The following is a 48,503-nucleotide window of genomic DNA, read 5'->3' on the forward strand; positions in this document are numbered from 1 at the left end:
GGTGCGCGAGGCCGTCGGGCGGTATGCCGAGCGGACCTTCGAGCGTAAGGTGCGGGAGGCGGCGCCGGTCGGTTTCGAGGACGCCTTGCGGCAGGCGCGGACGCACCACCCGGACGGCAAGGTCGTCCAGGGCGAGGTCATCAGGGACGAGCCGGCGGCCCGCGGCCCCCGTCCGGACGATCCCCAGCTGCCGCGCTGACGCGCCCCGGGGCCGCTGAACGCACGGGGGCCGTAGCACGCACGAGGGCCGGGGCCACTGCTGAGCAGTGGCCCCGGCCCTCGTGTTTCGTGCTGTGCGGTGGTGCGCCGCGTCCGTCGTCAGGCGGACTTGCGGCTGTCCCGCGGATGCACCGCGATGTTCATGGCGCCGGACCGAAGGACCGCCAGGCGCTCCTCCAGGACCTCTTCGAGTTCCTCTCGAGTACGGCGCTCCATGAGCATGTCCCAGTGCGTACGCGCCGGCTTGCCCTTCTTCTCCTCAGGTCCGTCGCCGTCTACCAGGAGTGCCTGGGCCCCGCAGACCTTGCACTCCCACTCCGGCGGGATCTCCGCCTCGACCGAGAACGGCATCTCGAAACGATGTCCGTTCTGGCATGCGTACTCCACGGCCTGGCGCGGAGCCAGGTCGATGCCGCGGTCGGTCTCGTAGCTTGTCACCACGAGACGCGTGCCGCGAAGAGCTCGCTCACTCATGAATCGTGCCTCCCGGGCTTGTCGCCCACAGGACAGGTGTCGCTGTCGTCGTCATCCGGTCAACGTCCGGTCGGCGGTAAAGATTCCCGTTCAGGGTCATGCGTCGCCGTCGTATGCCGCCCCTTGTTGTACCCACCAGCGCCCGGTTTGTCACATCTGGCAGCAGATGTCACCCAGCGTTTCTGAGGCTCCAGATCGCAGTAACGGTCCGCCTGGCAGGCCAAACGCGTACACTACCGCCCTTTGCCCTCAGTTGCTAAATCTTCTCGGTACGAGGTTCCCCCGCGTCGCGCGCGAAGCGGCGGTCGACCGCCCGGATCCCGGCGGGGGCAAGGGCGCGGGCGGGGCCGAAGTGGCGCAGGAAGAACTGGGCGAGCGGGCCGATGGCGAGCGCGTACAGGACGGTGCCCGGGCCGACCGTGCCGCCGAACGCGAAGCCGGTGGCCACGACCGTCACCTCGATGAGCGTGCGCATCAGGCGGACCGAGCGGCCCGTGCGCCGGTGCAGGCCCGTCATCAGGCCGTCACGCGGTCCGGGGCCGAACGCGGCGGTGATGTACAGGCCGGTCGCCACACCGTTGAGGACGACACCGGTCAGCAGCAGCGGGATACGGACGGCCAGGGTCTGCGCCTGCGGCAGCAGCGACAGCGTGGCGTCCATCGACAGACCGCAGACGAAGACGTTCGAGATCGTGCCGAGACCCGGCCGCTGGCGCAGCGGGATCCACAGCAGCAGCACCGCCGCGCCCACGGCGATGGAGACCACGCCGATCGACCGGCCCGTCAGCTCGGACAGGCCCTCGTTGAGCACGTTCCACGGCTCGGGACCGAGCCCCGCGGCCACCATCAGCGCGGAGCTGGCGCCATACAGCGTCAGACCGACGTACAACCGCGCCAACCGACGCACGAGCTGTGGCTTCATCCCGGACAAGTGGTGCTCCCCGCTGGTGACAGTGGCATGACGCATGACACCCTGTGGCTTGGAAGCAGACCGCGACCATGGCCAATTCGGGGAAGGTGGACTGGGAATCATGGCTCAGTGGACTTCGGCGATGGGCTCGACCCAGCTGGCCCGGCTCCTCGCCTCCCAGCAGGCACGCCCGAGCGGGACGGGCACCCGCCGCCCGCCCGCTTACCGCGCCCTGGCCGACGGCATCCGGCTGCTCGTGCTCGAAGGCCGCGTCCCGGTCGCCGCGCGCCTGCCCGCCGAACGCGAACTCGCGGTGGCGCTCGCCGTCAGCCGCACCACCGTGGCCGCCGCCTACGAGGCGCTGCGCACCGAGGGCTTCCTGGAGTCCCGCAGGGGCGCCGGCAGCTGGACCGCCGTCCCCGCCGGGAACCCGCTGCCTGCGCGCGGGCTCGAACCGCTGCCGCCCGAGGCGCTCGGCTCCATGATCGACCTGGGCTGCGCCGCGCTGCCCGCGCCCGAACCCTGGCTCACCCGCTCCGTGCAGGGCGCCCTCGAAGCGCTGCCGCCGTACGCCCACACCCACGGCGACTACCCCGCGGGGCTGCCCGCCCTGCGCGAGATGCTCGCCGAGCGCTACACCGCGCGCGGCATCCCGACCATGCCCGAGCAGATCATGGTCACCACCGGCGCGATGGGCGCCATCGACGCGATCTGCCACCTCTTCGCGGGGCGCGGCGAGCGCATCGCCGTCGAGTCCCCCTCCTACGCCAACATCCTCCAGCTGATGCGCGAGGCGGGCGCCCGCCTCGTCCCCGTCGCCATGGCCGAGGGCCTCCAGGGCTGGGACATGGACCGCTGGCGGCAGGTGCTGCGGGACGCCGCTCCCCGGCTGGCGTACGTCGTCGCGGACTTCCACAACCCCACGGGCGCGCTCGCGAGCGAGGACCAGCGCCGGCAACTGGTCGAGGCCGCCCGCTCCGCGGGCACGGTCCTCGTCGTCGACGAGACGATGAGCGAGCTGGGACTCGACCCGGACCTCGACATGCCGCGGCCCGTCTGCGGCTTCGACCCCGCGGGCTCCACCGTCATCACCGTCGGCTCGGCGAGCAAGGCGTTCTGGGCGGGCATGCGCATCGGCTGGGTGCGCGCCGCTCCCGACGTGATCCGCAGCCTCGTCGCGGCACGCGCGTACGCCGATCTGGGCACCCCCGTCCTGGAGCAGCTCGCCGTGAACTGGCTCCTGAACACCGAGGGCTGGCAGGCCGCCGTGGACCTGCGCAGGCAGCAGGCCAGGGAGAACCGCGACGCGCTGGTCACCGCCGTGCGCCGCGAGCTGCCCGGTTGGGAGTTCGAGGTGCCGCGCGGCGGCCTCACGCTGTGGGTGCGCACCGGCGGCCTGTCGGGCTCGCGGCTCGCCGAGGTGGGCGAGCGCGTGGGGGTCAGGGTTCCGTCCGGGCCGCGGTTCGGTGTCGACGGGGCCTTCGAGGGGTATGTGCGGCTGCCGTTCACCGTGGGCGGCGCGGTGGCCGACGAGGCGGCGGCGCGCCTGGCCGCCGCGGCCCGCCTCGTGGAGACGGGCGCCGGCACGGGCGCGGAGGTCGCGCATCCCTTCGTGGCCTGAGGACGCCCCCCGCCGGGTTCGGCTCTGCCCTGGGCTGGGCGCCCGCCGGTGTCAGCCCCCGCCGGGCTCGGCTCCCGCTGGCGCCAGCTACTGCCGGTCTCAGCTTCCGCCGGTCTCGGCTTCCGCCGGTCTCGGCTTCCGCCGGTCTCGGCTTCCGCCGGTCTCGGCTTCCGCCGGTCTCGGCTTCCGCCGGTCTCGGCTTCCGCCGGGCTGGGCTTCCGCCGGTGTCGGCTTCCGCCGGGCTGGGCTTCCGCCGGTGTCGGCTTCCGCCGGGCTGGGTTCCCGCCGGTGTCGGCTTACGCCGGGCTGGGTTCCCGCCGGCGCCAGCTTCCGCCGGGCTTGGCTTCCGCCGGGCTCGGCTCCCGCCGGTGTCAGCCCCCGCCGGGCTCGGCTCCCGCCCGCTTCAGCTCTCCGCGGCGACCGGGGCCGGCTCGGTGACCTCCTGGAGTTCTTCGGCCCGCTGTTCGGCGATCTGCTCGGTGATCTGTTCCGTGGGGCCCGTCTGCGGGGCGGTGCTCCGTTCCGGCAGCAGGTCCAGGACCGCGCGTCGGTGCGCCTCGCTCGTCGCGTCGTCGTACGGGTCGGGCGTCGCGGGCACCTGGAGGCGGTGCACCGGACCGGTGCCGAGCCGGGCGTAGCCCCGCCCGGGCGGGACCTCGGACGTGGGCGTCGTGTGGGGCGGCGCCCCGAGGACCTCCTCCAGCCGGCGGGCACCGGCGGGCCCGAGCACCACGCGCGCGCGGGTGTGCTGGCGCACGGCGTCGCTGAGGGCGTCCAGGCAGTCCAGCTGGTCCGCCACGGCCACCGTCACGTTCGCCGCCCTGCCGTGCCGCAGCGGGACCTGGAGCAGTGACTGGGGATCGTCGCGCCCGTCGGCGGCCGCGAGGTGGCCGAGGGCGCTCGGCCGGTCCAGGAGGATCCACAGGGGGCGCTTGATGTCCTCGGGCGCCGAGTGGCCCGCCTGCCGGGCGCGGTTGGCGGCGATGAGCCTGCGCTCGGTCTCATGGGCCGCCCATTCGAGGCTCGCGAGCGCTCCGGCGACCCCGCATTCGATGGCGAGGACACCCTCGCGGCCCGTCAGGCAGGCGTAGTCACCGGTGCCGGTGCCCTCGACGACGAGGACATCGCCGTACTGCAGCGCCTGGAGGGCGATCGAGCGCAGCAGTGTGGTGGTGCCGCTGCCGGGCTGGCCGGCGATCAGCAGATGGGGCTCGGTGGAGCGGACGCCGGTGCGCCAGACGACGGGGGGCACGTCGCGGCACTGCTCGCCGTCCGTGACCGGCAGGGTGCGCCGCACGTCCGTCTCGTCGGTGAAGCCGAGGACGGTCTCCCCGGGGGCGGTGACGAAGCGCTGGGCCGCGATGTCGGTGGGGAGCGGGGGGAGCACGCTGACCGTCAGTTCGTTGCCCTCCTCGTCCCACGCGAAGTGGTATTCGCGTCCGCGGCCCGACTTGGCGTGCAGCAGTTGTTCGATCCGCGCGCGGGACTCGGCCTCGCCGTCCGTGAAGTACGCGGGGTAGTGCACGACGAGCCGGGAGATCCGTCCCGTGTCGTCGAACGTGTGGGAGGGGAAGGCCTTGTCCCACGCGCCGCCGTGCGCGAAGAGCGGGTCGGGGTCCTCCGGGACGGAGAAGTAGGGGACGAGCGCTTCGTAGAGCGACTGCAGCCGCTGTGCCTGTGCCTCGTCCGGGCCGTCCGGCGCGGGCGGGTTGCGCTCCCGGCCGGTCCACGCGCAGGCCCCCATCAGACAGATCCCCGCGAGCAGGGGCCCGTAGGGGACGAGGGCCACCACCAGGATCACGGAGGCCACCAGGAACAGCAGTGGTCCGCGCTTGTCCTTCGGGGTCTCGGCCCACCTGCGCCGCCCGGCGGCAGCCAGCCGGCGCAGTCCACGAGCGATCGTGATCAGCGGGTGGAGAACGTCGGTGGCGCTGTCGGCGGCCGACCGTGCCAGCTCCCGGCTGCGCGCCAGGGACGCGGTGCCGTTGCTCAGGATGCGGGGGAGTGGGGGCCTGGCCACGTCAGTCTCCTGGAGGTGCGTGCGAAGGAAAGGAGCCTCAGAACTTGATGCCGCCGAGGAGGCTCGCGAGGCTCGCGCTGCCGGCCTTGATGCTCGGGGCGATGGCGGTGCCCGCCAGGAAGAAGCCGAAGAGGGCGCAGACCAGGGCGTGGGAGGCCTTGAGGCCGTCCTTGCGGAAGAAGAGGAAGACGATGATTCCGAGCAGTACGACGCCCGAGATGGAAAGGACCATGACGGTTCTCCTGATGTGGTGGGGACAGTCACCATGAGTTCTTCCAGGTTCACAGCATGTATCCATACGACAAAAGGTGCAAAAGAGTGAAATTCCTGGAATTTCCCTCGAATGGCAGAGCCCTTTCGGAGCTGTCGAAGAGCGGGCCGGCGGGTCTCGCGTGCGTGCCGTGATCTCTGCCTCGGCCGGGCCGCGTCATGTGCCCGCCCGGGCAGTACCCTGTCGATTCACTCGTACGGCTGCACCCGCAGCGCATCCCGGAAAGGCGGACACCCCATGAGCGAAGCCCCCGACCCCGAGGTCGTGGAGCTGGCGACCAAGATCTTCGATCTGGCCCGGCAGGGGGACACCGCGGCGCTCACGGCCTACGTGGACGCGGGTGTCCCGGCCAACCTCACCAACGACAGCGGAGACTCCCTGGTGATGCTGGCGGCCTACCACGGGCACGCCGACGCGGTCCGGGCCCTCCTGGAGCGCGGCGGCGACGCCAACCGCGCCAACGACCGGGGGCAGACGCCGCTCGCCGGAGCCGTCTTCAAGGGCGAGCACGCGGTGATCCGCGCCCTCCTGGACGGCGGGGCCGACCCGGCCGCGGGGACGCCGTCGGCGCTGGACACCGCACGGATGTTCCAGAAGACGGAGCTGCTGGAACTGTTCGGGGCGCTCTGAACGGGTAACCGGGCAGCAGTGACGGGGCGCTGGAAATGTGGTCGCGGCGGACATGACCGCCGGGTCATCATGACGACGTGATTCACGGACGCGACGGTGGGGCAACAGGCGCCGAACCGCGTGGTCCGTGAGCGGCCCGCCCCCGGACCTCGGTCCGGGAACCCTTAAGGGCCACCGACGAGAGGCAGAGGAAGATGGTCTTCGACAAGCAAGAGACGGCGGGCGGCCCGACGTGTTGGCGTGCGGCCAGGTAATGCGTGATTCCCGGTTGCGTCGACGCTTGATGTGAGGCTGTTTCCCATGTTCGATCCGGTCATAGCGCCCAGCGGTACGCTGCTCGGCCTGCTGCAGCGGGGCCGCGGCGACGGCACGCTGCACGCGCTCACGGCACCCCGCTCCGAGGCGCTCGCCGCCCTCGACCACTGCGTGCTCAACGATCCACGCCACGACTGGCAGGTGGAGAACCGCTCGCTGTACTACGCCCGGCTCTACCTCGACCTGCACGGCGGGCTCGGCGAGATCGAGCGGCACCTCTTCGACGCCGAGGACGCCCTGGACCCGGACGACTCGCGCACCGGGCTCGCCCTCGCCGTCCTCGGGCACCTCGCCTCGTACGGCCGACCCGACGCCCTCGCGCTCCTGAGGCGGTACGCCGCCCACGGCGCGAACTGGGCCTGGGCCCTGGACGAGCTGGCCCTGCGCGACGACGACGCGGGCCTGCGCGCCCTCGCCGCCCCCGTGCTCGCCAGGTTCCCCGCCGACGCGCAGGGCGAGGCCGACCTGGCCGCCGCCGTCCGCGACGCCTACGAACCACGGCCCTGGCGGCTGTGGGAGGAGGACCCCCGCCCCGAGATCGGCGCCCGCGTGCGGGCCGCGCGGGAACAGGGCTCCTTCGACCGCTGGCAGCGCCAGATGCGGCCCGCCGGACCGCGCCCCGGATGGAGCGTCCAGGCTGTCTTCGACTGGGCCCAGGAGGGCCTGGAGCGCGGTGCCGTGCTGCATGTGCCCGCCGCCCGCTGCCTGAGCGCCGTCGCGGGACCCGAGGACCGCCCGGCGATCCTGAAGGCCGCCCGCGCCGGCTCCGACGGCGCACGCGGCGCCGCCCTGCGCTATCTCGCCGACGCCCACGACCCCGAGGTCTTCGACCTCATCGAGCGGGCCGTGGAGAGTCACTCCCCGGCCGTCGTGGAGGCCGCGACCGAGGCCTTCGAGCGGATGCGCGGCGCCGCCGCCGTCGAACGGGCCCGGCGCTGGGCCTACCGCCCCGACGCCCTGGGCGCCGCCGCCGGCCGCGTCCTCGCCTGTCGCGGCGGCGCGCAGGACAGCGAGCTCGTCCTCGCCGCGCTGCGCGAGGCGGTCCGCGGCGAGGGGCCCGACGCGCCCACGCTGTGGACGCTCGTCGACGGCGCGGGACGCCTCGGCATCGCCTGCGCGGCCCCCGTGCTGCGCCACGTCTACCGCGAGACCGCCTCGTCCCAGCTGCGCGGCCGCGCCGCCCGCGCGCTCGCCGCCACCGACCCCACCTTCGCCTCCGGCTTCGCCGTCGAGTGCCTGTGGGACTGCGAGGAGACCACCCGCGGGGTCGCCGCACGGCACGCCGAGACCGGTGACGCCCGGGTCGTCAACCGGCTCCGCAGGCTCGCCGCGGACCCCGCCGAGGAGGACGAGGTACAGACCGCGGTACGCAGCAGGATCGGCCCCGACGCCGACGCGCCCGCCGTGTAGCGCCTGCCGCGCCGTGCGGCCGGGCCGGTCACCGCCGGCCCGTGCCCAGGAAGCGCACCGGCGTGCCGGGCGCCGCCTGGGCGGCCGCCGCCAGGTCGGCCTCCCGGACGACCGCCACCACCGGATAGCCCCCGGTGGTCGGATGGTCGGCGAGGAAGACGACGGGCCCGCCGTCCGGCGGCACTTGTACGGAGCCGAGCACCATGCCCTCACTGGGCAGTTCGCCGTGGACCGCGCGCGCCAGCGGCGGGCCCTCGGTGCGCAGTCCGATGCGGTTGCTCGCCGAGGACACCCGGTACGCGCGCGTGGTGAGCGTCTCCAGCGCCGCCCGCGTGAACCAGTCGGCGCGCGGGCCGAGCGTCACCCGCAGCACCAGCTCCCGGGGTGGGGCGGGCTGCGGGGCGCTGTCCACGCGCGCGTGCGGCCCGGCCGGGGCGCCGAGCGGCAGCACCGCCCGGTCCGCGAGCGGGGGCGGACCGAGCCCGGAGAGCAGGTCCGACGAGCGGCTGCCGAGCACCGCCTCGACGGCCACACCGCCGTCTAAGGCGACGTAGGACCGCACTCCGTGGACGGCACCACCGACGTCCAGGACCGCCCCCGCCGGCACCCGTACGGGCGCTCCCCAGGCGGCGGGCCGGCCGTCCACGGTCACGGGGCAGGGCGCGCCGCCGACGGCCACCGTCACGGGGCGGCGGGGGCGCACCGCGCAGCCGTTCAAGGTGGTCTCCAGGACGGCGGCGTCCGCAGTGTTGCCCACGAGGCGGTTGACCAGGCGGGCGGCGGGGAGGTCCAGGGCGCCGGAGCGCGGGACCCCGAGGTGCGCGTACCCGGGGCGCCCCAGGTCCTGCACGGTGGTCAGCGCGCCGGCCCGCACGACGGCGAAGGCCCGGTCCGTCATCGCCGCTCCCGGGTGGCGTCCGGCGCGGTGCGCGGTGCGGCCGAGGGTGGGCCTTGCGGTACGAAGCGGACGCGTACGCCGGGTGAGAGCAGCGCGGCGGGCACGCGCGTGTGGTCCCACAGCACGGCGTCCGTCGTGCCGATCAGCTGCCAGCCGCCGGGCGACGCGCGGGGATACACCCCCGTGTACGGCCCGGCGAGGGCGACGCTGCCCGGGGGGACCGACGTGCGGGGCGTGGCCCGGCGCGGCACCTCGTAGCGCTCGGGCAGCCCAGTCAGATAGCCGAACCCCGGCGCGAATCCGCAGAAGGCGACGCGGAACCGCGCCGCCGAGTGGATCCGGGCCACCTCGGGGACGCCCACGCCCCAGTGCGCGGCGACGTCCGCGAGGTCCGGGCCGTCGTACCTGACCGGGATCTCCACCACGGCCCCCGCGCGCGCGGGCAGCGGCGGAATGCCCCACCCGGGCAGCTCGGCGCGGACCCGGGCGGGCTCGTCCAGTCCGTCCAGGAGCACCGTGCGGGCCGCCGGGACGATCTCGCCCACCCGCAGGGAGCCGGCCGCGCGGCGGCGCAGCAGTTCCGCGTGGAGGGCCTGGGCCTCGGCGCCGTCGGCGAGTTCCACGAGCAGGGCCCGCTCGCCCACCGGCAGGACCCTCACGCGAAAGCCTCCACGCGCACGCCCGCCGACTCCAGGCGGGCCCGGACCCGGCGGGCCAGGTCCACCGCGCCCGGCGTGTCGCCGTGCAGACACAGCGACCGCGCGCGCACCGCGATCTCACGGCCCGTGCGGGAGGTGACCCTCCCGGAGCGTGCCATGTCCAGGGACCGTTCGACCACGGCGTCCGCCTCCGTGATGACCGCGCCCTCGCCGCTCCTCGGTACGAGCGTGCCCTCCTCGGTGTAGGCGCGGTCCGCGAACGCCTCGGTGACGGCCGGGAGCCCGGCCCGCCGCGCCGACTCCAGGAAGCGGGACCCGGGCAGCCCGAGGACCGGCAGCGAGCCGCCGGCGAGCAGCACGCCCTCGACGACCGCGCGGGCCTGCTCCTCGTCGTGGACGACACGGTTGTAGAGCGCGCCGTGCGGCTTCACGTACGCCACGCGCGTGCCGGCCGCCCGGGCGAAGACCTCCAGGGCGCCGATCTGGTAGGCCACTTCGGCCGCCAGCTCCTCCGCCGGCACGTCCATGGCGCGCCGCCCGAAGCCCGCCAGGTCGCGGTAGGAGACCTGCGCGCCGATCCGGACCCCGCGCTCGGCGGCCCGGTCGCACACCCTGCGCATGGTCACGGGGTCCCCGGCGTGGAAGCCGCAGGCCACATTGGCGCTGGTGACGACGGACAGCAGTTCCTCGTCGTCCGTCAGGTGCCAGCGGCCGAAGCCCTCCCCGAGGTCGGCGTTCAGATCGATGGAGGTGGTGCTCATCCGCGCGGGTCTCCTGGGTTCTCGGCGGCCGGTGGGGTTCTCGCCGGTCGGGCGGTTGTCGACGGTCGGGCGGGTTCTCGGCACCCGGGTACGGCGGTGCCGCGGGCCTCGGCTCTCAGGTCACGCGGTACTGCTCGTCCCGGGCGTCCGTGATGAACATCCTGCCCGGCGCGTGGGTGATCGCGAAGGGAGGCCTGGACGCCATCACGGCGGCCTGCGGTGTCACCCCGCACGCCCAGAACACCGGGATGTCGTCCGGCCCGGCCGCCACCGGGTCACCGAAGTCGGGCCGGGCGAGGTCCTCGATGCCGAGCCCCGCCGGGTCGCCGCAGTGCACCGGGCTGCCGTGCACCGCGGGCATCAGGGCACTCTCCCTGATGGCGGCGGCGAGAGCGCCGGGCGGGACCGGCCGCATCGACACCACCATGGGGCCGCGCAGGCGCCCCGCCGGGCGGCAGGGGCGCGCGGTCACGTACATCGGGACGTTGCGGCCCTGCTCGACGTGGCGCAGCGGCACCCCGGCGTCGGCCAGCGCCCACTCGAAGGTGAAGCTGCACCCGATGAGGAACGACACCAGGTCGCCGCGCCAGCGGTCGACGACGTCCGTGGGCTCGTCGGTCAGCTCACCGTGCTCCCACACGCGGTAGCGGGGCAGATCCCTCCGCAGATCGGCCCCCGGGGCGAGCGGCGTGCTCCAGGAGCCCGCGTCCGTGACGTCGAGCACCGGGCAGGGCTTGGGGTTGCGCTGGCAGAACAGCAGCATGTCGTACGCCCAGTCGGCGGGGACGGAGACGAGGTTGGCCTGGGTGAACCCGCGCGCTCGGCCCGCGGTGGGGCCGCTCTCGCCGGCACGGAAGGCGGCGCGCGCCATCGCGGCGCTGGTCTTTTCGGCGGTCACAGGAGTTCCCTCCCCCGCGTCTCCGGAAGGCCGAAGAGGGCGATGACGGCGAGGCCGTAACCGAGTGCCCCGAAGATCAGCGCGCCGCCGACGCCCCAGCTGTCGGCGAGGAAGCCGACCATGGTGGGGAACACGGCGCCGACCGCGCGGCCGGTGTTGTACGTGAAGCCCTGGCCGGTGCCGCGCACGGCGGCCGGATACAGCTCGCTGAGGAAGGAGCCGAAGCCGCTGAAGATCGCGGACATGCAGAAGCCGAGCGGGAAACCGAGCACAAGGAGAAGGCCGTTGGCCCCGTCCGGGATGTTCGTGTAGGCGAGGATGCTGGCCGCGGAGAGGAAGGCGAAGAGCGTGATGTTCCGTTTGCGGCCGAGCCTGTCGGTGAGATAGCCGCCGGTCAGATAGCCGAGGAAGGCACCGGAGATCAGGAAGGTGAGATAGCCCCCGGTGCCGACGACGGTCAGGCCGCGCTCGGTCTTCAGATACGTGGGGACCCAGGTGGCCAGCGTGTAGTAACCGCCCTGCACTCCGGTGGACAGGAGCACCGCGAAGCACGTGACGCGCAGCAGCCCCGGCTTGAAGATGGCCGTGAAGGACCCCTTGTGGGCGCTGTCACGACGTTGGGCGGCCGCCTCCGGGGCATCGTGCACGTTGCGGCGCACGTAGATCACCAGGAGGGCGGGCAGGGCGCCGGTCCAGAACATCACGCGCCAGGCGAGGTCGTCGTCCAGGAACTGGAAGACCACGGTGTACACGATCGCGGCGAGCCCCCAGCCCACGGCCCAGGCACTCTGGATCGCGCCGAGGGTGCGGCCCCGGTTCTTGGCGGTGGCGTACTCGGCCACGAGGATCGCGCCGACCGCCCACTCACCGCCGAAGCCGAGGCCCTGAAGCGCACGGAAGACCAGCAGCGTCTCGTAGTCGGGCGCGAAGCCGCAGGCGACGGTGAAGACCGCGTAGGTGACCACCGTGATCATCAGCGCCTTCACGCGCCCGATCCGGTCGGCGACCACGCCGGCGACGGCGCCGCCCACGGCGGAGACGACGAGGGTGACGGTGGTGAAGAGCCCGGTCTGGCCGCTGTCCAGGCCGAAGTACGCGGCGAGCGCCACCATGCTCAGCGGCAGCGTGAAGTAGTCGTAGGAGTCCAGGGCGTAGCCCCCGAAGGCGCCGGCGAAGGCCCGGCGGCCGCGCGGGCCGAGCGCCCGCAGCCAGCCGAACGTTCCGCTGTCGTCGGGGAGTCCGCCCTTGTCGCCACGCACGCCGGCGGGTACGCCGTCGCTCGTCTTGGCCGGGGTGGCCTGGGGTGGTGGAGTCGTGCTCATGGGCACCTCGCAGGAGAGGGACGGGGAGGGTGCTGGAGCGGGGATCTGGTGCCACAAGGTAGAGGATCGTTGAACGATCCCTCAATACCTGTGTTGTTTCGTCCTCGCATCTGCGATTGAATCCGGGCATGGCTGAGGGGATGGCTGGAGTGGGCGAACTGGCCGACGACCGTGCGCTCCTGGGGCGCACCAGTACGGCGGAGAGGGTCGCGGACATCCTCCGGAGCCGCATCGCCGAGGGGTACTTCCCGCCCGGCACGCGACTGTCCGAGGACAGCATCGGCGGGGCGCTCGGCGTGTCCCGCAACACCCTGCGCGAGGCGTTCCGCCTGCTCACGCACGAGCGGCTGCTGGTCCACCAGCTCAACCGCGGGGTCTTCGTGCGGGTCCTCACGGTCGAGGACGTCCGGGACATCTACCGCACGCGCCGCCTCGTGGAGTGCGCCGTGGTCCGTGGTCTCGGCGAGCCGCCCTTCGCGCTCGACGGGGTGGCCGGAGCCGTCGCCGACGGCGTGCGGGCCGCCGCCGAGAAGGACTGGAAAGGCGTCTCCACGGCCAACATCCACTTCCACCGGGAACTCGTCGCCCTCGCCGGCAGCGAGCGCACCGACGAGCTGATGCGCAGCGTCTTCGCCGAACTCCGCCTGGCCTTCCACGTGGTGGCCGATCCGCGCCGCCTCCACGAGCCCTACCTCGAACGCAACCAGCGCATCCTGGACACCTTGCGGGCGGGCCATGCCGCGCGGGCCGAACGCCTGCTCGCCGCCTACCTGGAGGACTCGCTCGCGGGCCTCGTCGAGGTGTACGGGCGCCGGGTGGCCGAGAGCGGCTGAAAGTCGCCGTACGCGGGCGGCTGAGGCGGACGTTCCGGTGCGGCGGCCCCGGCCGGGGAGCCGGTCGCTTCTGCGCCGTTTCGACCGTTGTCAGACCGAGGACCTAGTCTGTGCACCGTGACTTCGCCTGCCGTTACGGACACCGCTCCGCCCCAGCTCAGCGCGGGGCCGAGGCCCGCCACGGGCCCGGCCGCCGACGAGGGCCTGGCGCGCCGCCTGCGCGCCCTGGCCTGCACGGCTCCGCTGCACGACCTCGACGTGCGCAAGGCCAACCTCGCGGGCGAGTACTCGGTCTACGCGATGGCCGAGGTGGCCCTGTCCGCCATCGACCTCGTCACGCTCACCATGGACTTCGACACCGGCGCCGACCACGAGCAGATCGTCGCCAGGCTGTTCCCGCGCGTCGCCGCGCAGGCCCCCGAGCGCCCCGCCGCCGAGCACGAGCGCGTGGCCCGCTGGGTCCTGGAGAACCTGATCAACGTCGGCAGCGTGGACCGCGGCTTCCGCGCGGTGTACGGCACCTTCGCGCCCGACGGGACGTACGTCCGCAGGGACTACGACTTCAAGCTCCTCGAAGAGGTCCCCGGGTACGGCGGCAGCGTCTATCTGCGCACGACCGACGAGGCGGTCAACGTCCTGGTGGGCGCCCTCGACACGGACGTCACCAGTGCCCAGATCGCCGCCGAGGTGAAGCTGGAGGTCCTCATCAGCCGCGGCAGGCTCGCCGACGCCCAGCTCGCCGCCGAGCAGGCCCGCTACCGGACCGTGCAGTACTCGGAGACGCTCCGCAAGGCCCTCGACGCCACCCGGCGCAACGTCCGGGCGGTCGACTGGCTCCAGGCCGTCCCCGACATGATCGCCGAGGCGCTCGACCACGTGGCCGACCGGTACCGCCACGAGAACGCCATCCTGACCAACATCCGCAAGGCCCGCGACGAGTCCGAGGACCCCGAGCAGAAACGCCGCGCCGCCGAGCTCGTCGACATCGTCAAGGACTGCATCCGCCGCCACACCCAGCTGCAGTCCCGCCTCCTCGAAGCGGGCCCGCTCTTCCGCGCCGAGCAGGACCGGCAGGCCTTCGCGACGCCCACCGCGCGCGCGGGGCTCGACCTGTACGGGCAGCTCCTCGCGCCCATCCTGCCGCTCCCCGCCGAGCGGGCGATCCGCGTGACGGACGCCTTCTTCGCGCGCGGCACCGGCCTGCGCACCCCCGTGTCCGTACGGGTGGGCGACCTCGTCGACATACTGCTCACCCCGCCGACGGAGCGCGAGCACCTCGGCGCGGAGATGCCCGAGCCCGACCTCATCGCCACCCCGGACGACAGCCGCTTCAGCGAGGAGCAGCTGGCGAGCGCCATGGAGTTGCTGACGCTGCCCGCCGACGCGCCGCGCCGCCTCTCCGGTCTGCTCGCCGAAGCCCGCCTGCGCGACCCCGAACTGCCCTACCTGGTCGCCCTCCTCGCCGTCCACGCGGCCAGCCCGCCGGTCGGCACCGCCTACCGCCAGGGCGAGGAGAAGCTGCTCTTCGCCGTGGACGACGGCACCGAACTGGACGACGAGGAGTTCGGCGGCGCCGACCTCATCGTCGGCACGGCCCTCCTGGACGCCGCCGGCATGGCGGCCGACCGCAAGGAGGCGTCGTGAACTCCCGTACGCGCAGGTGCCCCTCCCGCACCACAGGGCACCCGCCTGGCCGCCTCATGCGTCACCCCGGCCCCCTCACGCCCCACCCGACCAAGGAGCACACGCCGTGACCGACCACCCCGCAGAGCACGCCGCGTGGGGCGAGCCGGACTCCGCCACGGCGCCCGCCGCCCCCGCGCCCGTCACCCCGGCCGACGCCGCCGACGCGGCCCGCCTCGTCTCCTTCGGCCTGCAGCCCAAGCTCCAGCCCGCCCGCGACCAGGAGTACGGCGAACTGCTCCGCCGCTACCGCGAGGACCCGCCCTTCGCGCGGCTCGCCGACGCCGTCGCGACCGGGCTCGGGCTGGTCGTCCTGGAGGTCTCCCCGCGCGCGGGCATGGCCGTGACCGCCGCCGAGGACTCCGTCTTCGCCGTCCGCATGGGCGACTACGCCCGCCGCGCGGCGACGGACTCCACCGACCGCTTCCTGCACGGCCTCGCACACCTCGCGGTCGCCGCCATGGCCTTCCCGCGCCCCGAGGACCTCGCCGACGACGGATACATCGGCCGGGTCACGGTCAACGGCGTCGACGCGTTCGTGCGCCAGGCCTGCCGCCGACTGGAGGAGCGCGCCGAGGAGCAGGGCGAGAACACCGACCCGGCCACCGACGCCCCCGGACTCGAGGCCGCCTGGCGGATCTGGGCGCGGCGCAGCTCCACCGGGGCCACCAAGGACGCCCGCCGCCTCGCGGGTTCGACCACCGGCATCGTCGGCAAGGCCGTCGCCTTCCTCACCGACTCCGGCTTCCTCCAGCGCACGGGCGACGACTCCGGAGGGACGTACCGCACCACGGCCCGCTACCAGCTCCAGGTCCGCGACATGGCCGGCAGCGCGGCCATGGCCGAGCTCCTGGACCTCGGCGTCGTACCGGTCACGGACGGCTCGGCGACGCTGCTGCCCCCCGAGGACACCGACGACCTGGAGCTGGCCGCCGACGCGGGACTGCCCTTCCACTCCTGACCCCGCGGCCCCTCCCGACCCACGCGCCGCCGCCGCCCCCGCCCCGCACCTCCCCGCCGTTTTTCACGACTTACGACGAGAGTCCGCCGCCATGTACGAGCTGTCCCGGATCCGCCTCTACTCCATCGGTCCGGCCGGTGCGCGCTACGCCGACACCGTGCTCGACCTGCGCGGTGTCGGCGCCGTGGTGCCCGACCCCGCGCCCACGCAGGCGGAGTTCTTCGAGGACGAGCCGACAGGGCCGCCGCGCCGCCCCGCCCCCGCGGGCGTGCTCTTCCTGGAGAACGGCGGCGGCAAGTCCGTCCTGCTCAAGCTGATCTTCTCGGTGATGCTGCCGGGCCACCGGAACACCCTCGGCGGCGCCAGCTCCGGCGTACTGCGCAAGTTCCTGCTCGCCGACGACTGCGGGCACGTCGCCCTGGAGTGGCAGCACACCCTCACCGGTGAGTGCGTGGTCGTGGGCAAGGTCAGCGAGTGGCGGGGACGCCAGGTCTCGAACGACCCGCGGAAGTTCGCCGAGGCCTGGTACTCCTTCCGGCCCGGCCCCGGTCTGAGCCTGGACTCGCTGCCGGTCGCCGAGTCCACCGCCGTACGGCCCTCCGTGGAGGGCGCCTCGGGCGCGCAGGGACGCCGGCGCACCATGAAGGGCTTCCGCGACGCGCTGACCGAGGCCACCAAGGCCTACCCCCACCTCGAAGTGCACTGGGAAGAGATCCACGACCGCTGGAACGAACACCTCGGCGACCTCGGTCTCGACCCCGAACTCTTCCGCTACCAGCGCGAGATGAACGCCGACGAGGGCGAGGCCGCAGGCCTCTTCGCCGTCAAGAAGGACTCCGACTTCACCGACCTGCTGCTGCGCGCCGTCACGGACACCCGTGACACCGACGGCCTCGCCGACCTCGTCCACGGCTTCGGCAACAAGCTGGGCCGACGGGCCGAACTGATGGCCGAGCGGGACTTCACCGCCGGCTCCGTCGACCTGCTCGGGCGCATCGTCGAGGCCGCCGGCACCCGGGCACGCGCGCGTGACGTGCACGCGGCCGCCGAGCGCAGGACCCGCACCCTGGCCCGGCGCCTGTCCGCCCGCGCCGTCGAGGAGCGCGGGCGCGCCGCGACCCTGGCCGAACAGGTCACCGCCGCCGCCCACACCGTCACCGAGGCCGAACAGGCCCGCGGCGAGAGCGCCCTCATCTCCGCCGAACTGGCCTACCGCCACGCGTCCTTGGCGCTCACCGTCGCCGAGAAGGCCGCCGCCGCCCAGCGCCGCGAACTCGCCGACGCCCGCACCCTGCACGCCGCCTGGCAGGCCGCCGAGGCCGTCCTGCGCCACCGCGCGGCGGCCGACCGCTCCGCGCGCGTGGCCGCCGCGATCCGCGAGGCCGAGCGGGACGCCGCGCCCGCCCTCGCCGCCCGCGCGAAGGCCGCCGCCGACCTCGTGCGCGCCCTGCACACCGCCGCCGAAGGCGCCGAGGACGTCGCGAACGAGGAGGAGGAGCGCTCCGCCGCCCTCCAGGAGACCGGCGAGAGCGCGCACCGCGACGCCACCGCCGCCGCCACCGAGGCCCAGCGGGCCCGCAGCGAGGCCGGCCACCTGCGCCAGCGCCTCACGGAGGTCGAGCAGGAGACCGCCGAGGCCGTGCGCGCGGGCTGGCTCGACGACACCGCGCCCGACGCCGACCCCGCGCGGGCCGCCCTCGCCGCGAGCGACGCGGAGAAGACGACCGTCGCCGCCTGGGACACCGCCCGCGAGGCCGCCCGCCGGACCGCCGACCACGCCAAGGAGGCGGCCGCCGCCGAGGCCCGCGCCGAACTGACCGCCGCCCGCGCCTCGGACGCCGCGACCGCCGCCGAGGCCGCCCACGACGCGGAGCGCCGCGCCGCCGAGTCCATCGCCGGGGACGAACGGCTCGCCGAACTGCTGAGCCTGCCGACCGGCGTCAGCGCCGTCCCGCGGCCGCGCGGCGCCGAGACCGACAGCGCCCCCTCCCCGGCGCGCGGTGCCCTCTCCGTGGAGGAGCTCGACCGCTCCGCCGACGAGCTGCGCGCCCTCCTCGAAGAAGGCGTCGCCTCCGCCGAACGGCAGCTCTTCGACCTGCGCACCGCCGCCGCCGACGACTCCCGCATCCTCGGCGCCCTCGGCGACGGCGGACTGCTGCCGCCCGGCCCCGACGTCCTCGCCACCGTCGAGTTCCTCGGCGAGCACGGCATCCCCGCACTGCCCGGCTGGCGCTATCTCGCCCAGGCCGTCGACCCCGCCGACCACGCGCGCGTGCTCGCCGCCCGCCCCGAGCTGGTCGACGGCGTGGTCATCACCGACCCGGACACCCACGCCCGCGCCCGCGAAGCCCTCGTGGACGCCGCCCTGCTGCCCCGCTCGGCCGTCGCCGTGGGCACCGCCGCCGCCCTCCTCGCCCCCACACCGGGCGAGCAGGCCACCGACAGCGGCGTCTTCCTCGTACCGCCGAACCCGGCCATGCACGACGAGCACGCCGCCGACGAGGAGCGACAGGCGCTGCGCGCGCGGGCCGCCCGGCGGGACGAGGAGATCCGCTCCCTCGCCGCCCGGCTCGCCAAGGACCGCGAGCTGGCCGCCCGGCTCACCTCCTGGCGCGCAGGCTGCCCCGGCGGCCGCCTCGCCGAACTCGCCACCGCCGCCCAAGAGGCCCGCGCCTTCGCCGAGGAGGCCGAGGCCGAGCTGGCCGAGGCCCGCACCGCCCGCGCCGAGGCCGACGAGGCCGCGAGCGAGGCGGCACGCGTGCGGGACGAACGCCAAGAGGCCGCCCAGCGCGCCCGCCGCGCCGCCGACGCCCTCGCGGGCCTCGCCTTCCGGCTCCGCGAGCGGGCCGGCTGGCAGGCCAAGCTGCGCGAACTGGCCGACGACGCCGCCGAGTCCGAGGCCCGCGCCCAGACCTGCCTGGACCGCGCCCGCGCCGCCGACGAGGACCGCCGCGCCGCCCAGCGCGCCGCCGACGACGCCCGCCGCACCGCCCGCGCCCTGCGCGCCGAACGCGCCGAGATCGCCGGCGCCCCCGAGGACATCCCCGAGGACACCGACGCCCCCAAGACGTCGCTGCCCGCCCTCCGCGAGGCCTACCGCGCGGCATCGCAGCTCTACGAGAAGGTGGGCGTCGGCGCCGACCTGCGCGCCGAACAGGCCCGCGCCGAGAGCGACGAGAGCGCCGCCCTCGCCGAGCTGGACCGGCTCAGCAACAAGGTGCGCACCCGCGCCGCCCTGCTCCTCGAAGGCACCGACGGCTCCGACGGCCCCTCCCGGCAGGCCGCCGCCGCCCGCGCCGAGGCCCAGGTCCAGCTCATCGAGGCCCGCGCCGCCACCGCCAGCGAGCAGCTCGGCCGGCTGCGCGGCGAGGCCGAGCGGCACGCCCCCGAGGACGGCGAGGCCCACACCGAGCTGCCCGAAGAGCTGGTCCCCGCCGACGCCGAGCAGGCCCAGGCACTGCTGCGCACCGCCACCGGCGAACTGGCCGCGCACACCGAGGCGCTGGGCCGCGCCAAGGAGTCCCACGCCGCGCTGCTCCAGGCGCACCGCGCCACGGAGGACGCTGCGGGCGGCTTCGACGAGACGGCCGCCCTCCTGCGCGACCTCCTGCGCGAGCACCAGGAAGACCCCGAAGAGGAGCCCGACCCCTACTCCGGCACCCTGGAGGAGGCCCGCCAGGCCGCCGCCGAGGCCCGCCGTTCCCTGCGCGGCTGCGCCGCCGACCTGTCCGCCGCCGACACCGCCGTCCGCGAGGCCGGCGACATCCTCGTACGGCACGCCAACTCCACCCGCTACGAGCAGGTCCGCACGCCCGCCCGCCAGCAGATCCGCGAGCTGCCCGCCTCCGCGCTGCCCGAGCACGCCAAGAAGTGGGCCGACGCCTTCGCGCCCCGGCTGCGGGTGCTGACCGACGAGCTGGCGCAGCTGGAGCGCAACCGCGACAGCATCGTGGACCGCCTGCGCGGTCTCGTGGAGTCGGCCCTCGCGACGCTCAGGTCCGCCCAGCGCCTGTCCCGCCTGCCCGAGGGCCTCGGGGAGTGGTCGGGCCAGGAGTTCCTGCGGGTCCGCTTCGAGGAGCCCGACCAGGCCACCCTCGTGGAGCGCCTCGGCGAGGTCATCGACGAGGCCACCCGGGCGGCCGTGAAGAAGAACTCGGACCTGCGGCGCGACGGCATGTCCCTGCTGCTGCGCGGCGTCCAGGCCGCGCTGGAGCCGCGTGGCGTCGCCGTCGAGATCCTCAAGCCGGACGCCGTGCTGCGCGCCGAGCGCGTCCCGGTCGGACAGATGGGCGACGTCTTCTCCGGAGGGCAGCTGCTCACCGCCGCCATCGCCCTGTACTGCACGATGGCCGCCCTGCGCAGCAACGACCGGGGCCGGGACAAGCACCGGCACGCCGGCACGCTCTTCCTCGACAACCCCATCGGCCGCGCCAACGCGACGTACCTCCTGGAGCTCCAGCGGGCCGTCTCCGACGCGCTCGGTGTGCAGCTGCTCTACACGACCGGCCTGTTCGACACCACGGCGCTCGCGGAGTTCCCGCTGGTCATCCGGTTGCGCAACGACGCGGACCTGCGGGCGGGGCTGAAGTACATCAGCGTCGAGGAGCACCTGCGCCCCGGCCTGCCGCAGCGGGACCCCGATGACCCCGACGGCGAGACGGTGCACGGCGAGATCACGGCCACGCGGATGTACAAGCGCCCCGCGGCGCAAGCGTCTTTGCCGGCGCGGCCCTCTTCGGCGCCCCAGCCCTCCTCGGCCACTACGTAGCGAGCTGTTTGGTGAGCCACTCGTGGAAGAGCCCGATGTGGTGCTCGGTCGGCACCAGCACCCCGCCCCCGCGGTAGGCGCGGGACGCCATCGCGGGCTGGGTGCGCTCGCAGGCCGCGAAGTCCTGGACGTTGACCCGGTGGAAGAGCTCCACGGACTTCGACAGGTCGGCTCCGGAGGCGACGACGTCGGGTGCGTACAGCCAGTCGCACTCGACGAGCGTGTGGTCCTCGGACATCGGGAACATGCGGTGCAGGATCACGTGGTCGGGGACGAGGTTGATGAAGACGGTCGGTTTCACGGTCACCGCGTAGTAGCGACGGTCCTGCTGGTCGCCGACCTCGGGGAGGCGGCCGAAGCCCGCGCTGCCGTCGACCGTGAAACCCCCGACCTCCTCGCCGAACGCGGCACCGTGCCCGACGTAGTACTGCGCGGCGAAGCCGTCGGCGAACTCCGGCAGGACGTCGGTGAGTTCGGGGTGGATGGTCGCGCAGTGGTAGCACTCCATGAAGTTCTCCACGATCAGCTTCCAGTTGGCGCGCACGTCGTACGTGACGCGCCGGCCGAGCGCGAGCCGCTCGGTGCCGTAGCGCTCGATGGAGGCCGCGTCGCCCAGCCGCTCGACCACCGCGCCGACGACGCTCTCCTCGAAGGAGGGCGGTTCCTCGGCCAGGCACAGCCAGAGGTAGCCGAGCCACTCCCGCAGGGCCACCTTCACCAGGCCGTACGCGGAACGGTCCACGTCCGGCATCCTGACCAGGTTGGGCGCGGCGATCAGTCTGCCGTCGAGGTCGTACGTCCAGGCGTGGTACGGGCATTGGAGGGCGCGGCGGACCTGCCCGGACTCCTCGGCGCACAGGCGGGCGCCGCGGTGCCGGCAGACGTTCAGGAAGGCGCGCGGTTCGCCGGTGCGCGAGCGGGTGACCAGGACGCTCTCCCGCCCGACCCGTACCGTGCGGAAGGCGCCCGGCGCGTCGAGATCGGCGGCGCGCACCGCGCAGAACCAGAGCGCTTCGAAGACGCGTTCCTGCTCCTGCCGGAAGATCTCCGGGTCGGTGTAGTAGCGGCCGGGGAGGGTCGCGATGAGACTCGGCGGCAAAGGGGTCGTCGTCACGGTGGTCGTCCTCCTCAAGAAGGCGCTCGGACTTCGCGGGCGGGCGCGGCGGCGAACCGGGCGGGGTCGAACAGCTCGATGGGCTGCCCGGTGGCGCCGTCCAGCGCCAGGTCGGCGACGATCTCGCCGACCACGGGCACGAACTTGAAGCCGTGCCCGGAGAACCCGGCGGCGACGGTGACCGACCCGGGGTGCGCCGGATGGCGCGCGATGACGAAGTGCTCGTCGGGAGTGTTGGAGTACATGCAGGTGGCGGCCTTCAGGAAGCGGCCGGGGAGCGACGGGATCAGCTGGCCCACCTGTTCGGCCATCGCCGCGATCTCGTGGTGGTGGACCGTCCGCTCGATGGTCCGGGGCGTGCAGGGCGTGCCCTTGCGGAAGAAGGCCACCTTGGCCCCCAGCTCGGGCCCGTCGATCGCGGGGAAGCCGTACACCTGTACGCCCCGCGCGTCCTCCCAGATGTAGATCGGATGCCGGTCCGGCAGGAAGGGCCGTACGCCGCCGGTGGGCTGGAACCAGTACATGACCTGCCGTTCGACGTGGAACGGCACGCCCAGGTCGGTGAGCAGCTCCGGCGCCCACGCGCCGGGGCAGACCACTAGGTGGCCCGCCGTGTACGTGCCTTCGGCGGTGTGGACGCGCACGCCGCCCCGGCAGGGCTCCCAGCGCGTCATGGGCTCCTCGAAGCGCAGGTCGGCGCCGTCGCGCGTGGCGAGTTCCAGGTGGGCGGCCACCGTGCTCTCGGGGCGGACCAGGCCCGCCCGTGCCTCGTACAGCGCCACCTCGTCGTCGTCCGGGGTGAGGGTCGGGAACCGGCGGCGGATCTCTTTCGCGTCGAGCGTCTCGTGGGGCAGGTCCCACCGTTCGGCGGAGAGCAGCGAGCCGGCGACGGGGCGGCTTTCGGGCCGGCCGAGCATCACGCCGCCGCACAGGGTGGCGATCTCACGGCCCGTGTCCCGTTCGAGGCGCTCGTACAGCTCGTACGCGCGCAGCAGCAGCGGGACGTACGCGGGGTCCTCGAAGTAGGACTGCCGGGTGACGCGGGAGCCGCCGTGGCTGGAGCCGCGCCGGTGCGCGGGGCCGTACCGCTCCAGGCCGAGGACGCGGGCGCCGCGCGCGGACAGGTGGTGGGCGGCGGCGCCGCCCATGCCGCCGAGGCCGATCACGATCACGTCGTAGGTGGTGGGGGACACCGGGGCCTCCTGGCGGCTAGCGGCGGATGCGGGTCATCTCCGGGTCGAACAGGGGTTCCTCGGCGACCGTCGCGGGAACCTTCTCGCCGAAGTACTCGACGTCGACGCCCGTACCGGCCCTCAGGGGCGGCAGCCAGGCGTACGCGACACAGCGACCCAGCGTGTATCCGTACGAGGCGCTCGTGACGTACCCAGCCGGGGCGCCGTCGACGTACACGGGCTCTTTGCCGAGGACGACGGCGGCCGGGTCGTCGAGGAGCAGGGGCGTGAGCCTCCGCGCAGGCTCACCCAGCGCTGCCAGGGCGGCGCGGCCCACGAAGTCCCCCTTGTCCATGCGCACCGCGAAGCCGAGGCCCGCCTCGTAGGGGTTGTGTTCGGCGGTCATGTCGTGCCCCCACGCGCGGTACCCCTTCTCCAGGCGCAGGCTGTTGAAGGCGGACCGCCCGGCCGCGATCACCCCGTGCGCCCGCCCCGCCTCCCACAGCGTGTCCCACAGGCGCAGCCCCAGGTCGGCGGTGGTGTACAGCTCCCAGCCCAGTTCACCGACGTAGCTCAGGCGCATCGCGGTCACCGGGACGTGCCCGACCCAGGTCTCCTTGGCCCTGAAGTAGCCGAACCCCTGGTGCGAGAAGTCGTCCGGGGTGAGCGGCTGGACCAGCGCGCGGGCCGCAGGACCCCAGACACCGATGCAGCAGGTCCCCGAGGTGATGTCCCTGAGGTGGACGTCGGCCGGGGCATGCCGAAGGAGCCGGTCCAGGTCGGCGGGGGAGTTGGCGCCCACCTGGAAACGGTCGGGGGCCAGGCGTGCCACCGTCAGGTCGGAGCGGATGCCACCCGCCTCGTCGAGAAGGAGGGTGTAGGTGACGGCGCCGGGCCTCTTCGCGAGGTTGTTGCTGGTCATGCGCTGGAGGAAGGCGAGCGCACCGGGACCGGTGACCTCCAGCCGGCGCAGGGGCGTCATGTCGTACAGGGCCACCCCCTCGCGGGTGGCACGGGCCTCGGCCGCCACGGTCGGGGACCAGTGGCGCGCCGCCCAGGCGTCGCGCGCGGGCAGCGTGATCCCTTCGGCCAGGGGGGCGTTCGCCTCGTACCAGTGCGGGCGCTCCCAGGCGCCGCCCTCCAGGAAGACGGCGCCCAGCTCCCGCTGGCGGGCGTGGAAGGGGCTGACCCGTAGGGGGCGCGGCTCGTCCGGTGGCTGGAGCGGGTGGATGACGTCATAGACCTCCACGAACTGCCGGGCGGCCCGCTCGGCGACGTACGCGGGGGAGCGCTGGGCGTCCTCGAAGCGGGTCAGCTCGCATTCGTGCAGGTCGAGGGAGGGACGCCCGTCGACCATCCACTCGGCGACCGCTCTGGCGGCGCCCGCGGAGTGCGTCACCCACACCGCCTCGGCCAGCCAGAAGCCGCGCGGCGCACGGCACTCGCCGAGCACCGGCATGCCGTCCGGGGTGAAGGAGAAGACGCCGTTGAAGCCCTCCTCGATCTCGGTCCGCCCCAGCGCGGGAAGCAGCCACCGGCAGTCCTGCCAACTGGGCGCGAAGTCCTCCTCGGTGAAGGGGTACGACGACGGCATGCTCTCGGCGTCGTCGTAGGCGGGGACGCCGAACGGGTCGACGGGCAGCGGCCGGTGGGCGTACGAGCCGATGCCGATGCGGTCGGTGTGCTCCCGGAAGTACAGATCGCGGTCCTGGAAGCGCAGGATCGGCCGCGACGCCTCGGTGCGCGGGTCGTTGGCCCCGGCCTGCTCGGGCAGGGGCCGGGTGGTCGCGTACTGGTGGGCGAGCGGCAGCAGCGGCACGTCGACGCCCGCCATCCGCCCGATCACCGGGCCCCAGAACCCGGCCGCCGAGACGACGTGGTCGGCGGGGAAGGTGCCGCGGTCGGTGACGACGGCGCAGACCCGGCCGCCGTCCTGCTCGATGCCGGTCACGGTGTGGCGGTCCAGAAAACGTGCGCCACGCGCGCGTGCCCGCGCCATCTGCGCACGGCAGGCGGGAACGGCGCGGGCCAAGCCGTCGTCCGGTGTGTACAGACCGCCGTACAGCCGGCTCTCGTCCACCAGTGGCCACAGCTCCTTGCAGCGCGCGGGCCCGACGAGTTCGGCGCGGACGCCCCAGGAGGCGGCGAGACCGGCCCTGCGGTGCAACTCGGCCCAGCGCTCGGGCGTGGTGGCCAGTTCGAGGCCGCCCACGGGGTGGAAGCACGGAAGGCCGTCGACTTCGAGGGAGGTGAACTTCTCCACCGTGTACGTCGCGAACGCGGTCAGCGTTCTGGACGGGTTGGTCCGGAAGACCAGCCCGGGGGCGTGGGAGGTGGAGCCGCCGGGCGCGGGCAGCGGCCCCTGGTCGAGCACGGTGACGTCGGTCCAGCCGCGGGCGGTCAGCTCGTCCGCGAGCGAGCAGCCGACGATTCCGGCGCCGACGACGACCACACGGGGCCCCCGGCCCGGGAAGCGGCTCACAGGACCACCACCGAGCGCAGCACCTCACCGCGCCGCATCCGGTCGAAGGCCTCCTCCACCTCGTCCAGGGAGATCGTCTCGGAGACGAACCCGCCCAGGTCGAGCCGGCGGCTGAGGTACTGGTCCACCAGGATCGGGAAGTCCCGCGCGGGCAGGCAGTCGCCGTACCAGGACGACTTGAGGGCGCCGCCGCGCGAGAAGACATCGAGCAGCGGCAGATCGACCCTCATCTCCGCGTCGGGCACCCCCGCCTGGACCAGCACACCGGCGTGATCGCGCATGTAGAACGCCTGCTTGTACGTCGACGGGGTGCCGACCGCGTCGATGGCGACGTCGACCCCGTGCCCGCCGGTCAGCTCGTGGACGGCCGCGACGGGGTCGGTGCCACGGGAGTTGACGGTGTGCGTCGCGCCGAAACGGGTCGCCGCGTCCAGCTTCGCGTCGTCGATGTCGACGGCGATGACGCGCCGGGCCCCGGACAGGGACGCCCCGGCGATCGCGGCGCCGCCGACACCGCCGCAGCCGATGACCGCGACGGTGTCGCCGCGGCCCACCCCACCGGTGTGCACGGCCGCCCCGTACCCCGCCATCACGCCGCACCCGATCAGGCACGCCGCCTCGGGGCGCGCCGCCGGATCGACCCGCACCGCTTGACCTGCGGCGACCAGCGTCTTCTCGGCGAAGGCGCCGATACCGAGGGCGGGGCTCAGCGGCGTGCCTTCCTGGAGGGTCATCGGCTGCGCGGCGTTGCGGGAGTCGAAGCAGTACCAGGGGCGCCCGCGCCGACAGGAACGGCACGCACCACAGGGGGCGCGCCAGGCGATTACCACGTAGTCACCGGCGGCGAGGCCGACGACGTCCGCGCCCACCGCCTCGACGGTGCCGGCCGCCTCATGGCCGAGCAGGAACGGGAAGTCGTCGGTGATCGCGCCCTCCCGGTAGTGCAGATCCGTGTGGCAGACCCCGCAGGCCTGCACGGAGACGAGCACCTCTCCGGGACCGGGATCTGGCACGACGATCGTCCGCACCTCGACGGGTGCGCCCTTCTTGACGGCGACGGCGGCACGGACCTCGTGGGGCACGGCCAGACTCCTCTGCTGTTGCGCACGGCTCGGTGGCGTGGATACGTACGAAGGCAGATTCTGTTGCGTACTGCACGACCGGTTGCGCTATGAGAGACATAGTGGGAACGCCATCGAGAGGCCGTCAAGGGGGCGGTGCACCATCTGTCCGAAGCCGTGCCCCAGGACTCAGAAGCCGTAGCCCATCCGCCGGGACAGCTCCACGGACGCCGCGACCGTCCGCTTGGCCAGTTCGGTCAGGCGGTCCTCGGTCAGCCGGTACACCGGCCCCGACGTGCTGAGCGCCCCGATGACCTTGCCGTCGTGCGCCCGCACCGGCGCGGCGACGGCGGCGAGTCCCACCTCCAACTCCTCGACGGCGACGGCGAAACCCTGCCCGACCACGGCCTCCAGCTCGCCGCGCAACGCCACCGTGCCGGTCACCGTGTGCTCGGTCATGCGGGGCAGCGTGCGGGCGATGAGGCCCTCGCGCAGCGTCGTCGGCAGATGCGCGAGCAGCACCTTGCCGCTGGACGTGGCGTGCAGCGGGGTGCGGCGGCCGAGCCAGTTCTGCGCGGTCACCGAGGCGGGCCCGCGGGCCTGCATGATGTTGACGGCGGCGTCGTCGTCCAGGACCGCGATGTTGACGGTCTCGCCCAGCTCGTCCGCGAGTTCGCGGCAGACCGGGCCGCCCTCCTGGGAGATGTCCATGCGCACTGCCGCCGCCCCCGCGAGGCGCAGTACGCCGGCACCCAGGAAGTACTTCCCGCGGTCCTTGGCCTGGCCGACCAGGCCGCGGTTCTCCAGCACCCCGAGGAGCCGGAAGGCCGTCGACTTGTGGACGCCCAACTCGTCCGCGATATCCGTGACTCCGGCCTCGCCGTGCCGGGCGAGGATCTCCAGGACGCTCACGGCGCGGTCCACGGACTGCACCGAGCCGGCGGCCGCCTTCGGCTGTTTCGCTGTGCCGCTCATATGTCGACCCTCACCACCTCGCGGCCCTGTGAAGCCGCGTCTTCGGGAAGCCCTTGACGTGACGGGCGTCCCGACCGGACTCTGTTGCGTACAGCGCTCCCTCGTGCGCTATGTGAAACGTCATGCTATCGAAGGGTCTTGGCCCCCCGAAGGGGCGAGGACCGGGCCGAACGACACCAGAGGGGGGCCCATGATTTCCGTCTGCCGCCTCGAAGACCTCCCCGCGGGCGAGTCCGTCCGCCTCGACACCACGCCGCCCGTCGCGGTGTTCAACGCCGACGGCGAGCTGTTCGCCATCGACGACACGTGCAGCCACCAGGACGCGTCCCTGTCGGAGGGGTGGCTGGAGGGCTGCCTGGTGGAATGCCCCCTCCACGCCGCGGTATTCGACCTCCGCACCGGCCGCCCCACCGGCCCGCCCGCACGCCGCCCCGTCCGTACCCACCAGGTATACGTCGAGGACGGCATGATCCACGTGCGGCTGACGGCCACCGAGGAAGGGTCAGCCGCGTGAGAGCCGACGCGGGCCCCGCACGAATCCCGGAGGGCGTATACGAGCGTCCGCCGGCATGAGGACCGTCACCGTCACCGTGGCCGGTGCCTCACTCGTCGACCTGTCCGCGGCCCGGGAACTGCGTGCAGGGTTCGACCGGTGACGCGGGCGGGGCCAACTCGCCCTGCCTGATGACGAGGAGACGGCGGAGACGCCCGTAACCACCGCCCCACTCCTCACTCCTCAGGAGTGGGACAGCTGCCCCGCCCCTTCGCGCCTGCGCACGCGCACCCGTATAGGCGCCTTGCCGCGCTCGGCGGCCCGTTCCTGACGGCGGGCCCGGCGCCGCTCGCGCCGCAGCCGCCGTGCCGTACTGCTGGGCACGGACACCACCCCGTGCCGTTGGTTCCACACCTGGCGGGTCACCCACACGTCCAGGACGCCCCAGGTGGCCACGACCGTGCTGGCCACGCTGCTCAGGACCATGGGGAAGGAGAGCCAGGACCCCGCGAGGGCGGTGAGGAAGGCGACCATCGCCTGCACGAGGGTGACCGCCACGATGATCACGGCCCGTACGGCCGCCGTCCGCACCGGGTCCGGCAACCGCCGTCTGCGGGCGGGCTCCTCCACCCACAGCGGTGGGCGCGGCACCGACCGCTCCCGCGCCGGTGCGGCGACGGACTGCCGCGCCCGCTCGGTGGAACTCAGCCCGCGCGGCAAGGCACTTGGCCTCCCGGCCCCCTGCGGGGAGGCGCCCCGCGGGGAGGCACCCCGTGCCGCCGCCCATGCCGCCTCGTCGCTCCCAGACGCCCTGCGGCGCTCCGCCGTGCCCGTCATCTCGTCACTCCCCCCGCCGCTTCGCGGTCCTTCACGAACAACCCTCCGGTGAGGCCCTTCGACCCAACTCACCTGTGGCTGCCCGGTTTACTGCCCTTTATGTCACCCGCCCCACGGCCCACCCGCGGTCCGACCACTCTTCACCGTCTCTCCCTGACCGACGAACGAGAGATCGGAAAGATTCCCGTTCCGGTTCCGTGAAGCGAAGAGTTCCGGCCAACTGGCGTACCACGTAAGGCCGATGAGGCCCGGCGCGGAGCCCCACATGCTGGGACGCAATCTCCCGTAATGGGGGGACAACTAGGGACGTCCCTTTCTCGTCACGGCCGAAAAGCGTTCGGATGTGTCTTCGAGTTGCTCGGAGGTCAGTAGTAGGCTCGCGCCGTTTGTTGACGCACATGTGTGCCCCTGGCCCGTGCAACGGCCGCAGGGGCCGATCTGGGGGAGGCCATGCGCTTTCGCGGGAAGTCCATCCGCCGGAAGATCGTGGCACTGCTGCTCGTGCCGCTGGTTTCCCTGACCGCGATCTGGGGTTTCGCCACCGTCATCACCGGCCGCGAGGCGAGCGCCCTGCTCGACTCGGCCAACATCGTCGACAAGATCGGCTACCCCATCGAGGACACGGTCCGCGTGCTCCAGCAGGAGCGCCGCCAGACCCTCGTCCACCTCGCCGACCCGCGCGCCTCCGACGCCCTCGCGGCCCTGCGCCGCAGCCGTGACGTGACCGACGACATGATCGCCGAAGTCCGCGCGAACGCCGAGGACGAGGACGTCCGCGACAGCATCGACGGCAACTCCCGACAGCGGCTCGCCTCGCTCCTGGACGCCTTCGACGGCATCGAGTCGCTGCGCCGCACCGTCGAAGAGGGCACGGTCACCCGCGCGGGCGCCCTGAAGATGTACTCCAAACTGATTGACCCCTGCTTCAGCCTGCTCACCACCCTCAACGGCCTCGACGACGCCGGCCTCGATCAGCAGGGCCGCGCGCTGATCGGTGTCGCACGCGCGCGTGAACTGCTCGCACGGGAGGACGCGCTGCTCGCGTCGGCACTCGTCTCCGGCCGCGTCACCCGGGACGAGATCCGCCAGGTCGCCGAGCTGAGGGCCCAGCGCACCCTCTTGTACGAGGTGAACCTCCCGCCGCTGCCCGAGGACGAACGCGCCCGCTACGAGCGATACTGGAACGGCGCCGAGACGACCCAGCTGCGCAAGGCCGAGAAGGACGTCGTCCAGTCCGCGCCGGGCACCCCGCACGCGGTGACGTCCGCACACTGGGACGAGACGGCGGGCCGCACCCTCAAGGACCTCGCCCAGCGCGACGACGAGGCGAGCGACCGCTTCCAGGAACGCGTCGAGCCCGTCGCCGTCGGGGTGGTCGTGCGCGTCGTCCTCGCCGGCGTGCTCGGCCTGCTCGCGCTGCTGGTCTCGCTCTTCATGTCCGTACGCATCGGACGCGGCCTCATCCGCGACCTGCGCCGCCTGCGCCTGGAGGCCCACGAGGCCTCCGGCGTCCGTCTGCCCGGCGTACTGCGCCGCCTGGCGGCCGGCGAACAGGTCGACGTGGAGACCGAGGCGCCCCGGCTCACGTACGACAAGGACGAGATCGGACAGGTCGGGCAGGCCCTCAACACCCTGCAGCGCGCCGCCGTCGAGGCCACCGTCAAACAGGCGGACCTGCGGCGCGGCGTCTCCGAGGTCTTCGTCAACCTCGCCCGCCGCAGCCAGGTCCTGCTGCACAAGCAGCTCACGCTCCTGGACACCATGGAGCGCAGGACCGAGGACACCGACGAGCTGGCCGATCTCTTCCGGCTCGACCACCTGACCACCCGCATGCGGCGCCACGCCGAAGGCCTGGTGATCCTCTCCGGAGCCGCCCCGTCCCGGCAGTGGCGCAAGCCCGTCCAGCTCATGGACGTCGTGCGCGCCGCCGTCGCCGAGGTCGAGGACTACGAGCGCATCGAGGTGCGCCGCCTGCCCCGCATCGCGGTCACCGGCCCCGCCGTGGCCGACCTCACGCACCTGCTGGCCGAACTCCTGGAGAACGCCACGGTGTTCTCGCCCCCGCACACCGCCGTGCAGGTCCTCGGCGAGCACGTGGCCAACGGCTTCACCCTGGAGATCCACGACCGGGGACTCGGCATGGCCGCCGACGCCCTCCTCGACGCGAACCTCCGCCTCGCCGAGACCCCCGAGTTCGAACTGTCCGACACCGACCGGCTCGGCCTCTTCGTCGTCAGCCGGCTCGCGCAGCGCCAGCGGGTCCGCGTCTCCCTCCAGCCCTCTCCGTACGGCGGCACGACCGCCGTCGTCTTCATCCCCGAGGCCCTTCTCACCGACGACGTGCCCGACACCGCCGGCGCCGGTTTCCGCCTCGACCGGTCCCGGACCAGGGAGACCGTGCCCAGCACGGACGAGGCGGCCGACCGCGCGGCGGCCCTGGCCCAGGTGCCCGTGCGGCTCCCCGGCCTGCCCGCCTCCGTGCTCGACGGCCCGGTGGAACTGGAGGCGCCCGTCGGCATGGGGGACCTCGACCCCTTCCCCGGAGCACTCGGCGACGACGACAGCGAGCGCGGCGACCTCTTCCGCCCGCGCCGCCGGGTGGCGGGCACACCCGGCGAACAGCACCAGCAGGCCCGCGACGACCACGAGACGGGCCGCCCCGAGCCGACCCGCCGCGACCTGACCCCGGCCCGCCCCTCGGCGCGCCCCGAGTCCTCCGCCCGCCCCGGCGACGACCTCGCCGACGCCCGCTTCGCCGAGGACCGCCTCTCCGCGGGGCCCGTACCGCTGCCGCGCCGCAGGACCCCGAAGCTGGTCAGCTCGCACGGGCGCCCCGTGACCCACACCCGGCCGCAGGACAACGGCCGGCCCCAGGCCGGCACGGCCGAGGACGACGCCCCGCGGCCCCCGGCACCCCGGCAGCGCCCCACCTGGCCCGACCTGTCACCGCCGCACCAGGACGCCACCACCGCCGACCCGGCGCCCGAACTGCCCCGGCGCTCCCGCCGTACCGGCCCGCAGGGCGGCGCCGCCCCCGGCCGCGGCACCCGGGAGGACGCCCCGACGACCGACCCGGGCGGACTGCCCCGCCGCGTCCGGCAGGCCAGCCTCGCCCCGCAGTTGAAGGACGGCCCCGACCGCCGCTCCGACCGCCCCGGGACCCGGCCGGAGGAGCGCGACGCGGAAGAGGTACGCAGCCGCATGGCCTCCCTCCAGAGGGGCTGGCAGCGCGGCCGCGACGAGAACGCCGCCGGGGACGACGCCACGGACGGCACAGCACCAGGAACGACATCTGAGGGGAACGGTCGATGACCGCACCGAAGGCCGACGCACACACCATCACGAACGGGGGGCCGGGCGAGCTGAACTGGCTCCTGGACGACCTGGTGCAGCGCGTCGCCGGCATCCGAAAGGCGCTCGTGCTCTCCGGCGACGGCCTGCCCACCGGCGTGTCCAAGAACCTGACGAGGGAGGACAGCGAGCACCTCGCCGCCGTCGCCTCCGGGTTCCACAGCCTCGCCAAGGGCGTGGGCCGGCACTTCGAGGCGGGCAGGGTCCGCCAGACCGTGGTCGAGCTGGACGACGCGTTCCTCTTCGTCACGGCCGCGGGCGACGGCAGCTGCCTCGCCGTCCTCGCGGAAGCCGACTCCGACGTCGGCCTCGTCGCCTACGAAATGACGCTGCTGGTCAAGAGGGTGGGTGTGCATCTGGGTACGGCACCGCGCACGGACCTGCCCGCGGGAGGGTAGTGGGAGGGCATGAGCCACGACGGTCGAGGGACGCAGAGAACGAAGGCACTGCGCGGGATACCCGGACGAGCGGGGGTGCCGGGGCTGCCCCGGCACCGGGGCACGGCGCCACGGCAGGCGGCGCCCCGGGAGACGCCGGGGCAGGAGACGCCCCGCTGGTTCGACGACGACGCCGGCCCCGTCGTACGCCCGTACGCCATGACGCGCGGCCGTACCACGAGCCCCGCCCAGCACCGCCTCGACCTCATCGCGGTCGTCATGGCGGGGGAGCGGGCCGCAGCCGATCCGGAGGCGGACCAGAGGCTGTCCCCGGAGCACGTGGACATCGTGGAGCTGTGCCGGGACGCGCCGCAGTCCGTCGCCGAACTCGCGGCCGAACTGGACCTGCCCGTCGGTGTGATCCGCGTGCTCATCGGTGACCTGGTGGACGACGAACTGGTGCACGTGACCCGGCCCGTCCCCCCGGCCGAACTGCCGGACGAGAGCATCCTGCGCGATGTGATCAGCGGCCTGCGAGCCCTTTGAACGGCGCGTGGGGGTGGCCGGGCCCGGCCACCCATCCGTGAGCGAGACCCCTGGCGGCGGCGGATACGGACCGGCCCCGCGTGACACCACTGATCCAGGAGAAGTGAGCGATGATCTTCCGGCGTACTGAGCGCGGCAAGGCCGCCGTCGAGCCGGTCACCCTGAAGATCCTGGTGGCGGGAGGCTTCGGCGTCGGCAAGACGACCCTCGTCGGCGCGGTCAGCGAGATCAAGCCGCTGCGCACCGAGGAGACCCTGAGCGAGGCCGGCCGGCCCGTCGACGACACCCGCGGTGTCGCGGGCAAGCGCACCACCACCGTGGCCATGGACTTCGGCCGCATCACCCTGCGCGAGGACCTCGTCCTGTACCTCTTCGGCACACCGGGGCAGGACCGCTTCTGGTTCCTGTGGGACGAACTGGCGACGGGGGCGCTCGGCGCGGTGGTCCTCGCCGACACCCGCCGCCTGGAGGACTGCTTCGCCGCCGTCGACTACTTCGAGCGGCGCTCCATACCGTTCGTCGTCGGCGTCAACTGCTTCGAGGGCGCCTCCCGTTACCCCGCGGAGGTCGTCAGGCAGGCCCTCGATCTCGACGACAGGGTGCCTGTCGTGCTCTGCGACGCGCGTGATCGGGAGTCCGTCAAGGACGTCCTCATCGACGTCGTGGAACACGCGATGGCGGCGGCCGCGGCGGCCAGGGAGCCGGCGACGACGTGACAGGCCCCTCCGCCACGTAGTCAGGTCCTTGTCTTACGTGGTGGCCCGGGGGCACGGCCCGTACCCCCGCCGACCGGGGTACGGGCCGTGGCTCGCTCGGCTCAGCCTTCGCCGTCCTCCAGCCAGCCGAAACTCCGCTCCACCGCCTTGCGCCAGTGGTGGTACTCCTTGTCCCGCGTGGCCGCGTCCATCCGCGGCGACCACTCCACGTCCCGCTGCCAGTGCGCCTTCAGCTCGTCGAGGTCGTGCCACACCCCGGTCGCGAGCCCTGCCGCGTAGGCGGCGCCCAGGCACGTCGTCTCGGACACCTTCGGCCTGATCACCGGCACCCCGAGGACATCGGCCTGATGTTGCATCAGCAGATTGTTCTTCGTCATGCCGCCGTCCACCTTGAGGGTCGTGATCCGCACCCCGGAGTCCTGGTACATGGCGTCGACCACTTCACGGGTCTGCCAGCTGGTGGCCTCCAGGACCGCGCGCGCGAGGTGCGCCTTGGTGACGTACCGGGTGAGCCCCGTGACGACACCGCGCGCGTCCGAGCGCCAGTACGGCGCGTACAGCCCGGAGAAGGCGGGCACGATGTACGCCCCGCCGTTGTCGTCCACGCTCTGGGCGAGGGTCTCGATCTCGTCGGCGTGGCGGATGATGCCGAGTTGGTCGCGGAACCACTGCACCAGGGCGCCGGTGATCGCGATCGACCCCTCCAGGCAGTACACGGGCGCCTCGGAGCCGATCTTGTAGCCCATGGTCGTGAGCAGCCCGTTCTTCGAGGGAACGGGCCGGTCGCCGGTGTTCAGGAGCAGGAAACTGCCCGTGCCGTACGTGTTCTTGGCCGTCCCCGTGTCATAGCAGGCCTGCCCGAACACCGCCGCCTGCTGGTCGCCGAGCGCGGAGGCGACGGGCACCCCGGAGAGCTGCCCCACGGCCGTGCCGTACACCTCGGACGACGACCTGATCTCCGGCAGCATCGCCTCCGGGATGTCCATCGCCGACAGGATCGACTGCTCCCACTGGAGCGTTTGGAGGTTCATCAGCATGGTGCGGCCCGCGTTGGTGACGTCGGTGACGTGCTTGCCGCCGTCCGTGCCGCCCGTGAGGTTCCAGATCAGCCAGGAGTCGATGGTGCCGAACGCGATCTCGCCCCGCTCGGCGCGCGCCCGCAGCCCCGGCACGTTGTCCAGCAGCCAGGCCGCCTTGGGCCCGGAGAAGTAGCTGGCGAGCGGCAGCCCCGTCTGTTCGCGGAAGCGGTCCTGGCCGTCCGTGCCGCCCAGGTCGTCGCAGAGCCCCGAGGTACGGGTGTCCTGCCAGACGATCGCGTTGTGCACGGGCTTGCCCGTGGCGCGGTCCCACAGGACCGTCGTCTCGCGCTGATTGGTGATGCCGAGGGCGCTCACCTGGTCGGCGCGGAGCCCGGCCTTGGCGATCGCCCCCGCGACCACCGCCTGCACCTTGGACCAGATCTCGGTGGCGTCGTGCTCCACCCAGCCGGGCTTGGGGAAGATCTGGCGGTGCTCGCGCTGGTCCACGGCGACGATCGCGCCGCCCTGGTCGAAGATGATGCAGCGGCTGGAGGTGGTGCCCTGGTCGATGGCGGCGACGAACTTCCCGGAGCTGTCCGGCATGGCTACTCCTTGGTGGGAGGACTCAGAAGGCTGCGTTGTAGATGAGGCCCGCGAGGGCGCCGCCGATCAGCGGCCCGGCCACCGGAACCCAGGCGTAGCTCCAGTCGGACGTGCCCTTGCCGGGGATCGGCAGGAACGCGTGCACGATGCGCGGACCGAGGTCGCGCGCCGGGTTGATGGCGTAGCCCGTGGGACCGCCCAGGGACAGACCGATGCCGACGACGAGGAAGGCCACGATCAGCGTCTGCGTGCCGGACTCGCCGAGGCCCTTGGTGAGCCCGAAGGCCAGGACCGGCAGCACCAGCGCGACGGTGGCGATGACCTCGGTGATGACGTTGGCGACCGGGTTCCTGATCTCCGGGATGGTCGAGAAGATGCCGAGTGTCGGTGTCGGCTCGTGCGCGCCGGTCACCTTGTCCTTGACGCCTCGCGCGCCGTTGGCGTTGAACTGCGCCAGGTACACGAGGTAGGCGAGCACGGCGCCGAGCATCGCGCCGACCAGCTGGCCGAGCACGTAGACCCAGACCTTGCCCCACTCGCCGGTGTCGATGGCGATGCCGAGCGTGACGGCCGGATTGAGGTGCCCACCGGAGAGCGGCCCCGCCGTGTAGGCGCCCGCGAGCACTCCGAAACCCCATCCGAAGGCGATGACGACCCACCCGGAGGTCTTCGCCTTCGAGTGGCTGAGCGTGACGGCGGCGCACACGCCGGCGCCGAGCAGAATCAGGATCGCGGTGCCGATGACCTCACCGACGAAGATGTCCCCGTTCGAGTACATGGCGGCTCCTAGGCCCTCGCCCGGGGCAGTGCGCCCCGGTACTCCGTGCAGGGTGCGTTTCCCACGGCCGGTGCCTGGATACGACCGGCTGACGCAGCCGGGGGCAGGGAGTATCCCGCGCCCTGCCCGGCGTCCGTGCAAGCGTGCCGTGGCAGTCCCATCGCCCATGGGGGATGACCTGGTGACCAGGTCCTGCGTGCGGACCTTTCGCACGCGCAGAGGCTCTGTGCGCGCGTGGAGCCGAGGTGCGGCGACGCCGACTGACACCGGAAGTGTTCACCGGCGGTGATGGAGCGTCAAGGTCGCGGACGGCACCGGTTAACCGGTGGGACACCTTCCCCCGGAGCGTCCCGGGAGCGGATCAGCGCACCGCGACGACCGCCGACCCGTGGCCGAAAAGCCCCTGGTTCGCAGTCAGCCCCACGCGCGCGCCCGCGACCTGCCGAGGTCCGGCGGCGCCCCGCAACTGCCAGGTGATCTCGCAGACTTGCGCGAGCGCCTGCGCCGGCACGGCCTCACCGAAGGACGCGAGCCCGCCACTGGTGTTCACGGGCACGCGCCCGCCGATGGCCGTCACCCCGTCCCGCAGCAGCTTCGCCCCCTGGCCCTCGCCGCAGAGCCCGAGGTCCTCGTACCACTGCGGTTCGAGAGCGGTGGACAGGTCATACACCTCCGCCACGGATATGTCCTCGGGACCGATGCCCGCCTCTTCGTAGGCCGCTCGCGCGATGGACGCCCGGAACGTCTCGGCGGCGGGCGCCACGACCGCCGCGGAGTCCGTGGCGATGTCCGGCAGGTCCAGTGCCGCGCTCGGATAGGTCGGCGTCACCGTGGAGACCGCGCGGACGCGCACCGGGTCCGGCGCGCCGTGCCGCCGGGCGAACTCCATGCTGGACAGCACCAGGGCGGCCGCTCCGTCCGACGTGGCGCAGATGTCGAGCAGCCGCAACGGATCGGCGACGACCGCCGAGGCGGCGACCTCCTCGGCCGTGACGGCCTTGCGGTAGCGGGCGTACCCATTGAGGGCGCCCATCGCCGCGTTCTTCACCTTGACCTGGGCGAAGTCCTCCAGTGTGTCGCCGTGCACCGCCATCCGGCGGCGGGCGTAGAGCCCGAAGTACGCCGGGTTGGTCGCACCGAGGACGCGGAACCGCAGCCAGTCGGGGTCATCGGGCCGATCACCGCCGGCGGGCCGGAAGAACCCCTTGGGCGCCGCGTCGGCCCCGACCACCAGGACCACGTCGGCCATACCGGCGAGGATCTGGGTCCGTGCGACGGCGATCGCCTGGGCGCCGGACGCGCACGCCGCGTACACGCTCGCCACCCGCGCCCCCTGCCAGCCGAGCGCCTTGGCGAACGTCGCCCCGGCGACATGACCCGGATAGCCGCCACGGACCGTGTCGGCGCCCACGATCGAACCGACGTCCCGCCAGTCGACCCCGGCGTCCGCGAGGGCGGCGCGCGCCGCCACCACCCCGTACTCGACGAAGCCGCGCCCCCACTTCCCCCAGGGGTGCATGCCCGCGCCGAGCACCGCCACCTCGCCGCTCATGCGCCCACCTCCACGGGCCGCCAGTGCCAGGTCGTCCAGATCGTCGCCTCGTCCTCGTGGAGCACGCCGGGGACGACCTCCACCTCCATGCCCACCTCCAGGTCGGTGACCGAGACGCCGGGAGCCGCCTGCCCGAGCACCACCATGCGCTCCGCCTCCAGCTCCACAGCGATCAACGTGTACGGGCGCCAGGGAAGTTCCGGGTCGGACACATAGGGCGCGGGCGGGCGGTAGCGCCCGTCGGTGTACGACCAGACGCGCCCGCACCGGGACAGCGGCACCTCGACGAGATCACCGCCCGAGCAGCCGGGATTGCGGCAGTAGGCGTCCTCACGCGGGAAGAAGACACAGGCGCAGACCGAGCAGCGCGTCCCCAGCAGACGAAAACTCTCACCCTCCCCGGCGAACCAGTCGGCCACTACGGGGGTGCGCGTACGCGACAAGACTCCTCCACAGCGCTTGAACTGACGAGTCGTCAGGAGTGTGCCACGGGCAGCCGGATTTCGTGAGGGGAGCGGCAGCCGGAGACCGCGAGATCCGATGGCCACACAGGCCGGCACCGGGGGAACCGGACAGCCCGCTTTCGCGTCCGAGTATCGGAGAGGGCGACCGGGACCGACGGGGGTGGCCCCGGTCGCCCTCTCGTGCGCCGCGCGCGCCGCCCGTCAGCGCCCCGTCAGCGATCGCCGTGAGACGGGGAAGTCGAAGTACGTGTCGGGAAACAGCTCGGGCTTGTGGGTGAAGTGCCACCACTCCTCGGGAAGGTTGACGAACCCCGCCTCGGACAGCGCGCCCCTCAGCAGCTCGCGGTGGGCCCGCTGCTGCCCGCTCACGCGTGGATCGTCCGTGTGCGACAGCGTGTCGAAGCAGTCGAACCCCGTCCCCATGTCCACGGAGTTGTCCGGGAAGCGCTCGCTCCGGGGTGCGTGACACGGCGCCAGCGGCTCGCCGGGCACGTACGGACGCGTCGGCTGGGCCGGCAGCCTCACGACGGTCAGATCCACCGTCGAACCGCGGCTGTGCCCGGACTTCTCCGCGATGTACCCGTCCGCGAACAGCCGCGACTTGTCGACATGGGGATAGAACTCCGCCTTCATGCGCTCGTCACCCAGATCCTTGGCCCACCGCACGAACTGGTCCACGGCCCGCTGCGGCCGATAGCAGTCGTACACCTTCAGGGAGTAACCCTTGCGCAGCAACGAACGCTGCGCCTTGTGCAGCGCCTTCGCCGCGGGCGCCGTGAGGATGCACATCGGCTTCTTGTAGCCGTCTATGGGCTCGCCCACGAAATTGTGGGGCGTGATGTAGCGCATCTCCTGGATGATCGTCGGGTCGACGTCGCGCAACGCCACGAACTCCTTCGGAGCCTTCGGCTCCGGTCTGGCGTACGCGGGGGAGGGGACCGCCGCCACAGCCAGCAGAGCGGCGGTAGCGGCGGCGAGGGCACGCAGAACAGGGGCAAATGCTGTCATGCCCCTGCGTCTACCAGGATCACCCCCGACCAGGGAAGACCGACGCCGGGGAGATCGGATACAGTCCGCGGCGTGTCCGCATCCCCACACCTCACCAACTCCGCCCCGGGCTCCCACTGTTCGAGCTGCGGAGCGCCCTACGAAGACCAGCTTTCCGGCTGGCCCCGCACCTGCGCCGCCTGCACCACCGTGGCCTACCGCAATCCCCTTCCCGTGGCAGTGGCCCTCCAGCCCGTGTACGACACCCAGGGCACCGGCCTGGTCGTCGTGACCCGCACCATCGCCCCCGCGCTCGGCGGCATCGCCCTGCCCGGCGGTTTCATCGACGACCGGGAGGACTGGCGGCACGCCGTCGTGCGCGAGCTGAAGGAGGAGACTGGCATCAGCGCCCAGAGCCGCGACATCCGCCTGATCGACGCGGCCAGCGACCCCAAGGGCCATCTCCTGATCTTCGGCCTGCTCCCCGAACGCCCGGCCGCCGACCTGCCGGCCTCCGTGGCGACGGACGAGACCGAGGGCTGGCACATACTGCGCCGCCCCGCCGAACTGGCCTTCCCGCTCCACACCCTGGCGGCACGCGCGTGGTTCGAGGGCCGCTACATCTGACCCCCGCCCAGCACTCCCCACCGCGGCGGCGGCCGCGCCAGGCCGCGGCGGGGACCGAGCGGCGACCCGGGGCGCGCCGACCCCCCGGGCGGGCCGCCGCAGGGGAACCAGCCGCACCCGAGACCAGACCGTGCACGGGAACTGGCCGTGGCCGGTACCGAGCCGCGCGTCCCGGATGCAACCGAGTCGCAGCTGGAACCAAGCCGCGTCCCGGGCCGAGCCGCGTCCCGGGCCGAGCCGTGTCCCGGACCGAGCCCCAACCGGAAATCAGCCGCAGCCGAAACCGCACCGTGCGGCCCCTACGCCGCCCCCGTCCTACCCCTCGGCGAGCCCGAGCCCCCGCACCCGCACCGGCCGCCCCGGTGCCACCCGCCCCTCCTCGCCGCCGTCCCTCTCGACGACCACACGCCCCGCGCTCCACCGCGTCGTGAACCTCTCGACCTCCGGCTCCTCCCACCCGTCACCGGCGTCGGCGATCACCAGACCGCTCCCCGTACGCCCCTCGGCCGGCGCCCACGCCTCCAGTTCGAGGCCGCCGTCACGCCCCCGCACCGGCAGCACCGTGCCCGCCCGCGCGAACACCGGAATACGCGACAGCGGCGCCTCCACCCGCACCTGGCCGGGACCCGCGTACGTCTTTCCGGTCGCCGTGTCGTACCACCGCCCCGGCGGCAACCGCACCGCACGCTGCCGCACGCCGCTCTCCAGTACTGGCGCCACCAGCAAGGAATCCCCGAGCAAGAACGCGTCCCCGCACTCGCGCAGCGCCCTGTCCTCGGGACAGCCCCACCACAAAGGCCGCACATAAGGCGCCCCCGTCCGCCGGGCCAACTGGGCGAGCGTCACGAAATACGGCAGCAGACGCCTGCGCTCCAGGAGCGTCACGCGCGCGTGCCCCAGCACTTCCGCACCGAGCTCCCAGGGCTCGCGCCGACCGCCTCCCACACCCGCGCGCGTACGGAACAGGGGCAGATACGCCCCCAGTTGCAACCAGCGCAGATACAGCTCCGGAGACGGGCTGTCGTCGATCCCGCCCACATCAGGACCGGAGTACGGCACACCGCACAGCCCGAGCCCCAACACCAGCGACAGCGCGGCCCGCAGCCCCGGCCAGTCCGTCGACACGGCGCCGGACCACGCCCCTCCGTAGCGCTGCATCCCCACCCACCCGGAACGCGAGAACAAGAAGGGCCGCTCCTCGGGAAGCACCTCCCGCAGCCCTTCGTAGGCGGCACGAGCCATCGCCAGCCCGTACACGTTGTGGGCCTCCCGGTGATCCCCGCCCCGCCCCTCCAGCGAATGCCGCGCCGAACGCGGCAGCGTCGCCTCCCCGAACGCGGCGAACGACACCGGCTCGTCCATGTCGTGCCAGAAACCCGAGAACCCCTGGTCGAGCCGCTCCTCGTAGAGACGGCCCCACCACTCCCGCACGCGTGGCCCGGTGAAGTCCGGATACAGCACATCGCCGGGCCACGCGACACCGCGCACCCGGCGCCCCGCCGCGTCCCGTACGAACACGTCGGCCGCCACCCCGCTGTCGTACGCCCCGACACCCGGCCCGGCCTTCACCGCCGGACCCACGACCGACACGAGCCGAGTCCCTTCCCTGCGCAGCTCGTCCGCGAACTGCGGCAGCTTCGGGAAGCGCTCCTTGTCGACCGTGAACACCTGATGCGCCTCACCGTGCGCGATGCCCAGATGCAAGGCGTCCAGCGGCAACCCGTGCTCTTGGTGGCCCGCGGCGATCCGCCGCACCTCCTCCTCGCCGCCGGGCCCCCGCCACGCGCGATGGTGCCCGAGAGCCCACGACGGCGGCAGCGCGGGCGGACCCGTCAGCGACGCCCAGGTGTGCAGCACGCGCGCGGGAGTGCCGACCATCGCCCAGCACCGCAGCGGCCCGCCCGCCATCCGCACCTCGCACGAGCCGCCCCGGTCATGTCCCGACCCGGCCCCCTCCTGCCCCTCCCGGACCAGGACCTCGCCCTCCCACGTGTTGTCGTGGAAGACCAGATGCGTACCGGCGTCGGCCACCACCACCTGCACCGGCATCGTGATGGACAGCGGATCGTCCCCCGCCCCGAAACCGCCCCCCGGATCGGTGTTCCACAACCGGTACGCCCCGTCCCGCAGCCGAGGCCCGCCGGCCCGTTCCCCGAGTCCAAAGAACCGCGCGTCGGCCGACACCTCCGACCGCTGCACCCAGCGGGCCACACCCCCCTCGGGCGACTCCCACCAGCGCGGCGGCAGATCGCGCCGCAGCATCACCCCGCCCGGGGTGCGCAGTTCGACGGCGCCCTGACGCGACACGACCACCGTCGCCCGCTCCGACACCACCCGCCAGCCGCCCGCCTTGTCGGGCTCCAGGACCGCCCGCGGATCCGCCTCCGGACTCACGCCCCGCAACCCGTACGACGGCTCGGGCCCCGCGCCGTCCCACCCCCAGAACACGGCGCCACCGGACGTCACCCGCACCCGCAGCTCGGACCGCGCGAACCGCACCACCCCACCGCCCGGCCCCGGCTCCACCTTCACCACGGGGCCGGGCACCCGCGCCCGCTCCCCACCCCGAGAGGCGGGCCCCGTCGCATCCGCCCGCCATCTGCGCCACGACGAACACACCGTGCGCAACCCCCGCGCCGTGTTGACCATGCCGACCGCCTTCACCGAACGCACCAGGTCACGACCGCTCATGCCGCTCACCCTGCCACCGAGAACACCGCCCATGTGGTGCGTTCAGCTGCCGTTCACCTACGGCCGGGCGCACAACGGCCGGACCGACCGCGCGGAGCACACCCTGGTGCGGAAGTCGATCACGTGGCATCGTCCCTTTCAGCCGTGTCCACGCGCACACCCAGCACGTGCGCACTCCACACGCATACGACGCGTACAGTCCGGGAGCCGCCCCATGACGTCCTCAGCGAACCCTGCGCCGCTCTGGCAGCCGAGCCCGGAGAGGATCGCCGCAGCACAGGTCACCCGGTTCCAGGCCTGGGCCGCCGAGCACCACGGCGCGCCGGCCGACGGGGGCTACGAAGCGCTGCACCACTGGTCGGTGACCCACCTCGAGACGTTCTGGAAGGCCGTCACCGACTGGTTCGACGTCCGCTTCACGACCCCCTACGCGCGCGTGCTGGGCGACCGCTCCATGCCCGGCGCCCAGTGGTTCCCCAGCTCCACCCTCAACTACGCCGAGCACGCCCTGCGCGCGGCCGAGGACCCCGCGCGCGCGGACACCCCGGCCCTCCTGTACGTCGACGAGAGTCACGACCCGCGGCCCGTCACCTGGGCCGAACTGCGCCAACAGGTCGGCTCCCTGGCCGCGGAACTGCGCGCGCTCGGCGTGCGCCCCGGCGACCGCGTCAGCGGCTACCTGCCGAACATCCCCCAGGCCGTCGTCGCGCTCCTGGCCACCGCCGCCGTCGGAGCCGTCTGGACCTCCTGCGCCCCCGACTTCGGCGCCCGCAGCGTCCTGGACCGCTTCCAGCAGGTCGAACCGGTCGTCCTGTTCACCGTCGACGGCTACCGCTACGGGGGCAAGGAACACGACCGCCGCGACACCGTCGCCGAACTCCGCTCCGAACTGCCCGGCCTCCGCGCGGTCGTCCACATCCCGCTGCTCGGCACCGACGCCCCCGAAGGCGCCCTGGAGTGGTCCGCCCTCACCGCGGCCGACGTGGCACCCGTCTTCGAAGCGGTGCCCTTCGACCACCCCCTGTGGGTGCTGTACTCCTCCGGCACCACCGGCCTGCCCAAGGCCATCGTCCAGTCCCAGGGCGGCATCCTCGTCGAGCACCTCAAACAGCTCGGCCTGCACTGCGACCTCGGCCCCGACGACCGCTTCTTCTGGTACACCTCGACCGGCTGGATGATGTGGAACTTCCTCGTCTCCGGCCTCCTGACGGGCACCACCATCGTCCTGTACGACGGCAGCCCGGGCTACCCCGAGACGGGCGCCCAGTGGCGCGTCGCCGAGCGCACCGGAGCCACCCTCTACGGCACCTCGGCCGCCTACGTCATGGCCTGCCGCAAGGCGGACGTCCACCCGGCCCGCGACTTCGACCTCTCCCGCGTCAAGTGCGTCGCGACGACCGGCTCCCCCCTGCCGCCCGACGGCTTCCGCTGGCTCCACGACGAGTTCGCGGACACCCCCGGCGGCCTGTGGACGGCATCGGTCAGCGGCGGCACGGACGTCTGCTCCTGCTTCGCCGGCGCCGTCCCCACGCTCCCCGTCCACATCGGCGAACTCCAGGCCCCCTGCCTCGGCACGGACCTCCAGTCCTGGGACCCCCAGGGCAAGCCGCTCACCGACGAGGTCGGCGAACTGGTCGTCACCAACCCCATGCCCTCCATGCCCATCCACTTCTGGAACGACCCGGAGGGCACCCGCTACCACGACAGCTACTTCGACACCTACCCCGGCGTCTGGCGCCACGGCGACTGGATCACCCTCACCTCACGCGGCTCCGTGATCATCCACGGCCGCTCCGACTCCACGCTCAACCGCCAGGGCGTCCGCATGGGCTCCGCCGACATCTACGAAGCCGTCGAGCGCCTGCCCGAGATCTGCGAATCCCTCGTCATCGGCATCGAGGAGCCCGACGGCGGCTACTGGATGCCGCTCTTCGTCCACCTCGCGCCGGGCGCACGGCTCGACGACGCCCTGCGCGACCGCATCAAGCGGATCATCCGCGAGCAGCTCTCCCCGCGCCACGTCCCCGACGAGGTCATCGAGGTGCCCGGCATCCCGCACACCCTCACCGGCAAGCGCATCGAGGTCCCGGTCAAGCGCCTCCTGCAAGGCACACCGCTGAGCAAGGCGGTCAACCCCGGCTCGGTCGACGACCTCGACCTCCTCCACTTCTACGAGGACCTCGCCCGCAAGCGCCGCTGAGCCGTCTCCCCGCAGCTCAGCGCCGTTGTCAGTGCCCATGATTACTCTGAGTGAGCATTGATCGACCGAGTGCAGGGGGAACCATGGCGCACACCCGAAACGACACGATGCGACGTGCTCTGCGCCGCGAAGTCGCCGGAACCATCGGCCTGCTGGCCGACGAGGAGGACTTCGCGGCGATGCGTCGCTACCGCACCTTCGCCTTCGACGACCACGACATCTACCTCCAGCAGGTCGAAGCCCTGCTCAAGACCCTCGCCTCGCAGGGCAGGCACACCACCCTCACCCTCTTCGACCCCGAGGAGTACGAGGAGTACTGCGCGCAGACCGGCCTGGACCCCGACACCCCCGCCAGCCGCACCCGCTTCACCGCGGAACTGGCATCGGGCGGCCCCACCGTGCCCTACGACGGCCAGCCCCTCGCCGACCTCCTGCCCGACCTGGTCGACCAGGCGGTCCGACAGGCGACCTGGGAGTACGCGACGATGGTGCTCGCCCGCTCCGGTCCCTGCGCCACCTGCGGCGAGGACATCGGCCGCGCCGCGTTCGCCCGCGCATCGGAACTGATCACCCGCGCCCTCCACGCCGCGGGCCCGGGCATCCGGCACCTGGTGTGCAGCGTGCCCTCCGACGCCGAGACCCTCCTGGCCGCGCTGCACGTGGAAGTCGACGAGGACGGCAGCGCCCGGCTCGACGACACCGAGGCACTGGAGTTCGCCACGGTCCTCGCGGTCGGCATCGCCACCCACCGCCCGGCGGGCATGGTGCTGCGTTGCATCGCCGAAGGCACCCGCGACCGCGTCCAGGGCTGGCGCATGAGCGGCGGACGACTCCAGCCCCTCACCGCCGCCGAGGTCTTCGACGCGTACTGCACCGACGCCATCTCGGGAGACCTCGTGGCCCCCGAATCCGGCGTCGACTACTGCGCGGCACCCGACCTCGAGGACGACGGACCGGAAAGGGGCCACACGCACTGAACGCCGAAGGGGGCGTCCCACCGGCTCGGTGGAACGCCCCCTGCGGGAGCAAACGGGCTGTACGCCTACGCGCTACTCGCCCGAGAGGACCGCCTGCGCGGCCTTGCGGGCCTCCTCGGCGGTGTCCGCGGCACGGGCCGCCGAGGCGGCACGCTCGCACTGGGCCAGCGTGTACTTGCCGAGCGTCGCCCGCACGTAGGGAATGGACGCCGCACCCATCGACAGAGAGGTGACCCCCAGACCGGTCAGCACACACGCGAGCAGCGGGTCGGACGCGGCCTCGCCGCACACGCCGCAGCTCTTGCCCTCGGCCCTCGCCGCCTCCGCCGACATCGCGACCAGGTCGAGCAGCGCGGGCTGCCACGGGTCCTGCAGCCGCGACACGGCCCCGACCTGCCGGTCGGCCGCGAAGGCGTACTGCGCGAGGTCGTTGGTGCCGAGCGAGAGGAACTCGACCTCCTGCAGGATCGAGCGCGCCCGCAGAGCCGCCGACGGGATCTCCACCATCGCGCCGAACTTCGCCCGCAGCCCGGCCTCGCGGCACGCGTCCGCGAAGGCCTTGGCGTCGGTGCGGTCCGCGACCATGGGAGCCATGACCTCCAGGTACACCGGCAGCCCCTCGGCGGCCTTGGCCAGCGCGGTCAGCTGAGTGCGCAGCACCTCCGGGTGATCGAGCAGCGTCCGCAGACCCCGCACGCCCAGCGCCGGGTTCGGCTCGTCGCCCGGCGTCAGGAAGTCGAGCGGCTTGTCCGCACCGGCGTCCAGGACCCGCACGACCACACGGCCCTCGGGGAAGGCCTCGAGAACCTTGCGGTACGCCTCGATCTGCTTCTCCTCGGACGGCGCCTTGGTGCTGTCGTCGAGGAAGAGGAACTCGGTACGGAAGAGACCGACGCCCTCGGCACCCGCCTCGACGGCCGCCGGCACATCGGCGGGACCACCGACGTTGGCGAGCAGCGGCACCTTGTGCCCGTCGGACGTGGCGCCCGGCCCGGTCGACGCGGCGAGCGCGGCCTTGCGCTCGGCGGCGGCGGCCGCCAGCTGCTCCCGCTTCTCCGTGCTCGGGTCCACGAAGATCTCACCGGTGCTGCCGTCGACGGCCACGACCGTGCCCTCGGCGAGCTCACCGGCACCCGGCAGCGCGACGACGGCGGGCACACCGAGCGCCCGCGCGAGGATCGCGCTGTGGCTGGTCGGGCCGCCCTCTTCCGTGACGAAGCCGAGCACCAGCGCCGGGTCGAGCAGAGCCGTGTCCGCGGGCGCCAGGTCCCGGGCGATCAGTACGTACGGCTCGTCGCTGTCCGGCACACCCGGCATCGGGACACCGAGCAGCCGCGCGACGATGCGATTCCGCACGTCGTCGAGGTCGGCCACGCGCCCGGCCATGTACTCACCGGCGCCGGCCAGCAGTTCACGGTAGTGGGAGAACGCGTCGTAGACCGCGCGCTCGGCCGTGCTGCCGACGGTGATGCGCCGGTCGACGTCGGACATGAGCTCCGGGTCCTGAGCGATCATGGCCTGCGCCTCGAGCACCGCCTGGGCCTCGCCGCCGGCCAGATTGCCGCGTGCATTCAGGTCGGCCGCCACAGCTTCCACGGCCTGGCGGGCGCGCCCCTGTTCGCGCTCGGCCTCCTCCGCGGGAATCTGCTTGGCCGGCGGCTCGAGAACCGCCGTGCCCATGTGCCGAACCTCGCCGATCGCCACACCGTGGCTCACACCGACGCCTCGCAGCGTTGTCTCCATCTCACCCGTCTCCGATAGTGCGGCGGGCGAAGCCGCCGCGTTGATTGTGCTGAGCGCCGTCGGTGACGGCGATGACGTCACTTCCAGGAGAAGAGCGCGTCGCCGGTCTTCACGTCGCCGTCCTCGACCAGAGCGGAGAGGGACTCGGCCGTGGCTTCGAGGGCCACGACGGGGCACACGGGGGACTTGCCGGCGGCCTCGACCGCGGCGGGGTTCCAGCGCACCACGGCCTGGCCGCGCTGCACGGTGTCCCCCTTGTTGACGAGGAGCTCGAAGCCCTCGCCATTGAGCTGCACCGTGTCGATGCCGAGGTGCGTCAGGACGCCGTGACCCTGATCGTCGACCACCACGAAGGCGTGGGGGTGCAGAGAGACGATGATGCCGTCCACGGGGGACACGGCCTCGGAAGCCTCGCGCACGGGATCAATGGCCGTACCAGGGCCGACCATGGCACCTGAGAAGACGGGATCCGGTACTGCGGACAGTCCAATGGCGCGTCCTGCAAGCGGGGACGAAACACTGGTCATGGCATGCCTCCCAGGGGGTGGAGATTCGTAGCCGCCGTCGCTGCCTGTCCTGGACGACGCGCTGATCAGAAGCGTAAGTCATAAGAAGTCCCGGTTCCGCACGACAGATCCCGGTTGACGGACGTAGGGGCGCAGCACAAACGATTTGCGCCCGCCCGTGCGGCGATGTAGAGTCGGACTCTGCCTGAGGTCGTGGGACGCGGTTCAGCGTCCCGGCTCGGCGACATCCTTCACGACAGATCCTATCCCTGAGTCTGGTTCCGCATGCCGCGGTGACCGTGGTCAGAGAGTCGAATGAGATCTGATAATGTCGGAGCCGCCGGAAAGGGAAACGCGAAAGCCGAAAGGCCGGAGCGGGAACCGGAAAGGCGCCGAGGAAATCGGACACGAAAGAGTCTGATAGAGTCGGAAACGCAAGAACAAAAGAAACACCGAAGGGAAGCGCCCGGAGGAAAGCCCGATAAGGGTGAGTACAAAGGAAGCGTCCGTTCCTTGAGAACTCAACAGCGTGCCAAAAGTCAACGCCAGATATGTTGATACCCCGGCTCACTTCGGTGA

At 73.0% G+C, this 48,503-nt stretch carries 39 protein-coding genes (1 of these 39 cut by a window edge); 16 read left to right on the forward strand and 23 right to left on the reverse strand.

The genetic code is table 11. From position 1 onward, the window contains the following. Positions 1 to 199 carry the 3' end of an FxsA family membrane protein gene (gene fxsA / locus ACZ516_RS26095; RefSeq protein WP_469011798.1) on the forward strand. Its footprint begins 377 nt before the window's first position, so 199 of the gene's 576 nt are visible here — the last part of the coding sequence; its start codon lies beyond the left edge, outside the window; its stop codon occupies positions 197 to 199. Between the two features lie 119 nt (positions 200 to 318). On the opposite strand, the gene ACZ516_RS26100 is transcribed toward fxsA, so the two are convergent. Then, complete coding sequence (locus tag ACZ516_RS26100; protein ID WP_030360404.1) at positions 319 to 693, reverse strand: RNA polymerase-binding protein RbpA; 375 nt, start codon at positions 691 to 693, stop codon at positions 319 to 321. A gap of 256 nt (positions 694 to 949) precedes the next feature. Next, positions 950 to 1,660, reverse strand: coding sequence for a membrane protein YczE (gene yczE / locus ACZ516_RS26105; RefSeq protein ID WP_469011799.1), 711 nt, complete (start codon positions 1,658 to 1,660; stop codon positions 950 to 952). A 64-nt stretch (positions 1,661 to 1,724) separates the two neighbouring features. Between yczE and ACZ516_RS26110 the strand changes: the two genes are divergently transcribed. Then, on the forward strand, positions 1,725 to 3,224 hold the full coding sequence (locus ACZ516_RS26110) for an SCO1417 family PLP biosynthesis transcription factor (RefSeq protein ID WP_358588069.1): 1,500 nt from the start codon (positions 1,725 to 1,727) through the stop codon (positions 3,222 to 3,224). Between the two features lie 403 nt (positions 3,225 to 3,627). Here ACZ516_RS26110 and ACZ516_RS26115 read toward each other — a convergent pair whose 3' ends face one another. Beyond that, the gene (locus ACZ516_RS26115) at positions 3,628 to 5,244 is read right to left on the reverse strand and encodes a hypothetical protein (protein ID WP_361078482.1); all 1,617 of its coding nucleotides are present in this window, start codon (positions 5,242 to 5,244) and stop codon (positions 3,628 to 3,630) included. 37 nt (positions 5,245 to 5,281) lie between these two features. Beyond that, positions 5,282 to 5,476 (reverse strand): hypothetical protein, encoded by a 195-nt coding sequence (locus tag ACZ516_RS26120; protein WP_030560547.1) that lies wholly within the window; start codon positions 5,474 to 5,476, stop codon positions 5,282 to 5,284. 276 nt (positions 5,477 to 5,752) lie between these two features. On the opposite strand from ACZ516_RS26120, the gene ACZ516_RS26125 reads away from it, so the two are divergent. Next, positions 5,753 to 6,145: an ankyrin repeat domain-containing protein gene (locus ACZ516_RS26125; RefSeq protein ID WP_358588072.1), complete on the forward strand. Its 393-nt coding sequence runs from the start codon at positions 5,753 to 5,755 to the stop codon at positions 6,143 to 6,145. A gap of 300 nt (positions 6,146 to 6,445) precedes the next feature. Next, on the forward strand, positions 6,446 to 7,870 hold the full coding sequence (locus ACZ516_RS26130; protein WP_361078476.1) for a HEAT repeat domain-containing protein: 1,425 nt from the start codon (positions 6,446 to 6,448) through the stop codon (positions 7,868 to 7,870). 28 nt (positions 7,871 to 7,898) lie between these two features. Here ACZ516_RS26130 and ACZ516_RS26135 read toward each other — a convergent pair whose 3' ends face one another. From ACZ516_RS26135 to ACZ516_RS26155, 5 genes are all read right to left on the reverse strand, one after another. After that, entirely contained in the window at positions 7,899 to 8,768 is an 870-nt protein-coding gene (locus ACZ516_RS26135) for a 5-oxoprolinase subunit C family protein (protein WP_469011801.1), read from the reverse strand. Next, complete coding sequence (locus ACZ516_RS26140) at positions 8,765 to 9,427, reverse strand: 5-oxoprolinase subunit B family protein (protein ID WP_469011802.1); 663 nt, start codon at positions 9,425 to 9,427, stop codon at positions 8,765 to 8,767. The genes ACZ516_RS26135 and ACZ516_RS26140 overlap by 4 nt, the downstream gene beginning before the upstream one ends. Further along, positions 9,424 to 10,188, reverse strand: a complete 765-nt coding sequence (locus ACZ516_RS26145) for a LamB/YcsF family protein (protein WP_469011804.1) — start codon at positions 10,186 to 10,188, stop codon at positions 9,424 to 9,426. Before ACZ516_RS26145 ends, ACZ516_RS26140 begins: the two co-directional genes overlap by 4 nt. Positions 10,189 to 10,303: 115 nt before the next feature. Then, positions 10,304 to 11,086, reverse strand: coding sequence for a putative hydro-lyase (locus ACZ516_RS26150; protein WP_469011805.1), 783 nt, complete (start codon positions 11,084 to 11,086; stop codon positions 10,304 to 10,306). Continuing rightward, positions 11,083 to 12,408, reverse strand: coding sequence for an MFS transporter (locus ACZ516_RS26155; protein ID WP_361078462.1), 1,326 nt, complete (start codon positions 12,406 to 12,408; stop codon positions 11,083 to 11,085). The genes ACZ516_RS26150 and ACZ516_RS26155 overlap by 4 nt, the downstream gene beginning before the upstream one ends. Before the next feature lie 128 nt (positions 12,409 to 12,536). Between ACZ516_RS26155 and ACZ516_RS26160 the strand changes: the two genes are divergently transcribed. The 4 genes from ACZ516_RS26160 (at position 12,537) to ACZ516_RS26175 (ending at position 20,653) form a co-directional block, all read left to right on the forward strand. Next, complete coding sequence (locus tag ACZ516_RS26160) at positions 12,537 to 13,241, forward strand: GntR family transcriptional regulator (protein WP_358588085.1); 705 nt, start codon at positions 12,537 to 12,539, stop codon at positions 13,239 to 13,241. A gap of 117 nt (positions 13,242 to 13,358) precedes the next feature. Then, positions 13,359 to 14,885: a hypothetical protein gene (locus ACZ516_RS26165; protein ID WP_358588087.1), complete on the forward strand. Its 1,527-nt coding sequence runs from the start codon at positions 13,359 to 13,361 to the stop codon at positions 14,883 to 14,885. 106 nt (positions 14,886 to 14,991) lie between these two features. Further along, positions 14,992 to 15,885: a hypothetical protein gene (locus ACZ516_RS26170; protein ID WP_358913995.1), complete on the forward strand. Its 894-nt coding sequence runs from the start codon at positions 14,992 to 14,994 to the stop codon at positions 15,883 to 15,885. A gap of 91 nt (positions 15,886 to 15,976) precedes the next feature. Continuing rightward, positions 15,977 to 20,653 (forward strand): hypothetical protein, encoded by a 4,677-nt coding sequence (locus ACZ516_RS26175; RefSeq protein WP_469011807.1) that lies wholly within the window; start codon positions 15,977 to 15,979, stop codon positions 20,651 to 20,653. Here the strand turns inward: ACZ516_RS26175 and ACZ516_RS26180 are convergent. From ACZ516_RS26180 to ACZ516_RS26200, 5 genes are all read right to left on the reverse strand, one after another. Further along, entirely contained in the window at positions 20,646 to 21,767 is a 1,122-nt protein-coding gene (locus ACZ516_RS26180; protein WP_361078454.1) for an aromatic ring-hydroxylating oxygenase subunit alpha, read from the reverse strand. The genes ACZ516_RS26175 and ACZ516_RS26180 overlap by 8 nt on opposite strands. A 14-nt stretch (positions 21,768 to 21,781) precedes the next feature. Further along, the gene (gene solA, locus ACZ516_RS26185) at positions 21,782 to 22,960 is read right to left on the reverse strand and encodes an N-methyl-L-tryptophan oxidase (RefSeq protein ID WP_469011809.1); all 1,179 of its coding nucleotides are present in this window, start codon (positions 22,958 to 22,960) and stop codon (positions 21,782 to 21,784) included. 16 nt (positions 22,961 to 22,976) lie between these two features. Then, positions 22,977 to 25,421: a GcvT family protein gene (locus ACZ516_RS26190; protein ID WP_469011811.1), complete on the reverse strand. Its 2,445-nt coding sequence runs from the start codon at positions 25,419 to 25,421 to the stop codon at positions 22,977 to 22,979. Then, positions 25,418 to 26,503 (reverse strand): S-(hydroxymethyl)mycothiol dehydrogenase, encoded by a 1,086-nt coding sequence (locus tag ACZ516_RS26195; RefSeq protein WP_469011813.1) that lies wholly within the window; start codon positions 26,501 to 26,503, stop codon positions 25,418 to 25,420. The genes ACZ516_RS26190 and ACZ516_RS26195 overlap by 4 nt, the downstream gene beginning before the upstream one ends. 168 nt (positions 26,504 to 26,671) lie before the next feature. After that, positions 26,672 to 27,457, reverse strand: coding sequence for an IclR family transcriptional regulator (locus ACZ516_RS26200; RefSeq protein WP_358585230.1), 786 nt, complete (start codon positions 27,455 to 27,457; stop codon positions 26,672 to 26,674). A gap of 190 nt (positions 27,458 to 27,647) precedes the next feature. Here ACZ516_RS26200 and ACZ516_RS26205 point away from each other — a divergent pair, with 190 nt between their 5' ends. Continuing rightward, positions 27,648 to 27,971, forward strand: a complete 324-nt coding sequence (locus tag ACZ516_RS26205) for a bifunctional 3-phenylpropionate/cinnamic acid dioxygenase ferredoxin subunit (RefSeq protein WP_361078441.1) — start codon at positions 27,648 to 27,650, stop codon at positions 27,969 to 27,971. A gap of 222 nt (positions 27,972 to 28,193) precedes the next feature. On the opposite strand, the gene ACZ516_RS26210 is transcribed toward ACZ516_RS26205, so the two are convergent. Continuing rightward, positions 28,194 to 28,787, reverse strand: a complete 594-nt coding sequence (locus ACZ516_RS26210; RefSeq protein ID WP_469011815.1) for a hypothetical protein — start codon at positions 28,785 to 28,787, stop codon at positions 28,194 to 28,196. A 450-nt stretch (positions 28,788 to 29,237) separates the two neighbouring features. Between ACZ516_RS26210 and ACZ516_RS26215 the strand changes: the two genes are divergently transcribed. The 4 genes from ACZ516_RS26215 (at position 29,238) to ACZ516_RS26230 (ending at position 33,777) form a co-directional block, all read left to right on the forward strand. Beyond that, a complete protein-coding gene (locus ACZ516_RS26215; RefSeq protein WP_469011816.1) occupies positions 29,238 to 32,099 on the forward strand; it encodes a nitrate- and nitrite sensing domain-containing protein in 2,862 nt (953 codons plus the stop codon). Continuing rightward, positions 32,096 to 32,536 (forward strand): roadblock/LC7 domain-containing protein, encoded by a 441-nt coding sequence (locus ACZ516_RS26220; RefSeq protein WP_358585222.1) that lies wholly within the window; start codon positions 32,096 to 32,098, stop codon positions 32,534 to 32,536. Before ACZ516_RS26215 ends, ACZ516_RS26220 begins: the two co-directional genes overlap by 4 nt. Before the next feature lie 84 nt (positions 32,537 to 32,620). Then, positions 32,621 to 33,061 (forward strand): DUF742 domain-containing protein, encoded by a 441-nt coding sequence (locus ACZ516_RS26225; RefSeq protein WP_361079196.1) that lies wholly within the window; start codon positions 32,621 to 32,623, stop codon positions 33,059 to 33,061. Between the two features lie 110 nt (positions 33,062 to 33,171). After that, a complete protein-coding gene (locus ACZ516_RS26230; RefSeq protein WP_358585220.1) occupies positions 33,172 to 33,777 on the forward strand; it encodes a GTP-binding protein in 606 nt (201 codons plus the stop codon). A gap of 101 nt (positions 33,778 to 33,878) precedes the next feature. Here ACZ516_RS26230 and glpK read toward each other — a convergent pair whose 3' ends face one another. The 5 genes from glpK to ACZ516_RS26255 form a co-directional block, all read right to left on the reverse strand. Next, positions 33,879 to 35,399, reverse strand: a complete 1,521-nt coding sequence (gene glpK, locus ACZ516_RS26235) for a glycerol kinase GlpK (RefSeq protein ID WP_361078431.1) — start codon at positions 35,397 to 35,399, stop codon at positions 33,879 to 33,881. A gap of 22 nt (positions 35,400 to 35,421) precedes the next feature. Further along, positions 35,422 to 36,177: an MIP/aquaporin family protein gene (locus ACZ516_RS26240; protein WP_469011818.1), complete on the reverse strand. Its 756-nt coding sequence runs from the start codon at positions 36,175 to 36,177 to the stop codon at positions 35,422 to 35,424. Between the two features lie 361 nt (positions 36,178 to 36,538). Continuing rightward, a complete protein-coding gene (locus ACZ516_RS26245) occupies positions 36,539 to 37,729 on the reverse strand; it encodes a lipid-transfer protein (protein WP_361078428.1) in 1,191 nt (396 codons plus the stop codon). Next, entirely contained in the window at positions 37,726 to 38,172 is a 447-nt protein-coding gene (locus ACZ516_RS26250) for a Zn-ribbon domain-containing OB-fold protein (RefSeq protein WP_361078425.1), read from the reverse strand. Before ACZ516_RS26250 ends, ACZ516_RS26245 begins: the two co-directional genes overlap by 4 nt. Positions 38,173 to 38,394: 222 nt before the next feature. Further along, positions 38,395 to 39,201, reverse strand: a complete 807-nt coding sequence (locus ACZ516_RS26255) for a M15 family metallopeptidase (RefSeq protein WP_469011819.1) — start codon at positions 39,199 to 39,201, stop codon at positions 38,395 to 38,397. Positions 39,202 to 39,273: 72 nt separating this feature from the next. Between ACZ516_RS26255 and ACZ516_RS26260 the strand changes: the two genes are divergently transcribed. Next, positions 39,274 to 39,807, forward strand: a complete 534-nt coding sequence (locus ACZ516_RS26260) for an NUDIX domain-containing protein (protein WP_469011821.1) — start codon at positions 39,274 to 39,276, stop codon at positions 39,805 to 39,807. A gap of 315 nt (positions 39,808 to 40,122) precedes the next feature. Here the strand turns inward: ACZ516_RS26260 and ACZ516_RS26265 are convergent, their stop codons facing one another. Beyond that, entirely contained in the window at positions 40,123 to 42,498 is a 2,376-nt protein-coding gene (locus tag ACZ516_RS26265; RefSeq protein WP_469011823.1) for a glycoside hydrolase family 31 protein, read from the reverse strand. 214 nt (positions 42,499 to 42,712) lie between these two features. On the opposite strand from ACZ516_RS26265, the gene ACZ516_RS26270 reads away from it, so the two are divergent. Both ACZ516_RS26270 and ACZ516_RS26275 read left to right on the forward strand, forming a co-directional pair. Further along, a complete protein-coding gene (locus ACZ516_RS26270; protein WP_469011824.1) occupies positions 42,713 to 44,698 on the forward strand; it encodes an acetoacetate--CoA ligase in 1,986 nt (661 codons plus the stop codon). 83 nt (positions 44,699 to 44,781) lie between these two features. Continuing rightward, positions 44,782 to 45,675, forward strand: a complete 894-nt coding sequence (locus tag ACZ516_RS26275) for a hypothetical protein (RefSeq protein WP_469011825.1) — start codon at positions 44,782 to 44,784, stop codon at positions 45,673 to 45,675. 72 nt (positions 45,676 to 45,747) lie between these two features. On the opposite strand, the gene ptsP is transcribed toward ACZ516_RS26275, so the two are convergent. Both ptsP and ACZ516_RS26285 read right to left on the reverse strand, forming a co-directional pair. Next, positions 45,748 to 47,418, reverse strand: coding sequence for a phosphoenolpyruvate--protein phosphotransferase (gene ptsP, locus ACZ516_RS26280; RefSeq protein ID WP_361078407.1), 1,671 nt, complete (start codon positions 47,416 to 47,418; stop codon positions 45,748 to 45,750). 77 nt (positions 47,419 to 47,495) lie between these two features. Further along, a complete protein-coding gene (locus tag ACZ516_RS26285) occupies positions 47,496 to 47,945 on the reverse strand; it encodes a PTS sugar transporter subunit IIA (protein WP_361078404.1) in 450 nt (149 codons plus the stop codon). Positions 47,946 to 48,503: the final 558 nt, after the last annotated feature.

It is taken from the genome of Streptomyces sp. NPDC034037, assembly GCF_055575715.1.

What these genes read in the sequence shown, in the direction of transcription:
- ACZ516_RS26135 (WP_469011801.1), bottom strand. Translation starts at nt 8,768, where the DNA reads ATGACGGACCGGGCCTTCGCCGTCGTGCGGGCCGGCGCGCTGACCACC.
- glpK (WP_361078431.1), bottom strand. Translation starts at nt 35,399, where the DNA reads ATGCCGGACAGCTCCGGGAAGTTCGTCGCCGCCATCGACCAGGGCACC.
- ACZ516_RS26130 (WP_361078476.1), top strand. Translation starts at nt 6,446, where the DNA reads ATGTTCGATCCGGTCATAGCGCCCAGCGGTACGCTGCTCGGCCTGCTG.
- ACZ516_RS26145 (WP_469011804.1), bottom strand. Translation starts at nt 10,188, where the DNA reads ATGAGCACCACCTCCATCGATCTGAACGCCGACCTCGGGGAGGGCTTC.
- ACZ516_RS26120 (WP_030560547.1), bottom strand. Translation starts at nt 5,476, where the DNA reads ATGGTCCTTTCCATCTCGGGCGTCGTACTGCTCGGAATCATCGTCTTC.
- ACZ516_RS26205 (WP_361078441.1), top strand. Translation starts at nt 27,648, where the DNA reads ATGATTTCCGTCTGCCGCCTCGAAGACCTCCCCGCGGGCGAGTCCGTC.
- ACZ516_RS26100 (WP_030360404.1), bottom strand. Translation starts at nt 693, where the DNA reads ATGAGTGAGCGAGCTCTTCGCGGCACGCGTCTCGTGGTGACAAGCTAC.
- ACZ516_RS26160 (WP_358588085.1), top strand. Translation starts at nt 12,537, where the DNA reads ATGGCTGAGGGGATGGCTGGAGTGGGCGAACTGGCCGACGACCGTGCG.
- ACZ516_RS26175 (WP_469011807.1), top strand. Translation starts at nt 15,977, where the DNA reads ATGTACGAGCTGTCCCGGATCCGCCTCTACTCCATCGGTCCGGCCGGT.
- ACZ516_RS26155 (WP_361078462.1), bottom strand. Translation starts at nt 12,408, where the DNA reads ATGAGCACGACTCCACCACCCCAGGCCACCCCGGCCAAGACGAGCGAC.
- ACZ516_RS26275 (WP_469011825.1), top strand. Translation starts at nt 44,782, where the DNA reads ATGGCGCACACCCGAAACGACACGATGCGACGTGCTCTGCGCCGCGAA.
- ACZ516_RS26210 (WP_469011815.1), bottom strand. Translation starts at nt 28,787, where the DNA reads ATGACGGGCACGGCGGAGCGCCGCAGGGCGTCTGGGAGCGACGAGGCG.
- ptsP (WP_361078407.1), bottom strand. Translation starts at nt 47,418, where the DNA reads ATGGAGACAACGCTGCGAGGCGTCGGTGTGAGCCACGGTGTGGCGATC.
- ACZ516_RS26215 (WP_469011816.1), top strand. Translation starts at nt 29,238, where the DNA reads ATGCGCTTTCGCGGGAAGTCCATCCGCCGGAAGATCGTGGCACTGCTG.
- ACZ516_RS26265 (WP_469011823.1), bottom strand. Translation starts at nt 42,498, where the DNA reads ATGAGCGGTCGTGACCTGGTGCGTTCGGTGAAGGCGGTCGGCATGGTC.
- ACZ516_RS26285 (WP_361078404.1), bottom strand. Translation starts at nt 47,945, where the DNA reads ATGACCAGTGTTTCGTCCCCGCTTGCAGGACGCGCCATTGGACTGTCC.
- ACZ516_RS26220 (WP_358585222.1), top strand. Translation starts at nt 32,096, where the DNA reads ATGACCGCACCGAAGGCCGACGCACACACCATCACGAACGGGGGGCCG.
- ACZ516_RS26240 (WP_469011818.1), bottom strand. Translation starts at nt 36,177, where the DNA reads ATGTACTCGAACGGGGACATCTTCGTCGGTGAGGTCATCGGCACCGCG.
- ACZ516_RS26255 (WP_469011819.1), bottom strand. Translation starts at nt 39,201, where the DNA reads ATGACAGCATTTGCCCCTGTTCTGCGTGCCCTCGCCGCCGCTACCGCC.
- ACZ516_RS26125 (WP_358588072.1), top strand. Translation starts at nt 5,753, where the DNA reads ATGAGCGAAGCCCCCGACCCCGAGGTCGTGGAGCTGGCGACCAAGATC.
- ACZ516_RS26230 (WP_358585220.1), top strand. Translation starts at nt 33,172, where the DNA reads ATGATCTTCCGGCGTACTGAGCGCGGCAAGGCCGCCGTCGAGCCGGTC.
- yczE (WP_469011799.1), bottom strand. Translation starts at nt 1,660, where the DNA reads ATGCGTCATGCCACTGTCACCAGCGGGGAGCACCACTTGTCCGGGATG.
- ACZ516_RS26270 (WP_469011824.1), top strand. Translation starts at nt 42,713, where the DNA reads ATGACGTCCTCAGCGAACCCTGCGCCGCTCTGGCAGCCGAGCCCGGAG.
- ACZ516_RS26110 (WP_358588069.1), top strand. Translation starts at nt 1,725, where the DNA reads ATGGCTCAGTGGACTTCGGCGATGGGCTCGACCCAGCTGGCCCGGCTC.
- ACZ516_RS26200 (WP_358585230.1), bottom strand. Translation starts at nt 27,457, where the DNA reads ATGAGCGGCACAGCGAAACAGCCGAAGGCGGCCGCCGGCTCGGTGCAG.
- ACZ516_RS26245 (WP_361078428.1), bottom strand. Translation starts at nt 37,729, where the DNA reads ATGAGCGGCGAGGTGGCGGTGCTCGGCGCGGGCATGCACCCCTGGGGG.